A 57,671-nucleotide genomic window follows, 5' to 3' on the forward strand; every position below is an offset into this window, starting at 1 on the left:
CGCCTCTTGCCCGTTATCGGCCAAATCGGGTTTAAGCTGGAACTTGGCGAGCTGGGAAAGTATCACTTTTTGATTGATCTTGTTATCTTCCACCACCAGCACCCGTTTGCCTTCGTACTCAAGCAAAACCTCTTTTAGCCGGCTCGCTGGAGCGGAATCCTGACCGGCAAGCTGCAACGCATCGACAATGGCATCGAAAAGCTGCGATTGCCGCACCGGTTTTAACAGGCTTTGTTTAAACCCCGACTCAAGTCTTTCGACTTGCGAGCCGATACTGCCTGAGGATAAAAGAATGCGCGGCGTGTCGGCAATAGCGGGTTTTTGCATGATGGCGCGGGCCAGCGCGAAGCCGTCCATGTCCGGCATTTGCATATCCGACAACAGCAAATCGTAAGGTTCGTTTCGCAGAGCGGCGGCTTCGAGTTCAACAAGTGCGGCAGGCCCGCTGTCCGCTTCGCTTAAGGTAAAGCCCCAGTTGCTTAAATAATGTGTCAAAATCATGCGGTTGGTAGCGTTATCATCGACGATCAATGCACGCTTGCCAGAAAAATTCGCCTGCGGAACGGGAGTGTCGCTATCCATCGGCGCCAATGGCAAGGTAAACCAAAAATTGGCTCCCTGACCCAAGGCGCTTTCAACACCGATGCTGCCGTCCATCAACGCAACCAGATCCTTGCTGATCGATAAGCCAAGCCCTGTACCGCCATAGCGACGGGAAGTGGAACTGTCGGCCTGGGAAAAAGCCTGAAACAGGCGCGTTTGCGCCTCGGCGGTGATGCCGATACCGGTATCCGACACCTCAAACCGCAATATCTCCAGGGATGGAGTGTATGCCGCAGACCGGTCGGGAACCGGTGCGGCGATCGCCAGGGAGGGTGTGTGTGCCAAGAATCTGTCAGGAACAGATTCGGCAATCGCCGACACCTTTACCGAGACTTCACCTTTTTCGGTAAATTTAACGGCATTGCCGATCAGGTTGGTGAGCACTTGCCGGATGCGCGTGGGATCGCCATGCCAACGTTGCGGCAGATTGGTCGGCAGAAAGCAGTTCAATTCAAGGCCCTTGCTGTGGGCGCGGCTGGATAGCAAGGTGCAAACTTCTTCCACTAAATCCGGCAAGTTAAACTCGATCTGCTCCAGCTCGACTTTACCCGCCTCCAGTTTGGAAAAATCCAGGATGTCGTTGATGATGGTCAACAACGATTCTGCTGAATTTGCCGCGATATCGATCAAGTCCCATTGCTCTTGCGACAGTTGCGTATCCTGCAACAAATCCAGCATGCCCAATACGCCATTCATTGGCGTTCGAATTTCATGACTCATATTGGCCAAAAACTCGGTCTTGGCATGCGCGGCCTGCAATGCGGCATCGCGCGCAGCTTTCAGCGAAGCATTGGCCTTATCCTGAAGCACCGCGAGCGCCATCATTTCGCCTACTTCCTTGAGCATGGCAATGCGGGGCTCGTTTTGCACCGGGTAAGCATCGGTAAAAATAAACAACACGCCGAGAATCTCGCCGCTGGAAGCGACAGGCACAACGTAGTGGCCATGAGACAGGCGGTCAGCGCAGCAGCAATGATCGGAAACGATAAGTTTTCTTGAAACGGCAGCCTGTCCACATAAGCCGTCGCCAAAGTCTATGCGCTCCTTGCAATCGTAATCCCCGCGTACGACGAATTTTTCCAGATAATCATCCCCTTCCGCCCGCAAAAACATACCGCCCTTGCGCTGTGAATCGACATCCTTGAGGCCGAATAAAATATCCAGAACCTGAATAGAGCGCTGTTCCAGCGTCAAGGGTTGGTGCAGCGCCTCAGAGATGGTCAGGCGGGCGGCGATATCGTCGCTTTCGATTTGCAAAGCCGCTTCCTCTTCGACCTGTTTGCTGACATCGTGTTGAATCTGTACATAGCCCGCTAGTGAGCCGCTTGCGGTTAGAATCGGAGTAATATTGGTCTTGGCCCAGTAATCCAGCGTATCCTCAGTGGCTTGTCCCGGGCGGGTTCGAAGGTCCTGTGCCGTGTTAAGGCTGTCATTTTCAGGCGCTAATGCGGAAGCTTCGCCTACAGGACGTAGGTGAGGGGCGTGAGCCTTGACTCGACGGCGGCCCCGCAGCCGACCTGACCAGGCTTCGCTGCAACGAAGCCTGCCTTGCATCTCGGACAGGATCTGTCGATCGGCGTTAGGGCTGTCCAGCACGTCGGGCTTTTGTCCCATCAGCGCATCCTCCGCCCAGCCGGTAAACAGGCAAAGTGCCGGGTTGGCGTACTGAATGAGCCCTTCCTCATTGGTGATGAGTATCATCTCGCTGCTGGCGTCCAGCGCGCGTTTAAGCGCTGTCAGTTTTAATTCATTCGCTTTCCGGGCGGTCGTATCCCGACGGATCGAAATGTATTGCTTGGGCTTGCCTGTTTTATCCAGCAGAGGCGCGATAGTGCTGTCCACCCAATACAGTTCACCGTCCTTGCGGCGGTTGCAAAACTCCCCGCGCCATACCTGGCCGCCGGCTATCGTATTCCATACGTTGCGGATGTAATCTTTATCATGATAGCCGGAGTTCACGACGCGATGGTCTTGTCCGACAAGTTCATTTTGGGTGTAACCGGACACTTTGCAGAACATGTCGTTGGCATAGACAATGCGCCCCTGAACGTCGGCAATACTGACCAGCACATGGTTCTCCAAAGCCTCCAGCAGCTCTCTGTTGGAGGCCGTCTGTTCCTGCCCGTTCTGCAAGGCCAGCGGCCGTACCGCCAAAAACCATAAAAGCGGCGAACTGAGCGCGGTCGACAAGATGATGCTGCTTACGCTGCCCTGCAATGGCGACAGTATAATTCCCCATTGCTGAGCCGCATCCAGCAGCCATATAGCTAGTATTTCGGAAATACTAATGACAGCAATGATGATGGCTAACAAAGAGAGAAAATGGCGTTTAGGGGGGTCCGACGGCGATAATGGAGTTGGCATAAGTCTCTGATTCGTTTTTGTTTAGTTATCACTACACAGGCCATGGATAACGGCCTGATCATCAGGTTTCGCCATTTTCAGAACGGCGTTGAAACAGCTATTTTGCGACTATTATTAAACTTGAATGCCTGTGTCGATCTGGCATGAAACGAGCAAACATCATTCCGGCAGCCATCGAATTGCGATCGGTTTCCACTGATTCCATGTTATCCGATACTTGAGCTAGAGCGTAACTTTAAAACCGTTATTTATCAAGGCGGTTATTGGATAAGCAACGATAAGCTTTCAATCATCGCAAACTTATCCTATCCTTTACGCCTTAAATTTAACCTGCCGCCGAATCTGCCCCGGTAGGCTTACGGCAAACACACCATCCTTGGCGATTAAAAAAACCATGACTGAAGCAACTGCGTTATTTTCCGATGCAAAACTTGTAATTCCAGGCGGCGTCAATTCACCGGTACGATCCTTTAGCGGCGTGGGCGGCACACCGGTTTTTATCGACCATGCCCAAGGCGCTTATATTTACGACAGTTTGGGCAATCGTTATATCGATTATGTCGGTTCCTGGGGACCGATGATTTTGGGCCATGCCCATCCGGAAGTCATTGCAGCGGTCAAGCAAACCGCCGAAAAGGGCCTGAGTTTCGGCGCTCCGACCGAAATTGAAACACTGATGGCTAAAAAGGTTTGCGAGCTGATGCCGTCAATCGATATGGTCAGAATGGTCAGCTCCGGCACCGAGGCGACCATGAGCGCAATCCGCTTGGCCAGAGGCTACACCGGCCGCGATAAAATCGTTAAATTCGAGGGCTGTTATCACGGCCATTCCGATTCTTTATTGGTAAAAGCCGGTTCCGGCGCGTTGACGTTTGGCGTACCTAGCTCTCCCGGCGTACCGGCCTCCGTTGCCGAAAACACCATCACCCTGACTTATAACGATAGCGATTCGGTCAAAGCGCTGTTTGCGGAATTGGGCGAACAAATCGCCTGCATTATCGTCGAACCGGTCGCCGGCAACATGAACTGCATCCCACCTGAGCCCGGTTTCCTGGAATGCCTGCGCCAGGTTTGCGACCAATATAATAGTGTACTGATCTTTGATGAGGTGATGACCGGCTTTAGGGTAGGCTTAACCGGCGCGCAGGGACACTATAATATTAAGCCCGATTTAACGACATTGGGCAAAGTCATCGGCGGCGGCATGCCGGTCGGCGCTTTTGGCGGCTCGCGTAAAATCATGGAGTATCTTGCGCCGCTCGGCCCTGTGTATCAGGCAGGCACGCTGTCCGGCAATCCTGTCGCGATGGCCGCCGGTTTGAAAACCTTGGAATTGATAGCCCGGCCCGGCTTCTATGAGTCGTTAACCGCAAAAACCGAAAAACTGACGTCAGGCCTGAAAGAACGTGCAGCCAAGGCCGGTATCGCGCTGACCACCAATAGCGTTGGCGGCATGTTCGGGCTATTTTTCAGCCCTGAGCCGAAAGTCAGCCGCTTTGCCCAAGTCATGCAATGCGACCAGGACCTGTTCAAGCGTTTTTTCCATGCGATGCTGGAGCAAGGTGTGTATTTGGCGCCATCAGCGTTTGAAGCCGGCTTTGTTTCGGCGGCGCATAGTGATGAAGATTTGGAAAAAACGCTGGATATTGCAGAAGCCGTATTCAAGCATTTATAACTTTAAAAAATTGGAATACGGATAACACGCTTTTTTAGAATGGTCTACCGCATTTCCTTACAACCACCTATAGGGGCATCTATTATGTCAACAGTCAAAGAAAGGGTTTCTGAAATAGTTCAAGCTCAGCCTGATGACAGTAGCTTTGATGAAATTCTGCGGGAGCTTGCTTTTTCGCGCATGGTGGAACGAGGCTTAAGCGATTCCCGCGAAGGTCGAGTAATCTCTAATGAGGAAATGGAACATCGAATCTTCACATGGCGGAAATAAACTGGACTACCGAGGCTGAGCGCTGGCTGCGGGATATTTATGACTATATTATGCATGACAAGCCTGATGCCGCCGCAAATGTTGTCTCGGGAATATATGCAAAAGCCCAGTTATTACGCAGCTTTCCAGAACTAGGGTATCTGTATCGTAAAGAGTCCGACGGCGATATTCGCATTTTGCTATACGGACATTACCGAATCGCTTATTTAATAAAAAGCCCAAAAAGAATTGATATTTTGGGCGTGTTTCACGGATCACTCGACATCGACCGACTCTTGCTGTGAAATTTCTTGCAGTGTTTTGATAAAATTCAAGTTTATCCAGGATAATCAGCCAAATCCGTATCAACTATGTCCTACTTTTTTCTAACTATTGAATAGTTAATGAACTTCATCAATAACATCCCCCCGCTGGTACTAACATTAATAGGCCTGTTAATCGGTGCATTCGCAACGCGCCTGTTGAGCGGCAAAGATAGGACTCTGATCAGGCAGCTCTCAACCGACCTGGCTGTTTCAGAAGAAAAACTAAGACAACTTCAATCCCGCGAAGCCGAATTCAAGCAGTTGCAGCAGCTGTTTATCGAGACCAAAACCGAGAATGCCCAGCTGCAAACCCGCATGGATGAACAGGCGAAAAATACCGCGGAAAAACTAAAATTGCTGCTGGACGCGGAACTGCGCCTGAACACCCAGTTTGAAAATCTGGCCGGCAAGATTTTCGACGACCGCAGCAAACAATTCACCGAGCATCATAAAACCAGCCTGGATCATATCGTCACGCCGTTACGCGAGCAGCTCGGCGAGTTCAAGCAACGCATCGAAACGGTTTACGACAATGAGAACAAGGACCGTATTTCCCTGCGCGAGGAGATTGTCTCATTGCGGCGCGATACCGCGCAGATGAACCAGGAAGCCCTGAACCTGACCCGCGCATTAAAAGGCGACAAAAAAGCCCAAGGCAACTGGGGCGAAATGATCCTGGAAAAAGTGCTGGAAAAATCGGGACTGCGTAAAGGCATCGAGTATGAAACGCAAGGCGCATTCCGGGATGAAGATAACAGGCTGTTCAAGCCCGATGTGATCGTCCGGCTGCCTGAAAACAAGGATGTCGTTATCGACTCCAAAGTATCCCTGCTGGCTTATGAGCGTTACTGCTCGACCGAAGACGACCTGGAACGCATCGCCTCATTAAAACAGCATACCGAAGCGGTGCGGGAGCATATCAAAGGACTCAGCAACAAGAATTATTCGGACTTAAAAGGCTTACGGTCACTGGACTTCGTGCTGCTATTCATGCCGATTGAAGCGGCTTTTATTGCCGCCTTTCAGGCCGACGAACGCTTATTTACCGACGCTTTCGAACATAAAATCGTCGTCGTCACCCCGACCACTTTGTTGGCGACGCTCCGCACCATTGAAAACATCTGGCGTTATGAACGCCAGAACGAAAATGCCCGGGCTATTGCCGACAAGGCCGGACTGGTTTACGACAAGATCCGTGGCTTTGTCGATGACCTGGATAAACTGGGCAAGCAGTTAAGCACCGTCAACAGCACTTATGACGGCGTAATGAATAAACTGACCCAAGGCAACGGCAACCTGATCCGCCAGGCCAGCAGTTTTGTCGAGCTGGGCGTTAAGGTCAAAAAGAGCTTTCCTAAAAGCATCACCGATCAGGCCGGTATTGATAGCGACGAGAGCTAGAAATTATCGGTTTTTATCGGCATCTTACAGAACATCTCTGCAATATTTATGCGATACTACGCGGTTTTGTTGTCCCGTTTTTTAATACGTCTATAGACCGGTTATTGGCGATTTGCTCATCATAAAACCGCTCTACGGCACTCTGAGAAATTTATGATTACCTGCTTAATTTGGAGTAACACATGACCGCACTGGTTGGCATCATCATGGGCTCGACCTCTGACTGGGAAACCATGCGCTTTGCCGCGGAAACGCTGGAAAAGCTCGGCATTCCGCATGAGGTTGAAGTGGTATCGGCGCACCGTACCCCGGATAAATTGTTTCATTATGCCGAAACCGCTGAAACCAAAGGCCTGGAAGTGATCATCGCCGGAGCGGGCGGCGCAGCGCATTTGCCCGGCATGACGGCCGCAAAAACCGCCGTGCCGGTATTGGGCGTGCCGGTGCAGTCCAAGGCCTTAAACGGCATGGATTCCCTGCTATCCATCGTACAAATGCCCGCTGGCATTCCGGTCGGCACCTTGGCTATAGGCAAAGCGGGTGCAGTCAACGCGGCTTTGCTGGCGGCGGCCATTATCAGTAACAAACATGTCCAGTATAAGGACGCGTTACAAAATTTCAGAAGTGAGCAAACCGAATCGGTGCTTGCGCACTCAGATCCAAGAGCAGAGGACGATTTATGAAAGTGGGTGTATTGGGCGCAGGTCAGCTGGCCAGAATGATAGCGCTGTCGGGCATACCTTTAGGGCTGGAGTTTATTTTTCTCGACCCCTCCGCCGATGCCTGCGCCAACCGGCTGGGCGAGCCTCTAATTGGCGATTACAGCGATCCGTCCCTGCTTGCAGAGCTGGCGGAACGCGCCGATGTGGTCACTTACGAATTTGAGAATGTGCCTGCTGAAGTTGCCGAGTTTCTGACCTCTCATACCCAAGTGTATCCCTCCCCGAAAGCCCTGTCCGTTGCCCAGGACCGCTTGGTCGAAAAAAGCTTTTTTCATGACATCGACATTCCTACACCGGCTTATGCCGCAGTGGACAGCTTTGAAAGCCTGGAACAGGCTATGCCTATCCTCGGCTACCCGGCTATTTTAAAAAGCCGCACCCAAGGCTACGACGGCAAAGGCCAGTCCCTGCTCAAATCGGCGGACGATTTAAAACAAGCCTGGGAACAGCTGCAAGGCGCACCGGCTGTCGTCGAAGCCTTCGTGCCGTTTAATCGTGAAGTCTCCATCATCGCCGTGCGCAGTGTGTCAGGAAAAATTGTTTTCTACCCGCTATCGGAGAATTTGCATCGCGGCGGCATATTGCGCGTTTCCGAATGCCGTGCGGACGATCCCATGCAAAAGCAGGCGGAAAGCTATGTATCCCGCTTACTGGAAGCGTTGGATTATGTCGGCGTATTGGCCCTGGAATTATTTGAAGTAGACGGCCAGCTGGTTGCCAACGAGTTTGCGCCACGGGTGCATAATTCCGGCCACTGGACCATTGAAGGCGCGGAAACCAGTCAGTTTGAAAATCACTTGCGCGCTATTCTGGATTTGCCGTTAGGTTCCACGGCACCGGTAGGTAACGCAGCCATGGTAAATTTCATCGGCGGACTGCCTGCAACTGAAGACGTATTGGCGATTCCGCATGCGCACTTGCATCTGTACGATAAATCCCCGCGCAAAGGTCGTAAAGTGGCTCATGCGACGATACGCGCTGAGAGCCAAGAACAGTTATCCGATCTGCTTAAACGACTGACCGCGCTGGCCGATCAGGTTGATGATTCATAGATGTTGATGTTGTAGGCGAGGAGTCGTGCACAGCGTATTCCTTTCGCCCCACGTGGAAATCTCTTTTTGCTCCGCCCATTTTCAAAAACGAACATGCAAAAATTGCCATATTTTGCACGGTGTGAAGCCCTATTCATGGTGACTAACAGCCGTTGTCATTATTTTAATAAATGATTTAAACTAGCCAGCATGAATAAATATCACTTGAAGCTTTATATCACCGGCCAAACACCTCGCTCGGAAAGCGCCATCCAGAACCTCCGTAAAATTTGCGAAGAAAATCTCGATGCAAAATACGAAATCGAGATCATCGATATTCTTGAGCGTCCGCAATTAGCGGAAGATGAACGGATTCTAGCGACGCCAACATTGATCAAATCGTTGCCGCCGCCATTGCGGCGCCTGATCGGCGACTTATCGGAAACAGAAAAAGTTCTGGTGGGTCTCGATATCCGCACGTCTAAATCGTCTGCAAATCCCAACTAAAAACCTGAGCATTTTTTATGAGTAACAAGACTGCTGATTGTTCCGTCGAAAAATTGACGACGGGGATTCCAGGTTTCGACCTGATTGCGGTAGGCGGTTTGCCGATTCATCGTACCACGCTGATGGCGGGCACAGCCGGCAGCGGTAAAAGCGTATTCGCTGCCCAATATTTGGCGGAAGGCATCGAGCAATGGGATCAAACCGGCGTATTTGTAACCTTCGAGGAATCGCCGGACGATATTCGCCGCAACATGATGTCGCTTGGCTGGGACATCCCAGCTTGGGAAGCGGAAGGGAAATGGATATTCGTCGATGCCTCGCCTTATTACGATGACGACACGCTGATAACCGGTAGTTACGATCTCGGCGCCTTATTGGTGCGTTTAAAACACGCCATCGGCAAGGTAAACGCATCAAGAGTCGCCATTGACTCACTAGGTGCGATTTTTTCACAGTTCCAGGAAACTCGCATGATTCGGCTGGAGTTGTTGCGTATTGCCAAAGCCATGAATGCCATGCAAGTCACTACGGTAATGACTACCGAACGTGAACACGAATACGGCAACATTGCCCGCTTTGGGGTAGAAGAATTCGTTGCCGATAATGTCATCATTTTGCGCAATAGCCTGGACGACCAGATACGCCATCGCACCATTGAAATTCTCAAATTTCGCGGCACTTATCATCATAAAGGCGAATATCCTTTTACCGTGGTACCCGATGAGGGATTAGTCGTAGTTCCCCTTTCCGCTATCAAACTGAATCAGCAATCCTCCGACCTGCGCGTCAGTTCGGGCAACGCCATGCTGGATGAGATGTGCGGAGGAGGCATTTTCCGTGATTCGATCACCTTGGCATCAGGAGCCACCGGTACCGGCAAAACCCTGATGGTGACCGAATTCATTGCGGGAGGAGTAAACAGCGGCGAACGTTGTTTGTTACTTGCTTTTGAAGAAAGCCGAGAACAACTGTACCGTAACGCCAAAGGCTGGGGCGTTGACTTCCAAAAGATGGAAGAATCCGGAGCTCTTAATATTGTTTCGGCTTATCCCGAAAACGCCACGCTGGAAGATCATTTGGCCACCATCAAGCATCAGATAGAGCGCTTCAAGCCGGATCGTTTGGCTTTGGACAGCATCTCCGCCTTGGAACGTATCACATCGGCCAAAGGCTTTCGTGAATTCGTGATTGGCATTGCCTCGTTCGTCAAAGCCCATGAACTGGCTGCGCTATTCACCGCCACCACGCCTGACCTGATCGGCGGCTCGTCAGTGACAGATGCCCACATTTCCACATTGACAGACTCCATCGTCCTGCTTCGCTATGTCGAAATTGAAGACCAGATTCGTCGCGCCATTACCGTTTTAAAAATGCGAGGTTCGATGCATGAAAAACTGATCCGCGAATACACTATTGACGGTCATGGCATGCATATCGGCCAGCCCTTTGGCTACCATGCTAACCTGCTGGGCGTCGGCAGCATCGCCTCCTCTATGACATCCAACGACTCTTGTTTGAATTGGCAGCCTAAACCGTCGAATAATGAGCAGCTAAAACCATGATTGATATTCAAGCAGCGCTGCAAAAAACTCAGCATCATCTTCGTGTCGCTGAATCGCGTTTCCATAGTATTGTCAACAATAGCCTGGATGGCATCCTGATCATTAGCAATGGCGGCGACATCCTATTTTCCAATCCGGCGGCCGCGTCGCTTTTTGGCAGGTTACCGGAAGATTTGCGCGGCGTTCCCTTTGGTTTTCCTGTCATCGGTGCCGACCGTGCCGAACTGGATATTCCGTTGCCTGCCGGCAAAACAGTCGTTGTGGAGATGCGGGTAGCTGAAACAGAATGGGATGGAAATCAGGCCTTCGTAACCCAATTGCGCGACATTACCCAGCGCAAGCAAACGGAAGAGAGCTTACGGCTGGCTGCCAAGGTTTTCGAAAACAGCTCCGAAGCCATCATTATTTTAGACCCTAACATGCACTTGCTTTCCGGCAACAAGGCATTTGCCGAAGCAACGGGTTATTCGCAGCAAGAGGTCATGACTAAGGATGCCTCAAGTTTATGGTCCGACCAGAATAATACCGTGTCTTTTCAACAAATATTCCGAAATGCCCTGAATCAGCGAGGCTGTTGGCAGGGCGAAGTCAACTGTCACGGTAAGGATGGCCGATGCTTTCCCGGCTGGCTATCGGCTGTTGTTGTGCGCGATAGCGTCGGTATCATTACCCATTATGTCGCGATTTTTTCCGATATTAGCGAACGTAAAGCCAATGAAAATGCCCTACGCTTGGCGGCCGTGGTATTCGAGCAAAGCATTGAAGCAGTGATCGTTCTCGATGATCGGGAGCGTTTTGTCAGCGTTAATAGCTCGTTTACCCGAGTGACCGGGTATACCGCCGAGGAAGTTATCGGCCGCACGCCGCGCATTCTCAAATCCGGGCGTCAGGAGCACGCATTTTATGCCGGCATGTGGCAGCAAATTAAGGAACAGGGCTTTTGGCAAGGCGAAGTCTGGAATCGGCGTAAATCAGGAGAGATTTATCCGGAGTGGCTATCGATATCTGCTGTGCGTAATGAGCATGGCGAGGTGGTTAACTACATCGGTATTTTTTCCGATATCACCGAGCGTAAAAAACATGAAGCCAGTATCCATCGGTTAGCTTTTTTCGACCCGCTAACGCACTTGCCGAATCGTGCCTTATTGAATGATCGCATGAAGCTTGCGCTTGCCAACGCCGAGCGGAACTCTCAAGGCATAGGCGTGATTTTCATAGATCTCAACCGATTCAAAGAGATCAATGATATTCACGGTCACGATGTCGGCGACGAGGTTTTGGTAGAAAGTGCGCGGCGTTTCCAAGCTTCCTTGCGGCAAGGAGAAACACTGGCTCGCTTGGGTGGGGATGAGTTTGTAGTGATTGTTGACTCCGATGACCTTAACATATTAACTATCGTAGCCGAGCGCTTGCAACAATCATTGATTGAGCAGCCTATCACCCTTAAAGGCCATTCCTTTTCGGTAGGACTAAGCGCCGGCATTGCACTCTACCCGTTAGATGGTCTGACTGGCGACGAACTGCTTAAGTGCGCCGATATTGCCATGTATCGCGCCAAGAATAGAGGCGGTGGTTATTGTTTTTACAGCAACGAAATGAGCGATGGCTTGGCCGAGCGTATCCTGTTGGCCCAGCGGCTAGGCCTTGCTTTAACCAACAATACTTTACAACTTTATTATCAACCCCAGGTCGACCTCGCCAGCGGCGAACTCGTAGGCGCCGAGGCATTATTGCGTTGGCACGATGAAATTCTAGGCTGGATTAGTCCGACCTACTTCATTCCGATTGCCGAGGAGCGCGGCATGATGCTGGAACTGGGGGCCTGGGTTTTAAAAACCGCCCTGGCACAATTGCGGCTGTGGCGTGAAGCCGGATTGAACCTGCCGGGACGTTTGGCGATCAACATTTCCGCGCAAGAAATCGAATCGGCGGGTTACTCCGAGCGTTTGCACCATGCCTTAGTTGAAGCGCCTTTGCTTGAGCTGGAATTGACTGAAGGCAGCTTGGTCAACAATATCGCCGGCACGCTCGAAACCTTGCATATCTTGCGAGGACATCAATTCTCATTGGCTATCGACGATTTCGGTACCGGCTATTCATCGCTTAGCTACCTCACCCGTTTTCCGATACAAAAAATCAAGATCGACGCAGGATTCGTGCGTAACATGTTAAGCGATGAACATAGCCAGGTTATCGTTCAGACCATCATTGCGATGGCTAAGTCGCTGGAAATGCAAGTGATTGCCGAGGGTGTGGAAGATGAGGGGCAAGCTGGAATGTTACTGGCAATGGGTTGCGATCAAGCTCAAGGTTACTTCTACGGTCATGCCGAACCAGCCGATGTGTTTGCGGCACGGCTAAGGCTGGTATAGATGGTCAAGGTTGAGCGTTATGATTGTTCGCTCAAGTATAGCTCTATAGACTAAAGAGCTATTGGTAATTCCCCTCGCACATTTGCATCTTTACGATAAAGTCCCGCGCAAAGGCCGCAAAGGCCGCAAATGACTCATGCCATGGTCCGCGCGTAAAGTCAGAAGCAATTACCGGAGCTCGTCAAAAAACTGACCGCGTTGGCCGATCAGGTTGATGATGCGTAATACCTGCTTAAGTACGCGCACGGAATAACTTCAACAACTTGCTCCCTCTCCCTTCGGGAGAGGATTGGGGTGAGGGGAATAAAATGCTCAAGTTATTTCATGCACTTACTTAGCGGGTAGGAATGCTCAAGCCGCCTCGCGTGGTAAAACCTCTTTCTCGATGACGGCCAAGGCTTGTTGCTCCGCCACGCGCAAGTCGTAAGCGGTTTGCAGATTCAGCCAGGATTGGGCATCGCCACCGAAATAACGCGCCAAGCGCAGTGCAGTATCAGGCGTAATGGAACGGCGTTCTTTAACAATTTCGTGCAGACGAGTAGCAGCCGTAGGGTACGCATCGCGTACCATTTTCAAATTTTTCCGATGAATTTAATCCGAAAAGGTACGCAGTGCGTACCCTACCAGGCTGTATTTTTTAATTCCGCCCAGACTCACTCACCAGCACCGGCTGATCCATTATCCGGCTTAACCAGGCCTCCGCTGTTGCCCGATTAGTTTTCAGCACGCCATTAGGGAAGAAACCAAACCCCAATATCAACAACGCTGACACGCACAACAGCGTCAGCTCGCGGGGCCGCAAATCCTGCACTTGTCTGACGCTTGCCTGAGTCACAGGGCCGAAAAAAGCCCGGCGGGTAAAGGTCAGCATATAGGCGGCGCTCAATATCACTCCGATCAGGGCTGCGATGCTGATGCTGGGGTGCGCCAGCATGGTGCTGATAATCAGCAGTAGCTCGGCAGGAAAGCCGCTGGTTCCGGGCAAGCCTATGCTGGCCAGCACAAATAAAAAATAAAAGCAGGCCAGGCGCGGCATGACTTTAGCCAGACCGCCCAGATGAATGGCTTCGGTACTGCCCAATCGATGCTGGATAAAACCGGCCACCAGCATCAGGGAACCGGCAACCATCGTGAAATTCAGCAATTGAAAAATCGCCCCCTGTATGCCTTGCATAGTCAGGGAGGCAACGCCGACGATAACCAGCCCGACATGGCTGACGCTGGCATAAGCCAATAAGCGGCGCAAATTGGTCTGCTGCAACGCAATCAACGCGCTGTACACCAGCGTTATCGCGCCGAGTATGCCTAACACCCAGCTGTATTGAACGGCGGCGGTTGGCGCCAGAGGCATTGCAAAACGGATGATGCCGAAAGCGCCGAGCTTCAAGCCGGTCAGCAGGGCAGTTAGCTGGGTCGGGCCTTCCATTGCTACAGTGGGCAGCCAGGTATGAAACGGCACCAAAGGCGCTTTAACGGCAAAGCCGAGCAGTAATAATAAAAATACCAACGTTTGCAGGCTGTCCGGCAATGGCGTTCCCAGCAATACCGGCAAGCTGAAGGCCAGCCCCTGAGGAATGCTGCCGCCTGCTACGGTGGCATGATTAACCGCCAGTATGATAATCGCAAACAGTAACGGCACGCCGCCGAACAGCATAAACATCGTGTACTTTATCGCCGCGCTACGCCTTCCGGAACCTATGCCCCATAAACCGATTAAAAAGAATATCGGCGGCAAGGTCAGTTCCCAGAACAAAAAGAACAGCGCCATATCCAGCGCCACAAAAACGCCGATGGTGATGCTTTCCAATGCCAGTAATAACGCAAAATGGAAACGGGTCAGGTGCTGCACCGAATTCCATGAGGCGATGATCGCCATTAGCGTCAGCAGTGCCGACATCGGCAAAAACAGCACCGAAATGCCATCCACTCCAACCAGGTATTCGATGTTCAGGCTCGGTATCCAGGCATGTTGTTCAACCAGTTGAAAGCTGTTGCCAAGGTTGGCATTAAACAGTTGCACCGTCACCCCTGTGGCGATTAACTCCAGCGTGGCAAACAGCAGTGCGACGGTTTTAGCCAAACGGATATCGCGAGTCACGGCTATGGCCATCGCGCCCAATAAGGGCAGCAGAATGATCAGGCTTAAAACAGGGAAACTTGCATTACTCATGTTGGCCGTCCTTGGTATCGTCATTGGATTGTGAGCCGTGTATCGGAAATTGCTCGCCGATAACGACCGCATCCTGGTCTATAAAATTCAGCCACGGCGTTGTGTAAAAGCCGGTACCGATCAGCAACAGGCAAATTACTGCGGCGATAAGACGCTCGATCCAAACCGGGTGGTGCGCGCAGCTGTAAGGTTGCTCGGCACGCTTGGGGTTTGCCATGAAAGCCCGCTGGAAAGCCCATAACAAGAACGCGGCAGACATTACGTTACCGAGCAAAATGGCGATGGCAAGCAGCCAGCCGTCTTCTTCGATAATCCCTTCGACCAGCAAATGCGCAGCATCGAATCCCGGCGTGCCGGGCATGACCATGGTGCTCAGCGCAGAAACCAAAAACAGCACAGCCAAGGTTGTGTTGGTATCGAACAGTCCACCCAGACGCGGCAGATAAGCGGTGCGGGTGCGCTCGTAAACCAGCCCGACGCTAAACAACATGCCCGCCGTCGCCAGACCATAGGCCACGGACAGCAACAGGCTGCCTTCCAGGCCGTTTTCGTTAAAACAGAAAGCGCCGATGACCAGCATGCCGGTCTGGCTGATGACCGCAAAAGCCAGCAAACGGCGAATATTGATTTGCATCAGTGCCAGCAAGGCGCCGTAAAAAATGCTGATCAAACCCAGTATCACTACAAAGCCTGACCATTGTTCGGCAACGCCGGGCACCATCGGCAAAATAAAGCGGATAACCGCATAAATGCCCAGCTTCAAGCCCACCAGATAAATCACGGCGCTGGCGACCGTGCCCTGCTCTGCCAGCACCGGCAACCAGCCGTGAAACGGAAATAACGGCATCCGTATCGCAAAGCCGAAGAACAGCAGCACGAAAATCAATACCTCATCGTGCAGATAGGCATTATTCTGTTTAAGCGTCAGCCAATCGAAAGTCAGCGCATGTTCGGAATCGATTAAGCCGAAAGCCAGTAACAAGAAGCCAGTCAGCGTCATCAGCAAGCCGCTGCCCCAGTATTGCAGCAACTTCACGACAACCCAGCGCCGATTTTGCCCGGTTCCGGCGTGAATCGTCAGCAGCGCCACAGGAATCAGTTCCAACACGCACCATAGCCAGAACTGCATCACATTCAGCGCGGCAAACGCGCCGATCAATACGGTTTCATAACCCAACAAGCAGGCAATGAACAACCGGTCGGTTACATGCCGGGTAATCAAGGTATAAATCAGCGCGAGCAAGGTTAAAATGGCGGTCAGCGGAATAAACAAGATATTAGACCCATCGACACCGACACTGTAACTGAGGCCCGCAAAATTGAAGTGCTCGGCCAGATGAATGCCAGGGGTGGCAGAATCAAAAACACTCAGCAGATAAAAGCTAAGCAATACCGTGACCGACGCTCCGGCAAAGCCAAAGCGCAGTGCCACCGTCGACGACTTCGACAGCAGGATGGCGATCATCGACGCCAGCGGAACCAGCGTCAACGCGGTAAGCAGCGGGAAAGCCGCCAGTTGCGACCAGTGGTTAACAGTAATATCCATCACGGCCTCAAAATGCAACTAGCAATGTTATAAACACAAACAACACCAGATAGCGGGGTCTGAGCACTGATTGTTCAAACTTGTTGGCGATATGGCCAAGCTCCCGGCCATAATTGATGGCATTTTTGCCGACGCCGCGCAATACGAAGCGGTCCTCGAACCAGTGCAGCACGGCCGCCATCCATTCGGTAAGTTTTCCCGCCAGACCGCTGCCATGGGCAAATTTATCCGAGTCAGTATCCAGTCGGGCGCCAACCATGCGTTCTTCCAGTTGTGCGAGTGACGATATGGTCCGGATAGCCGGATCGGGAATCCCCATGATCCGGTCAACGACATGATCGTCAAAATAACTCAGGTCATGCGCCAAGCCGCGTACCGGCTTAACCAGCGCCCAATCGGTAACCTGGTCCAGCCAGAAACGCTGCAAGGATGCGACATAAACCCAAAGAGGCGCAGAGTCTAGCCGGGAGGCTTCGGCGCGTAAGCCCTGGACGTTGTGCATTAATGACGGCGCAGTCAGGAACTGATAACCGCGAACCACCGCATGGGCGCAAAGATGCCAGCCGGCCAGTTGCCAAAAGCCCAGGCCGCATTCCAGGAACATCAGCCCCAATTGCCCGGATGTCGCAAAAATCAGCGAGCTTTTAACGTCGGTCTGGGTCAACCCGACCACAAAGCCATAAACAGCTGTCATCAAACCCACTATGGCGACCACAGCCATAGCCAAGGGCGCATGTTCGAAAACCGGCCTCAGCAAAATGATCAGATAAACACCGGCATGTACCATGACCGCGCCGTAAAATACCGCGCTGGACGGCGTAGGTCCTTCCATCGCTCTGGCCAGCCAAGGGGTAAAAGGCAGCTGCGCGGATTTGGCAAAAGCGGCGACTGCGAAACACAGCGCAATGGCGGTCGCTTCGCCCGGACTGAACTGTGCGGATGCGGCATTGATATTGCTCCAGTTAACGCTGCCAAGCCATGCGTAGCTTAAGCCTGCACCCAGCAAAAATGCGGCGTCGCCAATACGGTTGGTAATAAAAACCCGCGTCGCATTTGCAGCGGCAACCGGACGGTCATAGGCGTAAGCTATCAAAAAATAAGAACATAACCCTGCCACTTCCCAACCGATAAAAGTGCCGACTACATTACCCGATAACACCAGCAACAGTATTGCCGACGAGAACAGGCTCAGAATAAAAAAGAACCGGTGGTAGCCCGCCTCCCGGTGCATATAGTTAACCGAAAATTGGATGACTATTGCCAACAGTATTGAAAACAGCGCCGCCAGCCAGACATTAAAACCGCCGGTGATAAAGTTGATTTGTATATCCAGCGTATCGCTGTTCAGCCAGTGCCCTACCTTATAGAAGCCGGCATTTTTCCCCAGCAAATCGGCTCCCAGCAAGGTCAAAGCCAGCAAGCTGGACATAATAATCGTCCAACCGGCTATATCTGCGGTTCTGCTTTCACCGGCTTCGCCGCTGATGACGCCAAACAGGTGCCCGATGCCGATAGCCAAAGCCCCGGCCAACGGCATTAAGGGAATTAAAACAACGAGTGCATCCATTACCTAACTCCAAATCGTTCAGGTTGCTTGATCAGCATTGGCGCGACCGGCAATGTTTGATCCCGATAACAATCCGGCGAATTATCCCGAACCGGCAAGTCTTCTGCCTCAGCCTGCCAAAGTACAAAACCTGTGCCGGGCTTAAATACAAAAATATCGGCACTATCAGGGTCTTTAGCGCTCAGAAGCACCCAGCCGCCTGCAACCAGCTCACGTATGCTTTCCTGGCGCTGATAGATTTCTGCCAGCACCGTTGTTTTGGCTTCAACCATAATCTGCAGGCGCATCGGCTCGTGGATCTCAATCATTTGCCGCGGCAGTCCGGTGCGTAAATCGCTGCTCGCCCCTTCCATGACACCGAAAAAGCCGGTGACGTTATGCGGCACTTTCGTACCGCAGCCGAAGCGTTCGTTGTTGACGGTGGAAAAATAGTATTCCAGATTAATGCCTGCGCCGACCGGAGCCACCGCCAGCAAAATGCCTTCCAATATCTTACCGTCAGGATCCTGGGTCGGATCGTAGGAAATCAGAAACACCCGGCGGTCAAAAAATGCGCCTTGCGTTAAGGAACGCCGGCCGACAACCGCCGAGGCATTGGTGGCATGACCGAGTTCAGGCCGCGCCTGGGAGAAATCGGCGGCGCGTTCCTCGATATGCGCCAAAGCCTGTTCGGGCGTCGGGTTGCGCGGCGCAGACGCCAGCCTGCGGCAGCGTTCGTGCGCCGACATCTGTTGGGCATGCCGTAATTCCTGCTGTAGCTTGCTTAGCCCGGCCTGCCGTTCGGCGGGAAGCCGGTCGAGGTCATACCAGCTGACCTCTTCATTGCAGGTGTTATGCTCGGCGCCGATAAACCAGGTATCGGGCGGAATAGCGATACCGCGTTCCGCCAGCAGCTTGCGTATTTCAGGACGGTTAGCCATGGCCGCAAATACCCTGGCATTCGGTCCGCCGTGCCGGCCGCTACAGGCACCGCAATCGTAAGCCGCCAAATGCGGGTTATTCTGGCTGATCGAGCCGTGCCCCATCAGTACGACCAGTTCCGCGAACCCGTAAGTCAGCCCGATATTGCGCAGGAAGCCTGAAACACGGTCGGCCTGTTCGCTATCGGTAAATCCCAGTTTGGGGCGCTCCGGCGAGGCAATCGTCTGATCGGTAGACGTAAACTGCAATTGCGTTTTAACCTCCGGCGAAACCCGCTTTGCCATGCCGGAAACCAATCTTTGTTGCGATTTGGGAAACAGCGCTTTAGCCAATAATCCGGCGAGGGTAACCGGCGCTACCGCATCGATAATCGGCTGCGACAGCAACAAATTACGGCGCAAGCCCTGATGCACTTGTTTGGCAAGCCATTGGTTCAGCTTACGGCCGCGGCTATGTTTTAGCAGCGACGATTCGCCTACAGGACGTAGGCGAGGGGCGTGAGCACGACTGTCATGGATGCAGGAGGTAGAGCAATGCAGGAGCGATTGCCGAGGAGCGGAAGCTTCGCTGCCGGGACCCGGCACTTCATGGACTTCATGCACCGGCGTTACCACCACCGGGCACAGCGGCGTGACTTTACTGTCGTCCAGGCCCTTGTAATTCATGGCAACGCCGAAAAACCCGGCGGCGCCCAGTGTTTCAACAGCGGGGTTGAACTCTTCAAGATGGCGGCGAAAGCTCTCTTCGCGGTCGTCCATGCAGAACACGAGCTGCGAATCGGGGCGCTGCCCGCGTCCGGCCCAGCGGCCGCGCTGATGATTGGCGCGCACGGCGCGAAAGAAGCTCTCTTTATAATGATGCTCGTAAGCCGTCAGCCAGACTTTGCTGCGCTCGGCCACGGTGAATTCATCCAGCACCGCCAACATGGCTTGTAAATCGTTGGCACCCATTTGTTGCACATCCGCGGCATCAAGGCCCAGATGCTGACACAAACGAAACAGTCGCCAGCCGCTGTTATGCGGCGACGCCTGCATGGATGCAGGAGCGATTGCCGAATGCACGGCTACAGAATGTTTATCCGCCAACGGACAGCACCGCCAAGTCCAAATCAGGTCGGCAAGTTGATGCCAATCGCTACGGTCATAGCGTTCGGAGCCGGCATGCAAGGTCAGCGATTCCGCCCGATGGGTCAGATATTCCGGTAAGTCGCTTTGATACAGACAGCTGCGCACCATGAATTCCGACAAGTTTTTCCGGAAATAGCTTTGAATTGAGCTGAGCTTGGCTTCGATTTTCCAGGTATCGCGGCAAACCTGATTCAGCCACAGCCGGTCCAGTGTCAGGCGTATGGCCAAATAATCGGCCAGTGTCGGCGCTGCATCATTGGGTGTTTGATAGCTGGGGTGATGCTGCCGCCAGTTGATCAGCCCGGACCAACCGGGTATTTCCAGCGCCAGGCGGCGAAGGTAGCCCTCCCAGTGCGCTTGCGGTATTTCCAGGTGGTCGAGTTGCAGAATGATGGTATCGAGTGCATCTTCGGGCAATTCGGCGATAATTTGTTGCCAGTCGTGTAACTCATGCAAGAAAGGATTTGCGTCATACTGAGCCGTTGCCCGCCAAGCGGCATAAAGTCCCAACCGGCTGCGCTCTGGCAACTGCCATGCCGCTACGCCTTCATCCAGCCCTGATGCGCAAAAACGTATCAGCTGCGAACGGATAGCGTCGAGAATATCTACGCCCGTCAAGGCCAAAATAAAACCTCGCAAACTAATGTCGTCGCCTATTTGGCCCAGCAGATCATCCAATGCTGCGCCTGCCTGCTCCCGCATTTGCTGATGTGTTATCGCCAAGGATGGTGTGTATGCCGCTGGTCTGTCGGGAACAGACGAGGCGATCGCCAAGGATGGTATGCATGTCGCAGACAGGTCGGGAACCGGCGCGACGATCGCCAGGGATGGTGTGTATGCCGAAGGACTGCCGGGAGCAGACGCGGTGGATGCGCCATTTTCCTGCTTGGGAATGCTGGCGCCATGCTCCAGCCAGTCTTCCGCCTGTTCCAGCGACAAATCCAGCATGTTTTCCGGGTGTAATGCCGCCTGCTCCAGCCCGAGCTTGATTAAAATATTTTCCCACAATTGCCGGATCATGTTGCTATCGGCGGACAAGCGCTGCCGGATCGACTCGGGCACATCGGCTTGCACTGCATCCAGCGCCGCCAGCTCTTCTATTTGCCAGTTCAATTGGCTGATGCTGACCTCTGACAGATCGAATAACAAAGCAATGCAGCAGATATCCTGCCGGATGATGGTTTTGTCTTTCAAGCGGCAAACAATTTGCTCTGCCTGCAAGGCTGGATGTTGGGCAAAGGCTGCCGCCAAGTCGCGATCATCAATGCGCCCTTGTCGGTAAAAATCGCGGTTTTGCGCTTCGGGAAGGTAACCGCCGATACCGGTTAAGGCTTCGAATTCAGCCAGCGCCTCGTCAAACGGCAGATGCTGAAAGCCATGCAAGGTATTGTGATGCACGAAATCGAGGATCGGCGCTTGCCCTGGCAGAACATGATCCAGATGGTTCAGCGCATGAGCGATTTGGTCGCGCAACGCGGGGTTCTTATACAAAGGAGTCTCTTGCATGCTAATCCTACAAAATCCGTTGCCGGATCACGTCGTTCATCTGGCTGATAGTGGCTGAGGACAAATCAAGCAGCGGAGTGGGTTGCAAGCCGAACAACACGATGCCTGTCACCAGTATCCCGACAGCCAGCATTTCCGGCGCCCTCAAATCTTCAATGTGTCGCATTTGCGCTTTTACCGGCCCGGTAAACAACAGACTGACGGTGCGCATCGCGTAGGCGGCTCCGATTAAAATGCTGACGCTAAAAAACACCATCACGCCCATGCTCATCCCGGCGCTTGGAAACGTACTGAAACCGCCGATCAGCGTATGCAGCTCGGCAATAAAGCCGACCGAACCCGGTAGCCCCATTGCCGCCAACAAGGTTAAGGTCATGAACAGCGCAAAACGCGGCATCACCTGAATCAGTGAGCTGTAATCCTGAATGTTGCGGGTATGGGTACGTTCATACAGCAGGCCGACCAGCAGAAACAGCGCCCCGGCAATCAGGCCGTGTGCGGTCATCTGTAAAACCGCACCGGTAATGCCCGTTTCATTCAGTGTCGCGAGGCCCAGCAACACGATACCCATATGGCTGATTGAAGAATAGGCTACCATGGCTTTGAGATCGCTTTGCCGCCAGGCCAGTAATCCGCCGTAAAGCATGCCGAACAATCCCAGAAAAAACAGCATCGACTGCAACAATTTAGCGGCCTCCGGCAGCATCACTACCGCCCTGATCAAGCCATAAGCGCCCATTTTCAGCAAGATACCGGACAGCAAAATGCTGACCGGGCTGGGCGCTTCGACATGCGCCAGCGGCAGCCAGCCGTGCAGCGGAAAAATCGGCATCTTAACCCCAAAACCGATCACAAAACCCAGCAGCACCAGGACCTGCTCAACCCTTGGCATGTCTTGCGCGGCCTGATGCATGGAGGACATTAAGGAACCGCCGTGTTCAAGATCATACTGGCTGATCGCCAACAGGCTGATCAACATAAAAACCGAGCCGCCCATCGTGTACAGTACGAAATTAAGGCTGGCCGTGTGCCGCCGTTTGCCGCCCCAGCGGCCAATCAGAAAGAATAGCGGAATTAACGTCACTTCCCAGAAGATATAGAACAATGCCCAATCCTGAGCCAGAAACACGCCCAACATCCCGAATTCAAGCAGCAATATGCAGATATGGTAGCCCTTGATACCGGTGGATACGTTGGCTGAAACCAGCAATGAGATCGAGGTGAGCAAGGTCGCCAATACCAGCATCGGCATCGATAAGCCGTCTATGCCCAATGCGTAAGCGCTGCCTAGCTTGGGGTTAAGCGGATAATATTCATTAAACTGTAAACCCGCATCATGCGCGTTATAGATGCTCAGCAGCCAGCACACCAATAAAAAAGCGATGGTAGTAAACAGATTTGCAATATAGCGGATTAGCCGAATGTTCTGGCCGGAAGTTAAGGCCAAGAGCAAGACTCCGGCAGCCGGCGTCCAGAGCAGTATGCTGAGTATCCCCATGATTGTAGTATTCCTTATGCTCTGTTGTCTGGTAGTTTCAAGGATTGGCAATTGTACGTTAAGGTTGTTGCTTGGCAAGCATTAACCTTGCAAACTATCAATAGTCCTTCAACGGTTATGCCAGATTGCAAAAGGTAAGAGTCTGTAAACTAAATTTGTTATGTTTACACTCGCTTCAAAAGCGCTTCGCCCATTCAGAGTTTAACATTGCAACCTTTCAGTATCCTTTCAAAGTTAACGCGGAACACATCCGTATTTGCCCGGTTAGGCGTGGCGTGGCGTCGCTCCCTGCCCGCTTCAAGCCGCGCATCAACTGCATCTAGCTATTTCATGGCTGGCGAAGCGGCTTCGGCATCTCATCAAAAACAACGTTTTGCTTCAGCAAAGCTTCAAATTGCCTGGCAAGCACCGGCTTGCTGAACAGATAACCCTGCATCTCATCGCAACCCTGCTCGCGCAAAAACGCGAGTTGCCCTTCTGTTTCCACGCCTTCGGCAATGGTTTTAAGGCCAAGACTCTTCGCCAAATTGATAACGGCGCTGACGATAGCCTTATCCTCCGGGTCGGTACTGATGTCGCGCACAAAGGATTGGTCGATCTTGAGTTTGTACACCTTGAATTTCTTCAGATAGCTCAGCGAGGAATAGCCGGTACCGAAGTCGTCAATCGACATGCGAACGCCGCACTCATGCAGGTTATTCATCACGGCAATAACGCCTTGCGGATTGTGCATTGCCACGCTTTCAGTCAACTCCAGTTCCAGATACTCGGGCGGCAAGCCCTCTTCGTCGAGTATGCGCGTGACCAGCTCGGGCAAATCGGGATGACGAAACTGCACCGCGGACAGATTCACGGCCATAGTCAGCGGTGCAAAACCCTCATCCATCCAGGCTTTTGCCTGCCGCACCGCGCACCTTAACACCCATTCGCCGATCGGCAGGATCAGCCCGCTGCCTTCCGCGACCGGAATAAAATCTGCCGGAGACACCATGCCTAATTCAGGATGCTGCCAGCGCAGCAAAGCTTCCGCTCCAATGATACGCCGGTCGTGCAGGGCCACTTGCGGCTGGTAATAGATTTGCAACTGGTTCCGTTCCAGCGCGTGATGCAGTGCATTCAGCAATTGCAGATTGCGGGCCGAATGCGCTTGCATTTCGTGGGTAAAAAAACGATAGCATTGGCGGCCTTCCTGTTTGGCTCGATACATGGCGGCATCTGCGCTCTTGCAGAGCGTTTCCAGATCCCCGCCATCTTCCGGATAAAGCGCAATGCCGATCGATGCTGTCAAAGCCAGCTCATAGAGTTCGATCAAATAGGACTCGGCAATGGCGTCCAGCAACTTTTGCGCAACATGCGCGGCTCCGATGGCATTGACTCCAGGCAATAATAAAATAAATTCGTCTCCGCCCAAGCGGGTCACGGTGTCCTCCGTTCGAAGCGCGAGGCGCAGACGTTTCGCCAATTCAACCAGCAAGGCGTCGCCAATACTATGACCGAGCGAATCATTGATATCTTTGAAATGGTCGAGATCGAGAAACATCAATGCCAGATGGCCGTTGCCGCACTTTGCCAGGCTGAGGGCATAGTTAAGATGATCATTCAGTTGCGTGCGGTTCGGGAGCCCGGTCAGTAAATCGAAATTTGCCAGATAGTGGATGCGTTCCTCAGAGTGCTTTTGCTCGGTGATATCTTCATAAATACCCAGCAAACCGATCGTTTCGTTCGCTTCATTCTGGAGCGGCACTTTGGACGTCCGTAGCCAGATGTTTTTTCCATCAGGCATAGTTTGATGTTCTTCAAAAGCAAGCTTGGGGCTATTTGAACTCATTACCCGCAAATCGTCCGCTCGGTAGTGTTCGGCCTGCTCTTTCCATGCCAGCTGAAAATCGTCCTTACCGATGATATCTTGCGTTGAATCCACTCCCGCATCTTTGGCAAAAGCAGGGTTGCAGCCCATATAACGTAGTTTTGTATCCTTCCAGAATACGCGGATGGGAGCCGTATCGATGATCATTTTAAGCAGATGGTGTGAGTCTGCGAGTGAGCTTTCAGCGTGCCTGCGCAGCGACTCGTGCTCAAAACTGTTCAGCGCATAATCGATGTCCATCGCCATTTCAACCAGCAGGTCGCGCGCCGATTGATCAAAGGCATTGATTTCTGCGGCGTATAGTATGAAAACGCCTACGACCGCGCCGTTTCTGTGCAACGGCAGCGAAGCTGAAGCCTTCCACCCGAACTTTGCACCGCGCTCGCGCCATACTACAGTGGCGGGATCATGCTGATAATCCTGACACCAGAAAGGCCGATCCTCGCGCATCGATGTTCCGGCTGGGCCGCGACCGGAAGCCTTGTTTTCATCAACAGAAATGTCAATCCCTTCCAAATATTCCGTGCCGCTGCCATATGACTCGACCGGATTAAGCTGTTTGCTTTGTTCATCCAACATGCCTATCCAGGCCATTTTCATGCCGCCGAAAGTCACCGCATCACAGCAAATCTGCGCAAACAACTCTGCTTCATCATTACAACGCACGATAGCTTGATTGCACTGGCTCAAAGCGGCATAGAGCTGGGTCATGCGCTCATTCCTGAGTTCGGCCTCCCTGCGCCGGGCGTCATTTTTGGCAAGGTTGATTTGCGTTTCCGACAGCCAGGCCAGCATACTATTTTCCATGCCTCGCGGGACGACAATCGGCGATGAAAAATCGCCGCGACCTATGCATTTAATGCGCTCATACAGTTCATCCACCGATGAACCCAGTGTGGTATATAAAGCCCGGCAAGCGCGCCACAGCATGAGTATCAACAACAGACCGGAAGCGATGAACGCCATGCGCATTAGCATGGCTGTATTTTTCGCAATATGAACGGCGTCCAGGGTGCGCTGGCTCATCAATTGGTAGAACTCGCTGATCGGCTGCATGATATCGGCCTTGGCCTGATGATAGGCCGCATCGTTCAGCATTTGGCTTGCCTTGAGGCGATTGGCGTCAGTAGGTATGGCTGTCGATTCGAGCAGCTTCATTGCCGCAAATTCAACGCGGGTAAGACCATCCGAATTAGCCTTGGCTGTTGCAAGCCTGGCAAATTCTTCCTCGGTAAAACCGGCTTGTCCCATCAGGTCCAGCAAGGCAATCTTTTGCCCGCTGTCCAGCCACGGCCGCTGGTCATCAGCCAGCACCAAGTCCCAATAGATATTATGATAATTGAGCGGGCGAGAGATCTTGCCGTCGCGGATATCGAGAGTTTCCTGGTAGTGTTGTTTATAAACCGGGTTGGCGGTAATGACATAACTGCGCACCATCCGGGTGAGATCATCCGATGACTGGCGTAATTCGTCAGCCAACAAGTGCGATTGAAGCCGCAGCTCATTGGCACGATCAACTTGCTTTTCCGAATGAACGTATATGACAAAAAGGATGGCGAAAAAGACAAACATCCCCAAGACCAGCCAGAGGCAGCGCGAAAGTCGAGATAAGTTACTGGGAGATGTCATGATACTTTTTCCTCTTCGTGCCTGTTGAACCGCCATAAGGAACTTCTATTAATTGCAATTTAAACCATCACGTTAACAAGGCGCTGAATTTCCAGCTTTTAAAATGCCGGCATTTGGGATCAGTTCTTGTTTCAATAAATTCAACTATGGTTGCCTTTACTGTTTAATCTCAAGCTAAAACCCGGCTTATTGGCTATGTCCTTCTCTCTAGCGGCAAAGAGCGCTCTATCGGCTCTCAGCCATTTTGGTGTTCTTCTTGAACGCATACAAACGGTAGAACTATGGCGCTAATGGGGACGAAAATCACTTCCGCCGATTACTACCGGTCTCTTGCATATATGCTCCCACCTCATTAACCCCCCTCCCCAAGACACTCGGGCAGCAGGCCGCCAAATTTTCGCCTCATTATCCGTTGTGGCAACGATAATATTTGTAAAAATACGGGCTTAAGTTGTTACGCTCGGCAGCCGCGCTTTTCGCTTTGAACTAGGCTTGAAGCGCTACTCAATATTTTGTATCTGTTCGCGCATTTGCTCGATCAGCACTTTAAGCTCGATGGCTATTTTAGTCATTTCCTTGTCGGTCGATTTAGAGCCCAAGGTATTGGCTTCACGGTTCAATTCCTGCATTAAAAAATCCAGCCGCCTGCCGACCGGGTCTTTTTGGTTAAGTACCCGCAGCACTTCAGCGATATGGGTTTCCAGCCTGTCGAGTTCTTCGGTGATGTCCAGCTTTTGGGCCAGCAGAACCAGTTCCTGCTCCAAGCGGTCAAAATCGGGCTGTGCGACCAGTTCGGTAATCCGGTCTTTCAATTTATTGCGAATCAGCAGCAACACTTCCGGCATGCGTTTGCCTGCTGAAACGACAAAAATCAGCATTTTTGCGCAACGCTCTTCAATCAGCAGTTTAAGCTGCGCGCCCTCTCTTTCCCTCGCTTCCACGAGCTGCGCCAAGGTCTGGTCGACAAGAGCGACGATCCCCAGACTGAGTTGCTCCTTGTCAATATCCGGTTCCTGCTGAATACCGGGAAACGCCAGCACATCCAGCGCCGAAAAGGACAAGGGGCCAAGCATTTGCTGTTCTATGGAATTGGTCGCGGCAAGCAGCGTCGCTACGGCATCGGTGTTTATGTTGTAAATTTGCCCGTTTTTAGCCTGTTTTTTGTAATTCAATGAGCATTCGACTTTGCCTCGGTTGATCTTTGCGGCAATGGCTGAGCGTAGCTCGGCTTCAACAAAACGCAGGCGTTCCGGCAGTCTTAAGCTAATGTCGCAGTAACGGTGGTTAACCGAGCGCAATTCACAGCTGATGGTCAAGTCGCCGATTTCTGTCTCGTTAACGGCAAACGCGGTCATGCTTCTAATCATTTTTCACCTATAATTAACGGGCTCACATACAAACAAGCAACCCAATGGCTGAATACTACGATCCGCAAACTTATCCCAAAGAGTGGAACTACCTGCAAACTGGCACCATTATAGACCAGTATGTCATTGAGAGGGAGTTGGCGCACGGCGGTTTCAGTTCCGTTTATCTGGCCCGGCAGGTACACGACCAGTTTCAGGTCGCTATCAAGGAATATCTGCCCCGCAAGTTTGCGCACCGGACCTGGAACAATAAAGTTGTCGCCAACAGCGAAGAAGCCGCGACGTTGTTCAAGCGCGGCCGGGTATTGTTCTTTGAGGAAGCCAAGGTGTTGTCGACCTTAAAGCATCCCAATATTGTCGAAGTGATCGGTTTTTTTAAAGCCAATTCTACCGTTTATATGGTGATGACTTATGACTATGGGGTTACGCTGGATAAGCTGTTGAGAAATAAGTCGTTGTCTGTTTCCGAAGACTTTTTATTGACCTTGTTCAACTCGTTACTGGCAGGGCTGGGGCATATTCACAGCCAACAATATATCCATCTCGATATTAAGCCCTCCAACATCCTGGTGCGGCCGGGCAATGACGCGTTATTACTTGATTTTGGCGCGATTCAGAGCTTTCCGAAATCGCATCTGGGCAAGCAAAGCAAGGTTCTGACCAAAGGCTACTCGCCGATAGAGCAGCATGACTTGAGCGCCCAGTTAGGCCCATGGACGGATATTTATGCAGTGGGCGCGAGCATGCGCAGTTGCCTGGAAAATAAAGCTCCGGTTCCTGCACAAGACAGGGCGCGGCAGGACACACTGGTTCCCGCAGTCAAGGCGTTTAATAAAAAGTTTCCGCAGCATCTGCTAGAAGCCATCGACTGGGCCATGGCCTTGCAGCCGGAAAACCGTCCGCAGTCGGTTGCCGAATTGCAGCAGGCTCTTGCCGGCTAATTATTCCAAATTGAACAGCCGGACAAAGCGCTGTTCAGGTATACTGTGGGGTTTTCATTTTAGCGGAACAACTATGAGACCAAGCGGACGTAATCCGGATCAACTAAGAGACATTAAATTTACCTGCGGTTTTACCAAACATGCAGAAGGCTCTGTCCTGGTTGAATTCGGCGATACCCGGGTGCTTTGTACAGCCAGTGTCGACAGGAGTGTGCCGCGCTTTCTTAAAGGCAAGGGCGAAGGCTGGATTACCGCCGAATACGGCATGTTGCCGCGCTCGACCCATACCCGGATGGGACGGGAAGCCAGCCACGGTAAACAGGGCGGCCGTACCCTGGAAATTCAGCGCTTGATTGGCCGTTCCCTTAGGGCGGCGATTGATTTAAAGGCATTGGGCGAACATACCATCACCGTCGATTGCGATGTGTTGCAAGCCGATGGCGGGACCCGTACCGCGTCGATTACCGGCGGTTTTGTCGCACTGTCGCTGGCGGTACAAAAGATGCTCAAACGCAAACAAATCAAGACTAATCCGTTGCACGGACAAGTGGCTTCGGTTTCTGTAGGCATTTTTAACGGCGTGCCGGTGCTGGACCTGGATTATGCCGAGGACAGCAATGCCGAGACCGATATGAATGTGGTGATGAACGATGCCGCGGCGTTTATTGAAGTGCAGGGTACCGCTGAAGGCCATGCATTCAGGAAAGAAGAACTGGATGCAATGCTGGAGCTGGCAGGCAATGGCATCAAAAAATTACTGGAAAAACAACGACTCGCGATAGAAAATCATAAATGACCTTGTCGACCTTACAAAAAATCGTACTGGCCAGCGGCAATCCCGGCAAAATCAGGGAAATTCAGGCGATGTTGGCGGATCACCCAATCGTGCCGCAGTCCGCGTTTAATGTGATCGACGCGGAAGAAACCGGCTCCACGTTTGTGGAAAACGCCATTTTAAAAGCCAGAAATGCGGCGCTGCATTGCCAATTGCCGGCGATAGCCGATGATTCGGGACTGGTTGTTGATGCGCTGAACGGCGCGCCGGGCGTGATTTCCGCTCGGTATGCCGGAGTCGGCGCCAGCGACCAGGACAATGTGGACAAGCTGTTGCGGGAGCTTGAAGGCGTCCCGGCTGAACTGCGCACGGCGCGGTTTATCTGCGTGATGGTGTTTATGGAGCACGCGAACGATCCTTGCCCTGTGATCGCCCAAGGCGTTTGGGAAGGCAGGATTTTGGACCATGCGGTTGGCGAGAACGGTTTCGGCTATGACCCAGTCTTCTGGGTGCCGGAGCGGAACTGTGCCTCGGCGGAATTACCTCCGGAGGTTAAAAATTCGCTGAGTCACAGGGGGCAGGCGCTGAAAACGTTAACGACATTAATCAAAGCCAAAGAATCTGCTTAATGAATTGTCCACGAAAGGCACGAAAAAACAAAATAATTGTGTTTTGTTCGTGTTTTTCGTGCCTTTCGTGGGCAAAATGATTTTCTAAGTTGATGAACACATTACTCTCTACCGCCAAGCAGTTCGCCAACATCGTTACCGAGATAACCCCGCTCGGCAACGGCCTGATCAACGATACTTATCGGGTTGCGGCGCCATTCTCCCCTTTTGTTCTGCAACGCATAAACCGCACGGTTTTTCCTGCGCCGGAGCAAATCATGGCCAACCTGACGACGCTGAATCAGCATATCGCGCAAAAACCCAGTGAATCGGTTAGGCTGCAAATTCCGAAAATTTTGACAACCTTAGATAATAAAGCGCTGTATCAGGATGAAAACAGCGATTGCTGGCGGGCGTTGAGCTTTATTGCCAATACCGAGAGCATTGAGACCATCGGCTCCGTCGGCGATGCTGAACAGGTTGGCTTTGCTTTGGGGCATTTTCACCGCTTGACTAGCGATCTTATCCCCTCGCTGTTGCATGACACCTTGCCCGGCTTCCATATAACGCCGGGCTATTTAAAGCATTACCATCAGGTAAGGCGGCAACCGTCCACCCCCGAAGACCGCTATTGCACTGACTTTATCGCCCGGTTTCAGCCTATCGCCGATGACTTGGAATCCGCCAGACAGCAAGGTTTGCTGTCCTTGCGGGTTATCCATGGCGACCCCAAATTGAATAATTTCCTGTTTGATAAGCGCAGCAAAAAAATCGTCAGCCTTATCGATTTGGACACCGTCAAGCCGGGCTTGGTTCATTACGACATTGGCGATTGCGTGCGATCTTGCTGCCACACCGCCGAGCCGGTCGTGTTCGATCCGGATATTTGCGCCGCCCTGTTAAAAAGCTACCTGCACGAGGCCGGTGCGTTTTTTACCGAGTACGATTACCACTATCTATACCCCGCCATGCGGCTGATCCCCTTTGAATTAGGACTCCGCTTTTATACCGACTATTTGAAAGGAAACCTGTATTTCAAGGTTACAGAGCCCGAGCAAAACCTGCGACGCGCAATCGGCCAGTTCCGCTTATGCGAAAGCATCATGTCGCAAGAATCTGCAATTAAGAGCTTGATCTCGCAGTTACAAAAATAGTCAGTAACGGCTCAAGCCCCGTTTCTCAAAATTCAATTAGATTTTTTTCACCATTATGCTGTAAAGGGCTACGAAACGCCCTCATCCGGCAGATATACCCACCTGTTAGAGCGTGAAGCGAATCCAGGCAAAAGGATGTGAGACTCCAAAACCTCTAAACAGCGATGATGTTTTAAAAGCACCCTCCCTGCCTTTGAATACCAACATTCTCTGCCGGTATGACGACTCTTGCCTAAATTGGAAATTAAGCGGCAGCATAAAACCTTATTTTAAATTTTAAATAAGAATCGTTTGTAACAACATTGCTATCTATCCTATACTGTATTTACCAATTATTTTGTGAGAGATCGTGTAAATGAAAAATAATAATCGATTATTTAAAGGCGGGGTGCTGACTGCGCTGGCCGCCTTGAGCGTACCGGCCAGCGCAGTAGAAAAACCCGTCATCCTGGATACCGTCAACATTATCGGCGATGCCACCGCAGCAAAAGATATACCGGCTTCTGCCCAGGTCATCAGTACCGAACAGATCCGCGATCAAAGTTATAGCGATATTAACCGCATTTTACGACGCGCTCCCGGCGTCAATATCCGTGAAGAGGACGGCTTCGGGCTATTTCCCAACATCAGTTTTCGCGGCGTGGATACGACTCGCAGCGCCAAGATCACCGTCATGGAAGATGGCGTATTGACGGCTCCCGCCTCCTATTCAGCGCCGGCCGCTTACTTCAATCCGGCCGGCGGCCGCATGAGCGGCGTGGAAGTCTTGAAAGGCTCCAGTCAAATCAAATACGGCCCGCATATTACCGGCGGCGTACTCAACTACTTGTCCACTGCGATTCCCGACAGCGGCAAGGCTTATCTCAAAACCATCTATGGCAGTTACAATGAAGTGAGAACGCAGGGTTATGTCGGCGATACCGTGGACACCGCACAGGGTCGCTTCGGCTACTTGGTGGAAGGTTTTTATCGCGGCTCGGATGGCTTCAAAAGCATCGATACCACACCGGATTTTCAAAACGCCGACCAAACCGGCTTCCAACAGGTTGAACCGATGGTGCGTTTATCCTGGGAACCGAATACCGACATCTATCAAAAGCTTGAAGTCAAGTACGGTTATTCCAGCATGGATGCGGATGAAACCTATCTGGGTCTAAGCGAAGCCGATTTTAGAAACGATCCCTACCGGCGCTATTCGGCATCGCGTTTTGACAATATAGATTCACAACGAAACGGCGGTTTTGCGCGTTACTTCATATCGCCGACCGACAACTTGGATATTGTTACAACGGCGTATTACAACGAGTTTGACCGTAACTGGAGCAAACTGAACGACATTCGCAATGTGCCTAACGCCTCTGGAGTAGGTACGCAAAATATGGATTTAGCGAATGCATTGGCCGGCACCAACGGCGGCAACGGCTTAGCCTGTCTTAAAGGCGATCTGGCCTGCCAATTGCGTGTTCGGGACAACAATCGCAGTTATTATGCGGGCGGCGTGGAAACAGCGGCGAATTACCGTTTCGACGTAGGCTCGACACAGCATGAACTTAATGGCGGCTTCCGTTATCACGAAGACCAGGAAACCCGGTTTCAGCACGATACTACCCATAGACAAGCGGCCAACGGCACAATTACAAGCACGACTGTCGGTGCGCCAGGCAGCCAGGATGACCGTTCCGGCCTGACCAATGCTTATGCGTTTTTCCTGAAAGACCGGATCGAACTGGGGAAATGGGGATTTACGCCCGGTATGCGTTATGAACATTTGAATCAAGTGTACAAAAATAGCCTCAGCCCAAGTACAAACGGTAGAAGCTCTCTGGATATGTATGCTGGCGGGGCCAGTCTGGATTACCGCTTTAACGAAGATTTCATGATGTTCGGCAGCGCCCATCGCGGATTTTCACCGCCGAGCCCGCAAAATGCCGTGATTGACAAACTGAAAGAAGAATCCAGCAATGCCTACGAATTAGGCGGGCGTTATAGCCATGGCGCTTTTTCTGCGGAAATGACCGGTTTTTATACCCAGTTCGAGAATTTGCTGGTGGTCAATAATATCGGTGGCGCCGGAACCGGGCAAAGCGAAAACTTCGGTGCAGTCGATAGCCGAGGCGTCGAAATGGCGATGAATTTTGATGCCGGTAAAGCATTTGACTGGAGCTTTAGCAACCCTTACTTCCTGTCGTTTACTTATACCGATACTGAGCAGTTGAATAATGCCACTTCGACCGATGCGGAGTCGATTTTCAGTTACGGCAAAAAAGGCAACAAAGTACCGTATATACCGGAATACGCGCTCAGCTTCGGCAGTGGGCTGCACTTCAACAAGTGGGGTGTCGATGTTTCCGGCAATTATGTCGGCGAAACATTCACCAGCGCCAATAATACCGGGGTTCAAGTCAACGGCGCAGGAACGCCCGATGCGCGCTTCGGCAAAACCGACGACTATGTTATCGCCGATGTCTCCGCATATTATAAGGTTGCCAAAGGCATTAAAATTCTTGGCGGCGTGCAAAATCTGGCCGACGAGCAATACCTGGTCTCCAGGCAACCCTACGGTCCGCGTCCCGGCATGCCTATTTTTGCTTACGGCGGTTTTGAATTGGATTTCGACATCTAAGTTACAGCCTTTCTTCCATTGCCCTGAGCTTGTCGAGCCATACCTAAGAGGTATCGGCCCTTCGACAAGCTCAGGGCGAACGGTAAGCTAATTCACCAATTGGAAATGCCGTAATTGAACACATCAAATTAGGTAAGTCTACTGATTGTCTGAGCAAGCCGTTTGCTCTACCCTCTTCTCCCTAGCTGTCCGGCCAATACAGCGCGCTGTAAATGCTCGATAACCCGAACAGTTCTGTGTCATGGCTGCATGAACATCGGCTGTTGCCGGAAATCGATCCGACAAGCTCAGCAAAGATACCTCCGCTTGTAGCGTTTCCGATTTCATCGTTGTTGTTTATCCAAAGGCGCAAGGTAAAACAGGTGCCGAGTAAGCAATTGGCTTAACGAGAGCTTCAGAATCGCTGTTTAAAATCCGGGGAACGAGCGATTAGCCATCTTACGTTAGTAAATTTCATCCTCCTTCTTTTAAGCGCGAAAATAAATATGAAAGCAAATATCGGTTTAATCGGTTTGGCAGTCATGGGTCAAAATCTGGCTCTTAATATGGACGACCATGATTTTAAAGTCGCGGTCTTTAATCGTACGACCAGTACTGTCGATGAGTTCCTGGACGGCCCGGCCAAAGATACCGAGATTATCGGCACGCACTCGCTGGAAGAGCTGGTCGACAATCTGGAATCGCCGCGCATCATTATGCTGATGGTAAAAGCGGGCGAAGTTGTCGATCAGTATATCGACAAGTTAGTGCCGCTGTTATCGGCCGGCGACATTATTATTGATGGCGGCAACTCGCTATTCACCGATACCACCCGCCGCACACTTGCCCTAAAAGAACAAAATATCCTTTTCGTAGGCGCCGGCGTTTCCGGCGGGGAAGAAGGCGCAAGACACGGGCCCTCCATTATGCCCGGCGGCAATGAAGAAGCCTGGCCTATCGTCAAACCCATTTTGCAAACCATCAGCGCGCAGGTCGATGGCGAACCTTGCTGCGAATGGGTTGGCGATAACGGGGCCGGCCACTACGTCAAAATGGTGCACAACGGCATTGAATACGGCGACATGCAACTGATCGGCGAAGCTTATCAATTGCTGTCCGACGGCTTAAGCTTGGGCGCGAATGAATTACGCACCATATTTGCGGCATGGAATCAGGGTCCGTTAAGCTCTTACCTGATTGAAATTACCGCCGCCATTTTGGCCTACAAAGATGACGATGGTCAGTTGCTGCTGAAGAAAATCCTCGACGTTGCAGGACAAAAAGGCACCGGCAAATGGACCGTGATCGACGCGCTGGACTTGGGCATTCCGTTGACCTTGATCGGCGAAGCGGTATTCGCCCGTTGCGTATCCGCCCAAAAAGACGAGCGGGTTAAAGCCGCGTCGATACTCCCTAAAAAAGCCCTGAGGTTTATCGGCAACAAGAAAGACATCATCAGCGCCATTGGCGATGCCTTGTACGCCGCCAAAATTATTTCTTATGCCCAAGGCTTTCGCTTGATGCGCGAAGCGTCGGAGGAATACAACCTGTCGCTCAATTACGGCGATATAGCCCTGATGTGGCGCGGCGGCTGTATTATTCGCAGCCGTTTTTTAAACGACATCAAAGAAGCCTATGACGCCGATCCCGATTTGGAAAACCTGCTGTTCGCCGATTTCTTTGCCAGCGCCATGAAGCAAGCCGACGCAGGCTGGCGCAAAGCGGTTATATTGGGTATTGAGTTAAGCATCCCGACCCCGGCGCTCTCTTCCGCCCTGGCCTATTACGACGGCTATCGCAGTGAAAAATTACCGGCCAACTTATTGCAGGCGCAACGGGACTATTTCGGCGCCCATACTTATGAACGGGTAGATCAGCCCAGAGGCCGATTCTTCCATACCGACTGGACCGGACGCGGCGGCAAGACCGCATCGGGTAGTTATACTGCCTAAATGAAGCATTTCGGATTACGCTGCTTTTTTTGTATTCACTGATCTTCAAACTTCTGCTTAGGGTCAGCGTAAAATCAATATTTGTGTGGATATACTCCCATTCACCCTTTAGTGTGCTTACTTACGTTATAACAAGGCGACGTCATGTTAACCCTCAAACTTATAACTATTGGCAATTCCGTGGGCGTTGTTTTACCCAAGGAAGCGTTGGACAAGCTGCACCTCGAAAAAGGCGACAAAGTGTACCTGACCGAATCCCCTGAAGGCTTCCGGCTGACACCCTATGACCCGGAATTTGAAAAACAAATGACTCTGGCACGGCAAATCATGAAAAAGCGCCGTGAAGTTTTGCACGAACTGGCAAAATAATGTCAGTCGTATGGATTGAGAATCTGTTGTCCTTGCTCTGCATGAGGAGCACTTGGCAGAACATGGCGGCCCTGTTGGCGTTCGTGATCGCGGACTACAGGAGTCCGCCTTGTTTCGTCCGCAGAACTTAATCGGCTACGGTGTGATCCAGACCTCGCCGCTCCTTCCGCCGCCTATGGTTTTGACCTTTCCCGCGACCATCCTTTTATCGACGGCAACAAACGCACAGCTTTCACAGTAATGGAGCTGTTCCTTGCTTTAAACGGACAGGAATTGATTGCCGATGATCCGTCATGCATTGTCACCATTTTAAAACTCGCTGACGGTAGCCTGACCGAAACAGAGTTTGCAGATTGGATCAGATCAAACACTAACCCTAGCTGAGCTTAATGTGTCATACGGCGCAATACAGTACGTTATTGTCGCCCTACAAGTCCGCCTTACCGAGTTACAACATTCGGTGTTAGAATCCAGCCATCTCCAATCCCTACGGTGAAAGCCATGTATGCAGTAGAATTTGAAACCCATATCGACAACGGCATCGTTCATATCCCTGCCCGCTATAAAGAATTACAAAACAGCAATAAAGCTAAAATCATCGTTATGGTCGATGAAATCGGCGATAAAAAAGATGAGCTTGCTTTTGACCGATTTTTAAAACAAAGCAAAAAAGTAGAAAACCTGGCCGTTTTCAGCAGAGATGAATTGCATGACCGATAAGGTTTTCGTCGATACCAATATTTGGGTCTACGCCTATCTCGATACCGACAATACCCAATCCCATAACAAGCATCTTAAAGCGGTCGAATGTTTGCAACGACTTTACCGCGATACCGAAATGATCATTTCCACCCAGGTTTTAAGCGAGTATTACAGTGCCTTGCTAAAAAACAAAATTGACGACCTTGATATTCAGGAAAGCTCACGACAACTAACACAGGCTATTGAAGTGGTTGCCTTATCAAAAGACACCGTAACAAACTCTTATCTGATCCGAAACCGTTATCGGTACAGCTACTGGGATTCTTTGATTATTGCTTCCTCACTGGAACATGGCTGCACAAAGCTAATCAGCGAAGACATGCAAAATCATCAGCTCATCGAGGACAGGCTAAGCATCAGCAATCCCTTTGTGGATTAGCACTCATCCTGCGCACAAGTTGCAGTTGATCCGTAAGGCTAGATGTAGCCCGCATAGGTCCGGTTAGTGTAATCGGACCTACTCTCGCAGATTGAGCTGAGGTACGCTGCCCAATACATCGAACGGCAAATGTTGGGCTTCCTCGCGTCAGCCCAACCTACAGTACTACATTCAGGCTACTTGCTGACACCAATAACATCATGCGCTTCATGCCTACAAGCAGCACACCTTACTCCCGCGTTAGGTAATTTAGGTCAATTGAGCTAGAATCCGTAATGCCTTTAAGGCTATCGGCAAAATAAGTCATTTCGGACCGTTGCTCGTAACTCTGGTATCAGGAAATTGCCGGGACTTTATAAACACAATTTTGCAATATACGTTAATAACCGTTGTTATGCAGTCTCGCGAAAAATGCCTAACCTTATCAAACAATAACTGCATCTAACACAGATAAATCGGAACCATTAACAAGTCAGGCGAAGATTTATCATGTCTCCATATTTGATCGCCTCGAGTTTCCTCAAATGGATAATTATCATGCATGACCCCATTCGACATTTAAAATATCTTAGACAATCACTATCGCAAGACAACGAATCAATAGGTTTCTTCATCTCAGCAGGATGTCCTTTATCCGTAGTTATGCCGGAAGAAGACACATGGCCGCTAATACCTGACGTTGCCACTCTTTCTATCTTTATTAACGAACAATTGAAAGATAATGAAAAATATACGGTACTGCTAACGGAATTAGAAAAAGCAGAAAAAAACGTCAACAATATCGAAGATATTTTAAGCTTTCTTCGGAGCTTATTACTGGTTTCTAAGGGGGCCGATGTAAGAGGGTTGTGCGAAAAAGACTTATCGGACTTAGAGCAGGCTATTTGTGCGGAGATTGTGAAAAAACTTAACGTATATTTGCCAGACCAAGAAACACCGTACCATCGCCTTTGCAGCTGGATAAGGTCAATAGACCGAAAAGTCGCAGTAGAACTATTTACAACAAATTATGATTTATTGATGGAGCAAGCTTTGGAAGATTTGGGGGTTCCATACTTTGATGGTTTTGTGGGTTCAAGAAGATCTTTCTTTGACCTTAGAGCAGTAGAAGATAACTTGATACCCACGCACTGGTCGAGACTATGGAAAATACATGGATCAATTAATTGGTATCAGGAAAAAATAGAAGATGAGAAGAAGGTATATCGATCATCGGAAATAAAACAAGACGCCTCGCATTTAATTTATCCATCCCATTTAAAATATGAAGAAAGCCGAAAAATGCCTTATCTGGCATTAATCGATCAATTGAACCGGTTTATTCGAAGAAAATCATCCTTCTTAATTCTGTCTGGCTATTCGTTTAATGACGGACATTTGAACGATACGATTATTAACGCACTAATCGCAAACCCAACGGCAATGGTACTTGGCCTAATGTTTGACCGATACGAAAAGACATCTGGTACTGGTGATCAAATCGAAAGATACGAACACGCATATCGCCTGGCAAAAAAGCAGCATAATCTAAATATATGGACATTTGATAAAGCCATAATCGGAACAAATTTAGGTACTTGGCATAATGTGAAAGACGATGTTGATTTAGACCTTTTAAAATTTGTTTGCCGCAACAAAAAAACTGAGGAATCCACTGATATTGAAACCCTAATTAAGCTTGGTGATTTTTCTGTATTTACAGACTTTCTGAAAAAAATAATAGGTACATCTAAGGAAGATAGAAATGTCTAACAAAGAAACCTATTTGGGGGATGTGCAAGACGTTAATGGAACCACCGTCAGTATCTTTTTGTCGAAGGAATCGTTAACAGGATTTGTGTACATTGACGGACAAGGGTATAGGGTGAGCCAGATAGGTAGTTTTGTTCGTATACCTATCGGCTTTAATGATCTGTTCGGCATTATCAGTCAAGTAGGCGCAAGTGCCATCCCTGAAAATCGTGCCGAAAATCAGAGCCATGGAAATAGATGGATGAAAATTCAGCTTATAGGAGAAGGTCAAAGAAACGGAGTTTTTCAAAGAGGACTTTCTCAATATCCAACTATCGGTGATGGCGTTCACTTAGTATCAGAAAAAGAACTCAAAAATATTTATGGACAACCGAATAGACCGTATTTTGTAAAACTAGGCCATATCTCAAATGCCGACTCTATTCCTGCGTTAATCGATATAAATAAGTTGGTTACCCGGCATTCAGCAGTCATTGGAACAACAGGCTCCGGAAAGTCAACGACTGTAGCAAGCATTATTAACGCATTGTCTGATAGTGAAAATTATCCTTCTTCCAGAATAATTATGCTAGACCTACATGGCGAATACGGGCATGCGTTAAAAGAAAAAGCGCATATTTACAAAATAAACGGTGATTCATCTTTAAAGCTAAGAGAGCAAGAGCTGCATATACCATTTTGGGCATTAAATTTCGATGAGCTATGCGAGATTAGCTTTGGCGAATTTAACAATGAAAAAGATAAAAATATAGTTATGGAAAGAGTTCAGAAATATAAGGCTGAATCTCTAGCAAAATACCCAAGAAAAGGCGCATCTGCCGATGCGCTCAGTGTCGATTCTCCGATACCGTTCAGTATTCATCATTTGTGGTATGAACTATTTATTGAGACCTTTGGAACGTACTACAACAGTAAAGGGAGAACAGGAAAACCAATCGATAATTTAGCTTATGACACTGATATCAACGGAAATGAATTAAGGGGTAACCCTATGGAAGGTATACCACCAATTTTCAAAAATATTGTAACTGACGCTGGTGAAGAAAAAATTAACTATTTGCCAGGTTCTTTAAATTTGGGGAAGCAAATTCTATTGTTGGGAACCAAGCTAAGAATGCCTAGATATGATTTTATTTTTAAGCCTAATGGTTGGATGCCTGAATATGATGGGAAAGTCGCTAAGGATCTGGATTGCCTGCTAATAAATTGGATAGGAAGCAACAGGCCCGTCTCGATATTAGACTTATCTGGAGTGCCTGCCGATATTTTACAAACAACGATAGGCGCTCTTCTTAGAATACTTTATGAAGCATTGTTCTGGGCTAGAAATTTATCTCAAGGTGGAAGGCATAGACCGCTGCTATTAGTCATGGAAGAAGCACATATTTATCTAAATGATGACTTCAAAGGAATGGCATCAAAGGTAGTCCAGCGCATTGTTAAAGAAGGTCGAAAGTACGGTATAGGTGCAATGATTGTGAGCCAAAGACCCTCTGAAATTAATCCTACAATTCTTTCGCAATGCGGTACGTTCTTCGCGCTCAGGTTAACGAACGCCTCAGATAGAAGTCATATTACATCTGCTTTATCAGATAATCTGGATGGTTTAACGAGTATGTTGCCCATATTGCGAACAGGCGAAGCAATAATTTTGGGCGAAGCGGTCAAATTACCAATGAGAACATCCATTGAAGCACCGCCAAAAAATAGAAGACCAGATAGCCAAGATCCCGTTATTTATGATGAGGTATCCTTGGTTGATTCACAAAATCCCGGAGGCTGGGGTATTAAAATGGAGAACAATCCTAATTATCAGGAATTGGTTGAAACATGGAGAGCCCAAAACCCAAAAATCGACAAAATCAAATCAGGGGAATAAACATGGAAAAAATAAATGTAACATCAAGCAATGTTGAGTCAATTCGCTATTACGAAGACAGTTCAACTTTGGAGATTGAATTTAAGAATGGGGCAACTTATCAATACTTCGATGTGCCTGAAAATGTGTATAACGGCCTTAGAGACGCAGGCTCAGTCGGTGGATATTTAGCATCTACTATCAAAGGGAACTATCGGTATTCGCGAATATAAACACACCTACAGCCACTCCATAGAGTGAGCAACGCTTGCTCTACGGGATTTATCTAATCATGCCATTTTTCCCAATTCATAAAATCAATCTTAATGGTTATAAGGATATGATTATGAGCATTCAAATTACTGGGGGCCACTGATTTTTTATCGGTAGCCCGTAGGGGGCAATAGCAGCTTTATCGCGTATTGCGCCGAATGATAATTATCAACAAAGCATCCTGCCGCGTTGTCTCTTATCACGATACATTAAAAAACTACGACCTTTCTGCTTCAACCCAATTTTCAACCTGCAAACCTTCAACCCGAACAAATTCCCGCTCATTGTTAGTGACGAATATCCAGCCTTCCGAACGGGCATGGGCTGCTAGCCAAAGGTCGTTGTTGCCGATTATCTGCCCGTTACTTTGCAAAGCTGCGCGGATTTGACCATAGTGTTCTCCGGCGGCCTCGGGGAGCGGAGCAACCTGGATCACCGCTTCAAGTTGATTGATAGAAGCCAATGCACGTTCGCGGGACTGGCTTTTTTCTGCGCCGAAACGAAGCTCGCCCAGCGTAATGACGGACATAGCCAGCTCGGAGGCCACGTGCCGGGCGAAGCGTTCACGTACGGCCGGCGGGTTATGCTTGGCGATATAGATGCAGATATTGGTGTCCAGCAGATAGCGCGCTCCCATCAAAGCGCTTCCCTTTCTTGAGGTGGGGTGTCTTCACGGCCGTCCGCCATAAAATCGTCCGGCAGGCCAGCCAATGCGTCAAAGATCGCGGCTGCGTTCGCAGGATGCTCGCGCAGCACGATTTCATCCCCGCGGCGGAAAATTTCTACCCGATCGACTTCCAAACGGAATTCCTTGGGCAATCTAATGGCTTGGCTGTTGCCGGATTGAAATACACGAGCGTAAGTCATGATTATCTCCTGATTTTATTGTATGCACAGACTGTATATACACTGGGTATTATTGTCAATCAGCAGCGTTAATGGAATATGTTATTCTGAGTCTGTTGTTTTCGCTATCGCCAAGCGCCAGCCTGGAAACCAAGCCGGATTAACGGCAAGAATTACGCGGCAGCGAATTCAACCCTAACCGATAACCCCTGACCAACGGTTAAAATATCATGCAAATGCTAATCAACGTTCCCGATACTTTACCCAAAGCCCTTGTTCAACAGCGCATCAAGGAGCTTGAAGAGCGCTTAAAACAAGAAGCGCAGCAATCGCAAAAGAGCGCTTCCAGATGGGAGAAAATGGTGCAACGCATTGAATCAAAGGCGTTCGATTTGGAAGATCATACCGATACTTTTAATCGGGACAGGCAAGAGTTCAGGGAATCTTTTACTTTTAAAGACAAGCCGGAATGAAATATCTACTCGACTCCAATACGGTTTCCGATATTTATAATCCCTCGTCCGGTAACCATAACAGCGTTATTAAAAAGTTACTGGCACTGGAAGAAAGCGACGATATTTTTATTTCCGTATTAACGCTTTATGAGTTCGAATATGCGTTTGCGAATTCACCGGCGCATAAAAAAGCCGAAATAAAAGCCACTATTCAACAAATTCAACAAGACCTCATCGTTTTGCCTCTCTAGCCAACGGCGGCTGAAATTTTCGGCGATTTAAAAAAGCTGTTTAAAGAGCTACGAAAAATAAACCCGGAAAATCTGAAAAGACATACTATCGATTTAATGATTGCCGCCAGCGCGTTAAATCATAAAACCGTTTTAGTCAGCGCGGACAAAATTTATAAAGACATTATTTCTCTTAATGCTGAATTAGAGCTTGAAGACTGGACAATATAATTGCTTGCGCCGGCTTCCAAACTCCCGGTACTCTCTTCAAATATTACCAGCAATGGTTTGATCTCCCCTACTAACTGCGAGGTACAACCGATGAAAGCCGAACCCTGCACATACACTATTTTTGGCGCCACCGGCAATTTGTCCCGGACTAAATTAATGCCGGCCCTGTATCGTCTTGATGCGGCAAACCGCTTGCCCAAGGATACCCGCATTCTGGCAATAGGCCGACGGCCATGGGATCAGCAAACATGGCTGGCGGAAGCCAGGCAGATGATTGAAGACAAAGCGCCGGGCGAGTTCGATGAAACTGTCTTTCAGCGTTTCAGCGCCCGACTGTATTACCATCAAGGCGATATCACACAGCCTCAGTGCTATACCGAACTGGCCGATACGATTAGCCAAAAAGACGATTTCCCTAAAAACATCGCTTTCTATCTTTCTATCAGTCCCTCGGACTTCGGCACAGTCATGGAAATGCTCAGCAATGCCAACCTGTTTAATGAAGAATACGGCTGGCGGCGGGTGATTATCGAAAAACCTTTCGGTTATGATTTAGACAGCGCCCAGGCCCTGCAAACGCGCATCAACCGCTATTTGTCCGAAGAGCAGATTTACCGCATCGACCATTATCTGGGCAAAGGCATGGTGCGCAATGTGCTGGTGTTCCGCTTTGCCAATGTGATGCTGGAACCGTTGTGGAACCGCAATTATATCGACCATGTCCAGATCACCCATTCCGAAGATATCGGCATTGGCAGCCGCGCTGCTTACTATGACAAGGCCGGAGCCATGCGCGATATGCTGCAAAGCCATCTGTTGCAATTGCTGACACTGGTCGCCATGGAGCCGCCGGTTTCGATGGAAGCCGAGTCGCTGCGCGATGAAAAAGTCAAAGTGCTAAAGTCCATCCGCCCTATTCCCAGAGAGGCGGTACACGGCCATGCCTTTCGCGCGCAATATGCCAACGGCCGCGTCGGCGGCGAACAGGTCAACGGCTATGTACAGGAAGAGGACGTACCGGCGAACAGCATCACCGAAACCTATGCCGCAATGAAACTGTATATCGATAACTGGCGCTGGCGCGGCGTGCCTTTTTACCTGCGCACCGGCAAACGCATGTCTAAGGGCCAATCGGTTATTTCGATCTGTTTTCGCCATCCGCCGTTACAGTTTTTCCGCGGCACCGAAGTGCAATGCATGAACCCCAACTGGGTGCTGCTGGGGATACAGCCGGAAGAGTTTATCCGCATTGAGATGACCGTCAAAGAGCCCGGCCTGGAGATGCGTACCCGTTCCACCAGCCTGGACGCCAGTTTCCGCCTGGATAATGAAAAACCCATCGATGCCTATGAAGACTTGCTGCTGGACGTACTAAAAGGCGACCGGTCGTTATTTCTGCGCTTTGATGAAGTAGAATATGCGTGGCGCATTGTCGACCCGATCCTGCAAACTTGGGCAATTGAGCGTGACTACATCGTCACCTATCCCGCCGGTTCGTGGGGACCGGAAGACAGCCGCCGCTTATTCGACAAAGAAAGCCAATCCTGGCGCAGCTCATTAATACCGGAGTGTAAATAAATGCAAAATAACAGTCGCTGGCATTATCTGGATACCGCAGAACAGGTCGCAGAGGCCGCCTGCCAGCAAATTTTAAACGCCGCAAAATCGGCTATTTCAAACCGAGGCAAATTCAAGCTGGTTTTAGCCGGAGGCACCACCCCGGAAAAAGTCTATCAACTGCTCGCCGCATCCGGTGCGGATTGGGCTAACTGGACTATTTATTACGGCGACGAGCGTTGCCTGCCTGCCGATCATCCGGATCGTAACAGTGTGTTGGCAAGCCGGGCTTTGCTGGATAAGGTGGCTATTCCGGAATCTCATATATTTACTATTCCCGCGGAAATAGGACCGGAATTGGCAGCCGATCGCTATAAAGTCGCCGTCGCCAAAGCCGGAACTTTCGACATGGTATTGCTAGGCGTGGGCGAAGACGGCCATACCGCCAGCCTGTTTCCCGGCCATCAGCACCCGGAAAACGAACTGACCCATCCTGTTTATAATTCGCCAAAGCCGCCATCGGAGCGCGTTTCGATCAGCGCCAAGGCGTTGAGCAACTCGCGGGAAGTCATCTTCCTGATCACCGGCGCCAATAAGCAGGAAATCGTCAAGCAATGGCGCGCAGGAGCGGATTTGCCGGTTGCGACGATTGTCCCGGAAAATCCTGTCGATATTTATATCGATAGCGATGCGTTTAAGTTGTAACAATCGCATTTTGTAGGAGCGGGCCATAATAAATCACGGTTTGTTCGCCACGCTAACAGACAAGTTAATACAGCGCGGAGTGCGGACTTTGCTTGCCTAGCAGGCAAAGCCTGCACTCCCGTCTTTGGTTCTGTTTGCGCTTTCGATCCTATGCGCACCGCTAGGCCGCACCAAGCACCGCATGGCCGCCCAGTTCGGTGTCCGCGCCCAAGGCGAAACCGCATAGCCGCTTTTGTGGAAAGAGAAACGATAAAGGGATCAGCCCCACCGTTTCGATAAACGACAAGGCCACTGCAAGCCGCTTGCTGCGTCCACAGGCGATTTCAGAAATCGGAATCCGGAGTTGATATTGTTTTTGACGGAGACCTTTCCAGCATCAAGTGCCGTTAAAGGTGTTCCCCGGCTAAATCCCTGACAATAAAATCCATTATTTCCTGTTGATCGTCAAAGTTCCCATAAGCCAGCAGCAGCTTTACATAGGCGGCTTCAATCGACATGTTCCAGATTATTTTTGCGCCTTGCTCGATTAGGGCTTGGGTGCTTTGGTAGGCATCGGCCGATTTAATCGCCGGAGCCAGATAAACGGTAACGCCTTGTTTCTCGCAACGCCTTATAAATTCAAGCAACGAATAGTTTTCGCCCCACTGCGCTGATGCGCATGCAGTGCCGGAGTGATATAAATCATGCAGAACGGCATCGACACCGTCCAGGTTAAACCGGCTGTAATCCAAACCTGGATAAGGCTTAACCATTAAGAGGCGTTCGGAAAAATCAGCTTTTAACAAGGTATTTTGGGTTGGCATTTGTTGTGCTGGCGGATTCACTAGCGAGAACTGCCGGTTTGCAAATTGCAGGTAGCTCTTGCCCTGAACACTAAAAAAGTCGCCGCTTAACTGTAAAGAACAGGCCAACCGCGTGCCTTGATGCAGTTGGGTTGCTTGCTGTTGATTTCGGTAAGGCACAAAAACGCCCGGCTGGTTTTTTTGCAGGATAAATTCGACAGCACAGATAAAGTTATCAAGCCCGTTGGCTTTGGGATGGTCCAGCGGATAATCGCTGGAAACCAGCAGCATAGGAATTTTGGCGGCATTAAAATAGAAGCTCAGTGCACAAGCCGTATAAGCCAGCGTGTCTGTGCCGTGTGTGATGATAATGCCGTCATATTGATCGGGTTGGGCGGCTTCTATGGCGGCTATGAGCGTCTTCCAGGCAGTCGGCGCAAGGTTCTCGCTTAATATCTGTAGGGGTTGGATGGTGTCGAAATGGATTTGCCGGTGATTTTCGTAATGCTGTTCAAACAACTGGATCAATTTGAACGATGTAGTATCGGAGGTATTGATAGTGCCGCCAGTTGCAATAGAACCAATGGTTCCGCCGGTAAATACAACCAGTATGTTTTTCATAGTATGATGTTTGGATGGATTAATTACTTAAAGAATACTGCATTAAAATGAAAATATCACTTATCGTCGCAATGGCAAGCAACCGGGCCATCGGCCTGAATAATCAAATGCCCTGGCATTTATCCGCGGACCTGAAAAAATTCAAAAAGATCACTATGGGCGCACCGATTTTGATGGGCCGAAAAACTTACGAATCGATAGGCAGGCCGCTGCCGGGCCGCACCAATATCATCATCAGCCGGAATCCGTCATACAGCCAACCGGGCTGTCTGGTGTTTAATGACATTGACAAGGCGCTGGAAAGTTGCCGCGATGCGGAAGAGATTTTCGTTATCGGCGGCTCGGACTTTTATAAGTCGATGCTGCCGGTTGCCGATACGCTCTATTTGACGCAAATACACCAGGATTTCCCCGGCGATACGTTTTTTCCCGAAATCGATGCAGACCAGTGGATCGAGGTGGATCGGGAAGATATTCAGGACGATCCGGATGCTGCATTCAGCTACAGTTTTTTGAAGCTGGAAAAACGGAAAAATTAGGAGTCCAAAGCTGGCTTTGGATGTTTCACTATTGTCCAAAGCCAGCTTTGGACTCCAGTATTGTTTTACGAGCTGATTTCCAGGTTTTTTAGTCCCTAAGCGCACAGCTCGCCAACCAGCCTCAAAAGCCCATACCCATTTCCAGCCATGCCCGCACCGAGTCGGTCTTACCGACTAGCTCCGGCACCGGGCCGACCGGCGTGGCGATGAAGGCCCTGGCGCTCAACTGACTTGCGCCGACCCAGCCCAGCTTCGGCCCCAGCCAGTTAAGCCCGCCGCCCGCTCCGCTCAGCGTGGCCCTGTTGGTTCCGGCAGACCATGGATTTTGATTAACCGTCACCTGCGCGCTATCGATAAAGCCGACCACCTGGAATTGTCCAAACCGGCCCGAACCGAGGGCATGCCGGAGCTCGGCAGTTCCTATATAGCCCGTGTCGCCGGACACCGCACCCATGTCATAGCCGCGCACCGTGTAAGGTCCGCCCACGATCATCTTCCTGGCCGAATCCAGGTTGTCTTGCGCCCACTGGCCGGTGAAAGCCAGATACAATTGGTCTTGCGCAGTCAGGCTTTGCAGGCGGGACAGATTCGCGATCCATTTCGAGAACAGGCCCTGGGTTTTTGCGGTCGCCGCATCCGACAACTGCGCCTCCGGGTTGTCGAAGCCGACATGGCCGCCGGTCCAGCCCAAAATCCAGGTGTTGATGCCGCCGGACAGCAGCGTGTCCCGCGCATCGCCGGACACGCTGATCGTGCCGTTATCCAGATGCCGGTAGATCTTGATGTCGCTGACGTCGACACGGTCGCGCAGCTCCATCCAGTCGTACTCGACTTGTCCGTACAGATTGAAATTCCGGCTGCGCACCAGCGGGTGCCTGCCCCAGACACTGCCGACCTGGGCGGTGCCGCGCACCTCCAGCGCCGAAAGCGATCCGCTCAGCTCATAGTCCAGCGCCGAATAAGCCGCGCCCAAACGGGTGCCGTGGCCGTTGACCAGCGATTCGTAAGACAGCCGTCCGTAGTTCAGGCCGCTGCCGGAAGTCAGTCCGCTAAGACTCAGCACATCGCCGTGGTGCAGCGGGTTAATCCAGTTCACCGTGCCGCCGGCCCGGGGTCTGCCTGTGTAGCGGTTGCCGTAATCGTCCACCACCAGATTGCCGGTGACCGCCTGGGCGGCGGTGGCGTCCACCGCCAGATCGGAGGCCCCGACCGTCGCGCCAGGCCTCAGCGTCGTGGCGGCCGCCACGCCCGGAATATCGGAGAGCAGCAACAGCGCACGATCCAGCCCCGCCTGGACGATGGTCTGCCCGCCTTGCAGCGGGGCGAGCGTATCGTTCAGCAGCGAATCGCCGACCTTGCTTTGGTTATCGAGCAGGATCTTGCCATAGCGCGCTTCCATGACCTCGATGCGCACCACGCCGGATTGGATGGTTTGCGCCGGGATAAACGCCCGCGCCAGCGGATAGCCGTGGCGGCGATAATAACCGGTGATACGGTCGGCCAATTCGCTTAACTGGGGCAGAGTGATGCTGGTGCCTTCCGCATCCGCCACCAGAGCGTGCAGGGTCTGGGGATCGATTTTTTCGTTGCCGGCGATTTGGATCGATTTGACCGGAAAAGGCACACTGGCCGGTAGCTTGCCGCCGCCATTTTGTCCAATATCCAGCACCGGCCCGGTGGACGAAGGGGCCGGCGGCTTGACCGGCTGAAGCTGTTGCAACATAGAGCCTGCGCCGGGAACGACAAAATCCGCAGCCGGAGCAACCAGCGGGAAAAGGACGAGTAAGGATGCCAATAACGGTTTCATGGATTGATGGGGTATGGGATTAAATTTCATACTGAGGGAACGAAGTAAAAAATATCTTATTCATCCATGTTGAGCATATAGTCCGGCAGATTCACGCCGGGATGCACAATTGTAAATGTCGGGCCGTTCGCCCCGATTGCCGTCGTAGAGCTCAGCTTGGTATTAGTTTGCACTGCGTTGGTGACGGATTCAGGCGATGATGCCTCGACTGCCTCGGCGCTGGGATTTTGTGCTACCGTCATGGCAGGGGACAGACTGGACGTTACAGGCTGGCTGCTTATCGGGGGCGAGAGAATCGTCGACTCCAGTTGCGCCATCACATTAAGAACTTGTTCCGGCGGCCTGTTGGGGATCAGCGTCGGGGCGGCGTTGGCCGTAACGGTTAGTGCAGCCGGAGTCACGGTTAAGGTTCCGTCCGCGAAGGTAATGGCATAGTTTGACGAAGTCAGGCCGGAAGGTGTGATGGCATAGCTGCCGGTATTGACTGCGCCTTGGGCGCTGCCGCCGTAGCCCAGGCTGCCGCCGAGCACATCCACCCCTTCGCCGTTGACCAAGCCGCTGTAGCCAACGCCGTTGCCGCCGCTGTAGGCCAAGCCGTCGTAGATTTTGCTGAAGCCGTTGGCGGTAATGGTCAGCGCCGCCGGATTCACCGTCAGGCTGCCGTCCGCGAAGGTAATGGCATAGTTGGATGAAGTCAGGCCGGAAGGCGTGATGGCGTACGTCCCGGCGTTGATAGCGTCCTGGGCGCTGCCGCCATAAGCCAGCGCGCCACCCAACACATCGGAACCTTCGCTGTTGACAAAGCCCGAGTAACCGACGCCGTTGCCGCCGCTGTAGGCCAAGCCGTCGTAAATCTTGGCGGCATTGTTGGCGGTGACAGTCAGCGCCGCCGGATTCACCGTCAGGCTGCCGTCCGCGAAGGTAATGGCATAATTGGACGAAGTCAGGCCGGAAGGTGTGATCGCATAGCTGCCGGCGTTGACAGCGTTTTGCGAACTGCCGCCATAAGCCAGCGTACCGCCCAGCACCGCCGACGTTTCGCCGTTGACGAAACCGCTGTAAGTAACACCGTTGCCGCCGCTGTAGGCCAGGCTATCGTAAGTCTTGGAAAACCCGTTGGCCGTCAAGGTCAACGGCGCCTGGGCCACCGTCAGATTGCCCGCGTAGAGAATCTGGTAGCCCGTCCCCGTGGCCCCCGCACCGCGCACGGCGCTGGTGGTACCGGCGGCACTGGCGGCGCTGGTCGAGGCGGTCCAAGCCAGACTGCCTGTGTTGACGAGGCCGCTGGCATTCGCGCCCGTCTGGTCCAGGATGCTGGCGATGCCGAAGGTCACCGCCGAACCGTAGGTCTGGCTGGCGCTGGCGGTGATAGTGATGTAGGGCAATGCCTTGATCCCCGGATAGGGGTTGCCCGCTCCCCAATCGGTCGTGCTCCATGCGCCGTCGCTGGGGGAGGAACTGAATGGGCCGTTGGTGAGCCATTGCGCGGTAGTCAGCCCCGTGCCGCCGCCTGCGCTGCTGTTCTGGCCGGTGGTGGTTTCATCCCAGTAGCTGCTGGTGACCGTGGGGACGCCCTGGATAAAGCCGACCAGCCCGCCCAGCGTATTGTTGCCGGTGACCAGGCCCGTGGCGTAGCTGTTGCTGATGCTGGCAGTGTTCTGGTGCCTTCCTACCAAGCCGCCGATATAGCTGGCGGCAGCGTTACCGCTAGGAGCGGAGACGCTGCCCGTCGCATAGCTGTAGCTGATGGCGCCGTTGTTGATGCCTACCAGTCCTCCGGCCATGGCAGAAGTGGATCCGCCGCCGAGTCCTGCCGAGACGCTGACGTTGGCGTAGCTGTAGCTGATGGCGCTACTGCCAAGGGTAACTCCGACCAGTCCGCCGACGATTTGGGTCGATGAGTAGACGCTGCCGCCGTCGACATAGCTGTTGCGGATGGCCGTGCCGGTATCGGCCCTGCCCACCAGCGCGCCGGTGGCCCCGTTGCTACCGCCGGAGATGGCGACGTTCAGCAGCCCGACGTTTTGCAGCAGGGCGTTCTGGGTCCAGCCGAACAGGCCGAAGCTGCCATCGGTGCGGTTGATCGACAGGTTGCTGATGGTGTGGCCGAGGCCGTCGAACTTGCCGGTGAACACCTTGCTATTTCCGTCCGAAATCCTGTAGTAACCCACCGGATTGAAGCCTCCCGCCCAGCCGGACGTAGGGCCGGCGTTGATGTCGGCCCCCAGGACGTAGTTGCCGGCAAGGTTGGCGGGGGTGATGGCGACTGTGCCGAACATGCCTTGCAAGTCGGTCCCCGTGGTGCTGTTCTCCGCGCCCAGGGCGGTGATGACGGTCCAGATCGTCGGGGCGCCATCGCTGCCGAGCTTGGTGCTGAAGTTGGCGCCGGCCGGGAGGCTAACTTTGGCGCCGTTGTTCAGGGTGTAGTTGCTGGTGTTGCCCGCCGCCAGCGCGCCCTGGCCGTACTCCAGCGCCAGTTGGGCGGTGCCGGAGCCGTTGAGGTTGGCGTTGATCGCGATGTTGCGGTGGGCAGTAAGCGTGAGTTTGTTGGCCGACCAGGACACGGCGCTGTTGACGAAGATGTCGCCGTTGCCGCCGGTCAAGGCGTTGGTGGCGATGGCGACGTTGCTGCCGCCCAGGGCGGTGGACAGCGTGGATGCGCCGATGCCTGATGTTGTTAATGCCCCGCTGCCGGAGGCAATGGTGAAGTCCACCGGGTCGATCAGCCAGGTGCCGGATTGGCCGTTTTCGGCTTTGGTGGTAATCTTCGCATCGTCGGCGATTCTGACGTGGGCGGCGGAAGTTTCGATGAAGCCGCCGTTGCTCTCTTCACCCCCTCTGCCTGAGGGAGAGGGAAGCGGTGCGGAAGCGTCGAGAGTGCCGCCGACGTTCACCGTGCCGCTGTCCATGTCGCCGAGCAGCTTGATGACGCCGTTATGGTCCTCTACGGTGCGGGCTTCGATGACGCCTTCGTTGTTGACGGCGGTCGACAGCAGCGCATCGGCGGCCTTGGCCGTCATCAGCACGATGCCGCCGTCGGCCTGGATCAATTGCTTGTTTTCCGCCAGCGCTTGCAGCGCGCCTTTATCCACTTCGACATTGAGCAGTTTGTCGCCAGCGAAATCCAGGCTGATTTTATCCCCCGCCGCCAGCGCCACGGTGCCGAGCCGGGCCTGAATGATGCCCTGGTTGCTCACTTGCCCGCCCAGCAAGGCGACGTAGCCGCCATCGGCGGCGGTAATAGTACCTTGGTTGACAATTTTTCCCTCGCCTCCGTTTGCCGTGGAGGAGAAGGTGCGTTTGCCGGAAGCCGCATCGGCATCGGAGATATTCAGGGTGGACGCCACCAGACCTCCGACGTTGACTTGCGAGCCTTGGCCGAACAGTACGCCGTTGGGGTTGATCAGGTAAATCTGGCCGTTGGCGTTGAGCCGGCCCATGATCTGGCTGCCGTTGGGATCGGCGATACGATTGACGGCGACGGCGGACGCATTGGGCTGGTGAAAATCGACCTGGGCGTTTTGGCCGATGTTGAAGGTCTGCCAGTTGAGGCTGGCGTTCTGGCTGGCCTGGTTTACGTCCATATGGCTGCCGTCGACGTCGATGCTGGCCGAGCCGGCGGTGACTTGACCGCCGCCGGGTAGTTCCGTGGCGGCCGGTGCGGCGTAAGCGGCTGGGGTGAACAAGGGCAGAGTGGAAAGATACGCAATGCGTACTATACGCCACTCGATTTTTCCGTTACGGGCGAATGCAGTGGCTGGAACATAGCCATCGGTTACGGCATCCCGGATTAGGCGGTAGGTCAGATTCATGGCTATTCACTTTGTTATTTTTTGAGCCATGATACCGTTAAAATTTATAGGGTTATACCCCCCTAATTAGGGGGTGTAACCAAGTTTGAGCTGTTTGCGGTACGCATATTGATAGCCGTTAGAGCCTATAAAACTATGGTGTTCAGGTTGGACAAAAACGTAATATTAAATGCCATTAACCCCCGTTAAATAATATTTATCGGGTAGGGCGTGCTGATCCGTCGGTTCTGTGTCATTGGTGTTCTATTTTTCGTGTTTCTCGTGGTTTTCGCGGAATCAGTTAGGACGATTGCCCCAGCCACAGCGCCATCAGCGCTGCACGGTTGCTCACGCCGAATTTACGGAAAACAGCGCTGACGTATTCGTGGATGGTGTGATAACTGCGCTCCAGTTGTTCCGCGATCTGTTTTTCGGGAAGACCGGTCAACAGCAGATGCAACACCCGCCGCTCGGTCGGCGTCAGGGGAGTCGCGGCCGCCAACAATCCGTGCGAGAGCATACGTTGGCGATGGAACCATTTAATGCCGCGCAGCGCGTAGGAGAGCAGTTCGACTTCTTCGTCGGTGAACGTCTTTCGGGAATAGAAACCGAAGTGGGATTCGGCGTCCTGGTTGAGAGGGAATCCGATAAAGACGGCATCGCAGGTACCGACGGAGCCGTAATGATACCTGTAGAAAGGCGACTCAAACCATTCCGGCGACAACTCCCTGCGGAACGAGTAGGTTCTGAACGTGCCGACGCTTCGCATGGGGAGAAGAAAGGAAGGGTCGATTTCCCGCCGGTCCCAAAGTTGCAGGATTTCCTTGAAGGGGCCTTGATCCGGATCGGGGACAATGGGATGCAGTTGTATCATGGCGGAGACACGCCACCCTTGCAGCGGATCGTTATCATGCTCGCCATCCATGCGCACCGCGCCGCCCCAGGTGGCATTCCAGGCGTTGGCCAGATTGCACAGCGATTTCATCAGAAGGGAGACGGCCTGGTCGGATTGGCTGGCCTCGAAGTCCGACAGTTCATCCCAAATGCGATGTATTTTTTCATATATTGCGGGGGTCATGGTTTCTTACTCATTCATTTGCAATGGTTGCTGTTGAACTTTTTAAACAAAGGGGGACGCTACGGCGGCAGGCCGAGCCACAGGGCCATCAGCGCGGCTCTGTGGCTAACGCCGAATTTGCGATAGATGGAGCTGACATGTTCATGAACGGTGTGATAACTGCGCTCCAATTGGTCTGCAATCAGTTTTTCGGGAAGTCCGGCCAGCAGCAGATGAAGAACTTTCCGTTCGGTCGGCGTCAGCGGGACTTTGGCAAGCATCAAGCCGTGGGAAAGCATCAGTTGCTTCTGGAACCATTTGATGCTGCGCAGGATATTGGCGATTTCGTCCCGCTCGGATTCGCTGAAAGGCGGTTGATCCTCACTGCGAAAGATGCCGAACCAGGATTCGGCATCCCGGTTGACCGGAGAAGCCACCCAGAGAGCATCTGCTGTGCCGACGTCCCGGTAATAACGCCGGTAATAAGCCCCTTCGAACCACTCGGGGCCTACCAAGTCCCGCAAGCGATTCGCACGGAAGCTGCCCGCGCCGTCCAGGTTGCGGATGGTACTTTCGTCGACATCGCCTCGTTCCAGTTTTTCCGTCTGCTCCTGTACGGCAGTATCAATCTGCGATGCGGGATGCAGGTGGCGGACAACATGCGGCCGCCAGCCTTTGATCGGATCGTCGGGAAATGAAGTGTCCATGCGTACTGCGCCCATCCAAGAGGCATCCCATGCCCCTACCAATAAGCACAGGCTTTCCATAAATTGGAATAAGGCTTCGTCGGGGCGGGAAGCATCGAAATCGGCCAGTTCGTCCCACAAGCGGTGGATGAGCTCCGAACGATTGTTGCTCATTATGGTGGTCTTTTTTAGCCGGTGACAGCCAGATTATTTTTACGCGGTTTTTTAGCTTCGGGACAATCAATGCTAAAACGCTGTACCTGTTCCCCCAGCTTTAATGCGGTCAATTGCCCGCCCCAAAGACAGCCGGTATCAATGGCATAGCAGTTCGGCCCCTCGTAATATCCCAAGGCGGACCAATGGCCGAAAATAATGCGCATATCTGCGCTTTTGCGTTTGGGGACATCGAACCACGGCATAAGGCTTTTAGGCTGGGAACCTATAGGCCCGCTATGAACAAAATCCAGCCGACCGTTAACATCGCAATAACGCATCCGGGTGAAGCAATTGATGATAAAGCGCAATTTATCGACCCTTTTCAAGTCGGACGACCAGATATTGGGCTTGTTGCCGTACATTTGTTTTAAAAACGCCTCATATTTAGGGCCTTGTAAAGCCTGTTCCGCCAGCAAGGCCATTTTTTTTGTTTTTTTAAAATCCCATTGCGGCGGCAGGCCGGCATGAATCAGGCAGAAGTCCTCATTAAAATGAAACAGCGGCCGATGCCTCAGCCAATCGATTAACTCATCACTGTCCGGCGCTTCCAGTATCGGCAGCAGCGAATCTTTTTTATGGGCTATTTTAGGCGCGCAAGATGCGGCCAATAAATGCAAATCATGATTGCCCAGCACCGTGACGGCTGAATCTCCCAATGATTTGATGAAGCGGAGGGTTTCTAAAGATTTGGGGCCGCGGTTGACCAGGTCCCCGGCGAACCACAGTTGATCGGTGTGCTCATTAAAAGAGATGGTATCAAGAAGTTGTAATAACTCGTCAAAGCAACCTTGAATATCGCCGATAGCATAAATAGACATGCTTAATGCAGGGTTCTTGGGATGGACAGGGTGAATCTGGGAATATCCGCACGGAATTCATCGCCGTCATCCGAATGCATCGTATAGTTGCCCTGCATGGTGCCGACCGGTGTTTCTATCATGGCGCCGCTGGTATAACGAAACGATTCGCCGGGCTTAAGATAGGGATGCTCGCCGATAACCCCGTCGCCCCTGACTTCCTGGATCTTGCCGTTGGAATCGGTAATCAGCCAATGGCGCTGAAGCAGCTTCGCCGGTATTTCGCCTACGTTGGTGATAGTAATAGTGTAGGCGAAGACATAGCGATCCTCATCGGGGACGGATTGCGCCTCTATAAAAAAAGGAGTGGCTTCAACTAATATTTTGTTTTTTTCGTTCATTATTGGATCATATTAGGTTATATATGATCATTTGATCGTAACTTTTCATTAAACGCAAGCATCTATTCAGCATGAAATACAAAGACTGCTTTTTAATCCTGTTGCTGGCCTTGCCCCAAGCGGCTCATGCAGAAGACATCAAAGATTTGTTTGCGGCGGCCATGATGGGCAAACTTGAGAGAACAGACGCTTTGCTGGCGCAAGGGATTGATGCTAATGGCAAAACAGCCAGCGGTCGCACCGCATTGATGGCCGCAAGTTTTAGCGGCAATGTACAGATTGTTAAATCCTTGTTGGCGTACGGAGCCGATGTCAGCCTTGCCGATAATTCGGGAACAACTGCATTGATGGATGCGCTGGTTTTCGGCAATGAAGAGATCGTGAATTTACTGATTGCAGCCGGAGCCGATGTCAATGCGCTGGACAAGCAAAATGTGACGGTCATGGCCAGAGCCAAAAAGAATGCTCACGAAAACATCATTAAAATACTGGAAAAAGCCGGGGCCAAAGAAGAGGCGGAAGTGCCGATAGAAGAAGCAACCGCTAAAGATGGCGCGGGTGGAAAACCGGAAGAAAAGCCTGGCGCAAAACCGGCAGCCAAAAAATAATTTTACTCAGGACAAAACATTGCACATTCATATCTTAGGTATTTGCGGAACATTCATGGGCGGGCTTGCCGTCATTGCGCGGCAGTTGGGGCATCAGGTCAGCGGTTCCGACCAGAATGTTTATCCGCCGATGAGCACGCAACTGGAGCAGCAAGGCATCACATTGATGGAAGGTTATCGGGCTGAAAACCTGGACAGTAAACCCGATCTGGTCATTATCGGCAATGCCCTGTCGCGCGGCAATCCTGAAGTCGAGGCGGTGCTTAATAAAGGGCTGAGATATGTATCCGGCCCGCAGTGGCTGGCCGAGCATGTGTTACAGGACAAATGGGTGCTGGGCGTTGCCGGAACCCACGGCAAAACCACGACCACCAGCATGTTGAGCTGGATACTTGAGCACCAGGGTTTTAATCCGGGCTTTTTAATCGGCGGCATCCCGCTAAATTTCGGCATCTCGGCGCGGCTCGGCGAGTCCGATTTTTTTGTCATCGAAGCCGATGAATACGATTCCGCGTTTTTCGACAAGCGCTCAAAGTTTGTCCACTACCGCCCCAGAACCGCCATCCTGAACAATCTTGAATACGACCATGCCGATATTTTCCCGGACCTCGATGCAATCAAAAAGCAGTTCCATCATCTGGTCAGGACAGTGCCCGGCGAAGGCCTGATCATCAGTCCCGAAGGCGATGCCAATATCAATGACGTCTTGGCGATGGGTTGCTGGACGCCGGTCGCCAAGACATCGATTAATGCCAATGCCCAGTGGAACGCCCAACTGATCAACAGCGACGGCAGCAAGTTCGACGTGGTAATGGACAATCAAGTGCAAGGTTGTGTCGAATGGTCGTTAACCGGTCAGCATAACGTTTACAACGCGCTGTCTGCGATAGTCGCCGCAAAGCACATC

General features: G+C 51.7%; 49 protein-coding genes (2 of these 49 cut by a window edge). 30 read left to right on the top strand and 19 right to left on the bottom strand.

Features of this window, described 5'->3' with window-relative positions:
• Positions 1–2,967, bottom strand: the 5' portion of a protein-coding gene (locus M0R47_RS03355) for a response regulator (RefSeq protein ID WP_292550303.1). Its footprint begins 708 nt before the window's first position; only the first 2,967 of its 3,675 coding nucleotides appear in the window; the start codon lies at positions 2,965–2,967; its stop codon lies beyond the left edge, outside the window.
• Positions 2,968–3,361: 394 nt separating this feature from the next.
• Between M0R47_RS03355 and hemL the strand changes: the two genes are divergently transcribed.
• From hemL to M0R47_RS21845, 10 genes are all read left to right on the top strand, one after another.
• Positions 3,362–4,642 carry a glutamate-1-semialdehyde 2,1-aminomutase gene (hemL, locus tag M0R47_RS03360; RefSeq protein ID WP_292550306.1) on the top strand — a complete coding sequence of 427 codons (1,281 nt, stop codon included), beginning with the start codon at positions 3,362–3,364 and terminating at the stop codon, positions 4,640–4,642.
• An 84-nt stretch (positions 4,643–4,726) separates the two neighbouring features.
• Positions 4,727–4,912 carry a hypothetical protein gene (locus tag M0R47_RS03365; protein ID WP_292550309.1) on the top strand — a complete coding sequence of 62 codons (186 nt, stop codon included), beginning with the start codon at positions 4,727–4,729 and terminating at the stop codon, positions 4,910–4,912.
• Positions 4,900–5,196 carry a type II toxin-antitoxin system RelE/ParE family toxin gene (locus M0R47_RS03370; protein WP_292550312.1) on the top strand — a complete coding sequence of 99 codons (297 nt, stop codon included), beginning with the start codon at positions 4,900–4,902 and terminating at the stop codon, positions 5,194–5,196. Before M0R47_RS03365 ends, M0R47_RS03370 begins: the two co-directional genes overlap by 13 nt.
• 99 nt (positions 5,197–5,295) lie before the next feature.
• Entirely contained in the window at positions 5,296–6,618 is a 1,323-nt protein-coding gene (gene rmuC / locus M0R47_RS03375) for a DNA recombination protein RmuC (protein WP_292550314.1), read from the top strand.
• Between the two features lie 182 nt (positions 6,619–6,800).
• Entirely contained in the window at positions 6,801–7,301 is a 501-nt protein-coding gene (purE, locus tag M0R47_RS03380) for a 5-(carboxyamino)imidazole ribonucleotide mutase (RefSeq protein WP_292550317.1), read from the top strand.
• Positions 7,298–8,392, top strand: coding sequence for a 5-(carboxyamino)imidazole ribonucleotide synthase (locus tag M0R47_RS03385; protein ID WP_292550319.1), 1,095 nt, complete (start codon positions 7,298–7,300; stop codon positions 8,390–8,392). The genes purE and M0R47_RS03385 overlap by 4 nt, the downstream gene beginning before the upstream one ends.
• A gap of 189 nt (positions 8,393–8,581) precedes the next feature.
• Positions 8,582–8,878, top strand: coding sequence for a circadian clock KaiB family protein (locus M0R47_RS03390; RefSeq protein WP_292550322.1), 297 nt, complete (start codon positions 8,582–8,584; stop codon positions 8,876–8,878).
• Positions 8,879–8,895: 17 nt separating this feature from the next.
• Complete coding sequence (gene kaiC, locus M0R47_RS03395) at positions 8,896–10,440, top strand: circadian clock protein KaiC (RefSeq protein ID WP_292550324.1); 1,545 nt, start codon at positions 8,896–8,898, stop codon at positions 10,438–10,440.
• A complete protein-coding gene (locus M0R47_RS03400) occupies positions 10,437–12,812 on the top strand; it encodes an EAL domain-containing protein (RefSeq protein WP_292550327.1) in 2,376 nt (791 codons plus the stop codon). The genes kaiC and M0R47_RS03400 overlap by 4 nt, the downstream gene beginning before the upstream one ends.
• A gap of 82 nt (positions 12,813–12,894) precedes the next feature.
• Entirely contained in the window at positions 12,895–12,945 is a 51-nt protein-coding gene (locus M0R47_RS21845) for a hypothetical protein (protein WP_366513161.1), read from the top strand.
• A gap of 218 nt (positions 12,946–13,163) precedes the next feature.
• Here the strand turns inward: M0R47_RS21845 and M0R47_RS03405 are convergent, their stop codons facing one another.
• The 8 genes from M0R47_RS03405 to M0R47_RS03440 all read right to left on the bottom strand — a co-directional run bounded on the left by M0R47_RS03405 (position 13,164) and on the right by M0R47_RS03440 (position 28,010).
• Positions 13,164–13,382 (bottom strand): HigA family addiction module antitoxin, encoded by a 219-nt coding sequence (locus tag M0R47_RS03405; protein WP_292550330.1) that lies wholly within the window; start codon positions 13,380–13,382, stop codon positions 13,164–13,166.
• A gap of 67 nt (positions 13,383–13,449) precedes the next feature.
• Complete coding sequence (locus M0R47_RS03410; protein WP_292550332.1) at positions 13,450–14,982, bottom strand: NADH-quinone oxidoreductase subunit M; 1,533 nt, start codon at positions 14,980–14,982, stop codon at positions 13,450–13,452.
• Positions 14,975–16,528, bottom strand: a complete 1,554-nt coding sequence (locus tag M0R47_RS03415; RefSeq protein WP_292550334.1) for an NADH-quinone oxidoreductase subunit M — start codon at positions 16,526–16,528, stop codon at positions 14,975–14,977. Before M0R47_RS03415 ends, M0R47_RS03410 begins: the two co-directional genes overlap by 8 nt.
• Before the next feature lie 7 nt (positions 16,529–16,535).
• Positions 16,536–18,095: a proton-conducting transporter membrane subunit gene (locus M0R47_RS03420; protein ID WP_292550337.1), complete on the bottom strand. Its 1,560-nt coding sequence runs from the start codon at positions 18,093–18,095 to the stop codon at positions 16,536–16,538.
• Positions 18,095–21,649: a DUF2309 domain-containing protein gene (locus M0R47_RS03425; RefSeq protein WP_292550339.1), complete on the bottom strand. Its 3,555-nt coding sequence runs from the start codon at positions 21,647–21,649 to the stop codon at positions 18,095–18,097. The genes M0R47_RS03420 and M0R47_RS03425 overlap by 1 nt, the downstream gene beginning before the upstream one ends.
• A 7-nt stretch (positions 21,650–21,656) precedes the next feature.
• Positions 21,657–23,147: an NADH-quinone oxidoreductase subunit M gene (locus tag M0R47_RS03430; RefSeq protein WP_292550342.1), complete on the bottom strand. Its 1,491-nt coding sequence runs from the start codon at positions 23,145–23,147 to the stop codon at positions 21,657–21,659.
• 328 nt (positions 23,148–23,475) lie between these two features.
• Positions 23,476–26,643, bottom strand: coding sequence for an EAL domain-containing protein (locus tag M0R47_RS03435; RefSeq protein ID WP_292550344.1), 3,168 nt, complete (start codon positions 26,641–26,643; stop codon positions 23,476–23,478).
• A gap of 500 nt (positions 26,644–27,143) precedes the next feature.
• Positions 27,144–28,010: a YicC/YloC family endoribonuclease gene (locus M0R47_RS03440; RefSeq protein WP_292550346.1), complete on the bottom strand. Its 867-nt coding sequence runs from the start codon at positions 28,008–28,010 to the stop codon at positions 27,144–27,146.
• 44 nt (positions 28,011–28,054) lie between these two features.
• Between M0R47_RS03440 and M0R47_RS03445 the strand changes: the two genes are divergently transcribed.
• The 13 genes from M0R47_RS03445 (at position 28,055) to M0R47_RS03500 (ending at position 41,395) form a co-directional block, all read left to right on the top strand.
• Entirely contained in the window at positions 28,055–28,951 is an 897-nt protein-coding gene (locus tag M0R47_RS03445; protein WP_292550348.1) for a serine/threonine-protein kinase, read from the top strand.
• A gap of 73 nt (positions 28,952–29,024) precedes the next feature.
• Positions 29,025–29,747: a ribonuclease PH gene (gene rph, locus M0R47_RS03450; protein WP_292550351.1), complete on the top strand. Its 723-nt coding sequence runs from the start codon at positions 29,025–29,027 to the stop codon at positions 29,745–29,747.
• Positions 29,744–30,355: an RdgB/HAM1 family non-canonical purine NTP pyrophosphatase gene (gene rdgB / locus M0R47_RS03455; RefSeq protein ID WP_292550353.1), complete on the top strand. Its 612-nt coding sequence runs from the start codon at positions 29,744–29,746 to the stop codon at positions 30,353–30,355. Before rph ends, rdgB begins: the two co-directional genes overlap by 4 nt.
• 92 nt (positions 30,356–30,447) lie before the next feature.
• Positions 30,448–31,488, top strand: coding sequence for an aminoglycoside phosphotransferase family protein (locus M0R47_RS03460; protein WP_292550355.1), 1,041 nt, complete (start codon positions 30,448–30,450; stop codon positions 31,486–31,488).
• Positions 31,489–31,843: 355 nt separating this feature from the next.
• Entirely contained in the window at positions 31,844–34,111 is a 2,268-nt protein-coding gene (locus M0R47_RS03465) for a TonB-dependent receptor (RefSeq protein ID WP_292550357.1), read from the top strand.
• A 485-nt stretch (positions 34,112–34,596) separates the two neighbouring features.
• Positions 34,597–36,042, top strand: a complete 1,446-nt coding sequence (gene gnd / locus M0R47_RS03470; protein ID WP_292550360.1) for a decarboxylating NADP(+)-dependent phosphogluconate dehydrogenase — start codon at positions 34,597–34,599, stop codon at positions 36,040–36,042.
• Positions 36,043–36,186: 144 nt separating this feature from the next.
• Entirely contained in the window at positions 36,187–36,411 is a 225-nt protein-coding gene (locus M0R47_RS03475) for an AbrB/MazE/SpoVT family DNA-binding domain-containing protein (RefSeq protein WP_292550363.1), read from the top strand.
• 207 nt (positions 36,412–36,618) lie between these two features.
• Positions 36,619–36,795: a hypothetical protein gene (locus M0R47_RS21850; protein WP_366513162.1), complete on the top strand. Its 177-nt coding sequence runs from the start codon at positions 36,619–36,621 to the stop codon at positions 36,793–36,795.
• Between the two features lie 117 nt (positions 36,796–36,912).
• Positions 36,913–37,131 carry a hypothetical protein gene (locus M0R47_RS03480; protein WP_292550365.1) on the top strand — a complete coding sequence of 73 codons (219 nt, stop codon included), beginning with the start codon at positions 36,913–36,915 and terminating at the stop codon, positions 37,129–37,131.
• Positions 37,121–37,552 carry a PIN domain-containing protein gene (locus M0R47_RS03485; RefSeq protein ID WP_292550367.1) on the top strand — a complete coding sequence of 144 codons (432 nt, stop codon included), beginning with the start codon at positions 37,121–37,123 and terminating at the stop codon, positions 37,550–37,552. Before M0R47_RS03480 ends, M0R47_RS03485 begins: the two co-directional genes overlap by 11 nt.
• Positions 37,553–38,089: 537 nt before the next feature.
• Positions 38,090–39,304, top strand: a complete 1,215-nt coding sequence (locus M0R47_RS03490; RefSeq protein WP_292550369.1) for an SIR2 family protein — start codon at positions 38,090–38,092, stop codon at positions 39,302–39,304.
• Positions 39,297–41,183, top strand: coding sequence for an ATP-binding protein (locus tag M0R47_RS03495; RefSeq protein ID WP_292550371.1), 1,887 nt, complete (start codon positions 39,297–39,299; stop codon positions 41,181–41,183). Before M0R47_RS03490 ends, M0R47_RS03495 begins: the two co-directional genes overlap by 8 nt.
• Before the next feature lie 2 nt (positions 41,184–41,185).
• Entirely contained in the window at positions 41,186–41,395 is a 210-nt protein-coding gene (locus M0R47_RS03500) for a KTSC domain-containing protein (protein ID WP_292550374.1), read from the top strand.
• 257 nt (positions 41,396–41,652) lie between these two features.
• Here the strand turns inward: M0R47_RS03500 and M0R47_RS03505 are convergent, their stop codons facing one another.
• Entirely contained in the window at positions 41,653–42,072 is a 420-nt protein-coding gene (locus tag M0R47_RS03505; protein WP_292550376.1) for a type II toxin-antitoxin system VapC family toxin, read from the bottom strand.
• A complete protein-coding gene (vapB, locus tag M0R47_RS03510) occupies positions 42,072–42,302 on the bottom strand; it encodes a type II toxin-antitoxin system VapB family antitoxin (RefSeq protein ID WP_292550379.1) in 231 nt (76 codons plus the stop codon). The genes M0R47_RS03505 and vapB overlap by 1 nt, the downstream gene beginning before the upstream one ends.
• Positions 42,303–42,511: 209 nt before the next feature.
• On the opposite strand from vapB, the gene M0R47_RS03515 reads away from it, so the two are divergent.
• The 4 genes from M0R47_RS03515 to pgl all read left to right on the top strand — a co-directional run bounded on the left by M0R47_RS03515 (position 42,512) and on the right by pgl (position 45,459).
• Positions 42,512–42,754, top strand: coding sequence for a hypothetical protein (locus tag M0R47_RS03515; protein ID WP_292550381.1), 243 nt, complete (start codon positions 42,512–42,514; stop codon positions 42,752–42,754).
• A complete protein-coding gene (locus M0R47_RS03520) occupies positions 42,751–42,987 on the top strand; it encodes a PIN domain-containing protein (protein ID WP_292550384.1) in 237 nt (78 codons plus the stop codon). Before M0R47_RS03515 ends, M0R47_RS03520 begins: the two co-directional genes overlap by 4 nt.
• Before the next feature lie 300 nt (positions 42,988–43,287).
• Positions 43,288–44,775, top strand: a complete 1,488-nt coding sequence (gene zwf / locus M0R47_RS03525; protein WP_292550385.1) for a glucose-6-phosphate dehydrogenase — start codon at positions 43,288–43,290, stop codon at positions 44,773–44,775.
• Positions 44,776–45,459, top strand: coding sequence for a 6-phosphogluconolactonase (gene pgl, locus M0R47_RS03530; RefSeq protein ID WP_292550388.1), 684 nt, complete (start codon positions 44,776–44,778; stop codon positions 45,457–45,459).
• A 160-nt stretch (positions 45,460–45,619) separates the two neighbouring features.
• Here pgl and M0R47_RS03535 read toward each other — a convergent pair whose 3' ends face one another.
• Positions 45,620–45,751, bottom strand: a complete 132-nt coding sequence (locus tag M0R47_RS03535; RefSeq protein ID WP_292550391.1) for a hypothetical protein — start codon at positions 45,749–45,751, stop codon at positions 45,620–45,622.
• Positions 45,752–45,845: 94 nt separating this feature from the next.
• Entirely contained in the window at positions 45,846–46,862 is a 1,017-nt protein-coding gene (locus M0R47_RS03540; RefSeq protein WP_292550393.1) for an asparaginase domain-containing protein, read from the bottom strand.
• Positions 46,863–46,909: 47 nt separating this feature from the next.
• Between M0R47_RS03540 and folA the strand changes: the two genes are divergently transcribed.
• Positions 46,910–47,401 carry a type 3 dihydrofolate reductase gene (gene folA, locus M0R47_RS03545; RefSeq protein ID WP_292550395.1) on the top strand — a complete coding sequence of 164 codons (492 nt, stop codon included), beginning with the start codon at positions 46,910–46,912 and terminating at the stop codon, positions 47,399–47,401.
• Between the two features lie 121 nt (positions 47,402–47,522).
• Here the strand turns inward: folA and M0R47_RS03550 are convergent, their stop codons facing one another.
• The 6 genes from M0R47_RS03550 to apaG all read right to left on the bottom strand — a co-directional run bounded on the left by M0R47_RS03550 (position 47,523) and on the right by apaG (position 56,156).
• Positions 47,523–49,238: a ShlB/FhaC/HecB family hemolysin secretion/activation protein gene (locus tag M0R47_RS03550; RefSeq protein ID WP_292550397.1), complete on the bottom strand. Its 1,716-nt coding sequence runs from the start codon at positions 49,236–49,238 to the stop codon at positions 47,523–47,525.
• A gap of 26 nt (positions 49,239–49,264) precedes the next feature.
• Positions 49,265–53,020 (bottom strand): MBG domain-containing protein, encoded by a 3,756-nt coding sequence (locus M0R47_RS03555; protein ID WP_292550400.1) that lies wholly within the window; start codon positions 53,018–53,020, stop codon positions 49,265–49,267.
• Between the two features lie 280 nt (positions 53,021–53,300).
• Positions 53,301–54,077: a helix-turn-helix transcriptional regulator gene (locus M0R47_RS03560; RefSeq protein WP_292550402.1), complete on the bottom strand. Its 777-nt coding sequence runs from the start codon at positions 54,075–54,077 to the stop codon at positions 53,301–53,303.
• Positions 54,078–54,136: 59 nt separating this feature from the next.
• Positions 54,137–54,916 carry a helix-turn-helix transcriptional regulator gene (locus tag M0R47_RS03565; RefSeq protein ID WP_292550405.1) on the bottom strand — a complete coding sequence of 260 codons (780 nt, stop codon included), beginning with the start codon at positions 54,914–54,916 and terminating at the stop codon, positions 54,137–54,139.
• Positions 54,917–54,930: 14 nt separating this feature from the next.
• Positions 54,931–55,776 carry a symmetrical bis(5'-nucleosyl)-tetraphosphatase gene (locus M0R47_RS03570; protein WP_292550409.1) on the bottom strand — a complete coding sequence of 282 codons (846 nt, stop codon included), beginning with the start codon at positions 55,774–55,776 and terminating at the stop codon, positions 54,931–54,933.
• Between the two features lie 2 nt (positions 55,777–55,778).
• A complete protein-coding gene (apaG, locus tag M0R47_RS03575; RefSeq protein WP_292550412.1) occupies positions 55,779–56,156 on the bottom strand; it encodes a Co2+/Mg2+ efflux protein ApaG in 378 nt (125 codons plus the stop codon).
• A 71-nt stretch (positions 56,157–56,227) separates the two neighbouring features.
• Here apaG and M0R47_RS03580 point away from each other — a divergent pair, with 71 nt between their 5' ends.
• Both M0R47_RS03580 and mpl read left to right on the top strand, forming a co-directional pair.
• A complete protein-coding gene (locus M0R47_RS03580) occupies positions 56,228–56,764 on the top strand; it encodes an ankyrin repeat domain-containing protein (RefSeq protein WP_292550415.1) in 537 nt (178 codons plus the stop codon).
• Between the two features lie 19 nt (positions 56,765–56,783).
• Positions 56,784–57,671 carry the 5' portion of a UDP-N-acetylmuramate:L-alanyl-gamma-D-glutamyl-meso-diaminopimelate ligase gene (mpl, locus tag M0R47_RS03585; RefSeq protein WP_292550507.1) on the top strand. It continues 465 nt past the right edge of the window, so only the first 888 of its 1,353 coding nucleotides appear in the window; the start codon lies at positions 56,784–56,786; its stop codon lies off the right edge, out of view.

This window comes from Methylobacter sp., from assembly GCF_023227905.1.
Classification (GTDB): domain Bacteria; phylum Pseudomonadota; class Gammaproteobacteria; order Methylococcales; family Methylomonadaceae; genus Methylobacter_A.

Bases quoted from the DNA above. Each gene is read 5' to 3' on its own strand.
- M0R47_RS03540 (WP_292550393.1), bottom strand. From the start codon at position 46,862: ATGAAAAACATACTGGTTGTATTTACCGGCGGAACCATTGGTTCTATT.
- M0R47_RS03365 (WP_292550309.1), top strand. From the start codon at position 4,727: ATGTCAACAGTCAAAGAAAGGGTTTCTGAAATAGTTCAAGCTCAGCCT.
- M0R47_RS03560 (WP_292550402.1), bottom strand. From the start codon at position 54,077: ATGACCCCCGCAATATATGAAAAAATACATCGCATTTGGGATGAACTG.
- M0R47_RS03475 (WP_292550363.1), top strand. From the start codon at position 36,187: ATGTTAACCCTCAAACTTATAACTATTGGCAATTCCGTGGGCGTTGTT.
- M0R47_RS03440 (WP_292550346.1), bottom strand. From the start codon at position 28,010: ATGATTAGAAGCATGACCGCGTTTGCCGTTAACGAGACAGAAATCGGC.
- M0R47_RS03445 (WP_292550348.1), top strand. From the start codon at position 28,055: ATGGCTGAATACTACGATCCGCAAACTTATCCCAAAGAGTGGAACTAC.
- vapB (WP_292550379.1), bottom strand. From the start codon at position 42,302: ATGACTTACGCTCGTGTATTTCAATCCGGCAACAGCCAAGCCATTAGA.
- M0R47_RS03515 (WP_292550381.1), top strand. From the start codon at position 42,512: ATGCAAATGCTAATCAACGTTCCCGATACTTTACCCAAAGCCCTTGTT.
- M0R47_RS03430 (WP_292550342.1), bottom strand. From the start codon at position 23,147: ATGGGGATACTCAGCATACTGCTCTGGACGCCGGCTGCCGGAGTCTTG.
- M0R47_RS03550 (WP_292550397.1), bottom strand. From the start codon at position 49,238: ATGAAATTTAATCCCATACCCCATCAATCCATGAAACCGTTATTGGCA.
- rmuC (WP_292550314.1), top strand. From the start codon at position 5,296: ATGAACTTCATCAATAACATCCCCCCGCTGGTACTAACATTAATAGGC.
- purE (WP_292550317.1), top strand. From the start codon at position 6,801: ATGACCGCACTGGTTGGCATCATCATGGGCTCGACCTCTGACTGGGAA.
- M0R47_RS03490 (WP_292550369.1), top strand. From the start codon at position 38,090: ATGCATGACCCCATTCGACATTTAAAATATCTTAGACAATCACTATCG.
- kaiC (WP_292550324.1), top strand. From the start codon at position 8,896: ATGAGTAACAAGACTGCTGATTGTTCCGTCGAAAAATTGACGACGGGG.
- M0R47_RS03370 (WP_292550312.1), top strand. From the start codon at position 4,900: ATGGCGGAAATAAACTGGACTACCGAGGCTGAGCGCTGGCTGCGGGAT.
- gnd (WP_292550360.1), top strand. From the start codon at position 34,597: ATGAAAGCAAATATCGGTTTAATCGGTTTGGCAGTCATGGGTCAAAAT.
- M0R47_RS03420 (WP_292550337.1), bottom strand. From the start codon at position 18,095: ATGGATGCACTCGTTGTTTTAATTCCCTTAATGCCGTTGGCCGGGGCT.
- pgl (WP_292550388.1), top strand. From the start codon at position 44,776: ATGCAAAATAACAGTCGCTGGCATTATCTGGATACCGCAGAACAGGTC.
- M0R47_RS03565 (WP_292550405.1), bottom strand. From the start codon at position 54,916: ATGAGCAACAATCGTTCGGAGCTCATCCACCGCTTGTGGGACGAACTG.
- M0R47_RS03570 (WP_292550409.1), bottom strand. From the start codon at position 55,776: ATGTCTATTTATGCTATCGGCGATATTCAAGGTTGCTTTGACGAGTTA.
- M0R47_RS03505 (WP_292550376.1), bottom strand. From the start codon at position 42,072: ATGGGAGCGCGCTATCTGCTGGACACCAATATCTGCATCTATATCGCC.
- M0R47_RS03415 (WP_292550334.1), bottom strand. From the start codon at position 16,528: ATGGATATTACTGTTAACCACTGGTCGCAACTGGCGGCTTTCCCGCTG.
- M0R47_RS03390 (WP_292550322.1), top strand. From the start codon at position 8,582: ATGAATAAATATCACTTGAAGCTTTATATCACCGGCCAAACACCTCGC.
- M0R47_RS03520 (WP_292550384.1), top strand. From the start codon at position 42,751: ATGAAATATCTACTCGACTCCAATACGGTTTCCGATATTTATAATCCC.
- folA (WP_292550395.1), top strand. From the start codon at position 46,910: ATGAAAATATCACTTATCGTCGCAATGGCAAGCAACCGGGCCATCGGC.
- M0R47_RS03460 (WP_292550355.1), top strand. From the start codon at position 30,448: ATGAACACATTACTCTCTACCGCCAAGCAGTTCGCCAACATCGTTACC.
- M0R47_RS03400 (WP_292550327.1), top strand. From the start codon at position 10,437: ATGATTGATATTCAAGCAGCGCTGCAAAAAACTCAGCATCATCTTCGT.
- M0R47_RS03435 (WP_292550344.1), bottom strand. From the start codon at position 26,643: ATGACATCTCCCAGTAACTTATCTCGACTTTCGCGCTGCCTCTGGCTG.
- M0R47_RS03555 (WP_292550400.1), bottom strand. From the start codon at position 53,020: ATGAATCTGACCTACCGCCTAATCCGGGATGCCGTAACCGATGGCTAT.
- zwf (WP_292550385.1), top strand. From the start codon at position 43,288: ATGAAAGCCGAACCCTGCACATACACTATTTTTGGCGCCACCGGCAAT.
- M0R47_RS03405 (WP_292550330.1), bottom strand. From the start codon at position 13,382: ATGGTACGCGATGCGTACCCTACGGCTGCTACTCGTCTGCACGAAATT.
- M0R47_RS03580 (WP_292550415.1), top strand. From the start codon at position 56,228: ATGAAATACAAAGACTGCTTTTTAATCCTGTTGCTGGCCTTGCCCCAA.
- apaG (WP_292550412.1), bottom strand. From the start codon at position 56,156: ATGAACGAAAAAAACAAAATATTAGTTGAAGCCACTCCTTTTTTTATA.
- M0R47_RS03410 (WP_292550332.1), bottom strand. From the start codon at position 14,982: ATGAGTAATGCAAGTTTCCCTGTTTTAAGCCTGATCATTCTGCTGCCC.
- M0R47_RS03480 (WP_292550365.1), top strand. From the start codon at position 36,913: ATGTATGCAGTAGAATTTGAAACCCATATCGACAACGGCATCGTTCAT.
- M0R47_RS03495 (WP_292550371.1), top strand. From the start codon at position 39,297: ATGTCTAACAAAGAAACCTATTTGGGGGATGTGCAAGACGTTAATGGA.
- M0R47_RS03425 (WP_292550339.1), bottom strand. From the start codon at position 21,649: ATGCAAGAGACTCCTTTGTATAAGAACCCCGCGTTGCGCGACCAAATC.
- hemL (WP_292550306.1), top strand. From the start codon at position 3,362: ATGACTGAAGCAACTGCGTTATTTTCCGATGCAAAACTTGTAATTCCA.
- M0R47_RS03385 (WP_292550319.1), top strand. From the start codon at position 7,298: ATGAAAGTGGGTGTATTGGGCGCAGGTCAGCTGGCCAGAATGATAGCG.
- rph (WP_292550351.1), top strand. From the start codon at position 29,025: ATGAGACCAAGCGGACGTAATCCGGATCAACTAAGAGACATTAAATTT.
- M0R47_RS03485 (WP_292550367.1), top strand. From the start codon at position 37,121: ATGACCGATAAGGTTTTCGTCGATACCAATATTTGGGTCTACGCCTAT.
- M0R47_RS03465 (WP_292550357.1), top strand. From the start codon at position 31,844: ATGAAAAATAATAATCGATTATTTAAAGGCGGGGTGCTGACTGCGCTG.
- rdgB (WP_292550353.1), top strand. From the start codon at position 29,744: ATGACCTTGTCGACCTTACAAAAAATCGTACTGGCCAGCGGCAATCCC.
- M0R47_RS03500 (WP_292550374.1), top strand. From the start codon at position 41,186: ATGGAAAAAATAAATGTAACATCAAGCAATGTTGAGTCAATTCGCTAT.